49 protein-coding genes and 2 tRNA genes (2 of these 51 only partly in view) are annotated in these 57341 nt (G+C 71.6%); 9 read left to right on the top strand and 42 right to left on the bottom strand.

The window, feature by feature from the left end:
• On the bottom strand, positions 1–1677 hold the 5' portion of the coding sequence (gene lepA / locus ACIRF8_RS04630; RefSeq protein ID WP_404210779.1) for a translation elongation factor 4. The gene continues 195 nt to the left of window position 1, outside the view; 1677 of the gene's 1872 nt are visible here — the first part of the coding sequence; it begins with the start codon at positions 1675–1677; its stop codon lies beyond the left edge, outside the window.
• A 225-nt stretch (positions 1678–1902) separates the two neighbouring features.
• Here lepA and rpsT point away from each other — a divergent pair, with 225 nt between their 5' ends.
• Complete coding sequence (gene rpsT, locus ACIRF8_RS04625) at positions 1903–2169, top strand: 30S ribosomal protein S20 (RefSeq protein WP_404210778.1); 267 nt, start codon at positions 1903–1905, stop codon at positions 2167–2169.
• A gap of 253 nt (positions 2170–2422) precedes the next feature.
• On the opposite strand, the gene holA is transcribed toward rpsT, so the two are convergent.
• The 8 genes from holA to leuS form a co-directional block, all read right to left on the bottom strand.
• Positions 2423–3412 carry a DNA polymerase III subunit delta gene (gene holA, locus ACIRF8_RS04620; protein ID WP_404210776.1) on the bottom strand — a complete coding sequence of 330 codons (990 nt, stop codon included), beginning with the start codon at positions 3410–3412 and terminating at the stop codon, positions 2423–2425.
• A gap of 271 nt (positions 3413–3683) precedes the next feature.
• Positions 3684–3947, bottom strand: coding sequence for a hypothetical protein (locus ACIRF8_RS04615; RefSeq protein WP_404210775.1), 264 nt, complete (start codon positions 3945–3947; stop codon positions 3684–3686).
• Positions 3948–4004: 57 nt separating this feature from the next.
• Positions 4005–4886, bottom strand: coding sequence for a YceI family protein (locus ACIRF8_RS04610; protein ID WP_404210774.1), 882 nt, complete (start codon positions 4884–4886; stop codon positions 4005–4007).
• A 144-nt stretch (positions 4887–5030) separates the two neighbouring features.
• The gene (locus ACIRF8_RS04605) at positions 5031–7571 is read right to left on the bottom strand and encodes a ComEC/Rec2 family competence protein (RefSeq protein WP_404210773.1); all 2541 of its coding nucleotides are present in this window, start codon (positions 7569–7571) and stop codon (positions 5031–5033) included.
• Positions 7568–8536 carry a helix-hairpin-helix domain-containing protein gene (locus ACIRF8_RS04600; protein ID WP_404210771.1) on the bottom strand — a complete coding sequence of 323 codons (969 nt, stop codon included), beginning with the start codon at positions 8534–8536 and terminating at the stop codon, positions 7568–7570. Before ACIRF8_RS04600 ends, ACIRF8_RS04605 begins: the two co-directional genes overlap by 4 nt.
• A gap of 143 nt (positions 8537–8679) precedes the next feature.
• Positions 8680–9528, bottom strand: a complete 849-nt coding sequence (locus ACIRF8_RS04595; RefSeq protein ID WP_404210769.1) for a DegV family protein — start codon at positions 9526–9528, stop codon at positions 8680–8682.
• Between the two features lie 77 nt (positions 9529–9605).
• Positions 9606–10289 (bottom strand): hypothetical protein, encoded by a 684-nt coding sequence (locus tag ACIRF8_RS04590; protein ID WP_404210767.1) that lies wholly within the window; start codon positions 10287–10289, stop codon positions 9606–9608.
• Between the two features lie 135 nt (positions 10290–10424).
• Entirely contained in the window at positions 10425–13322 is a 2898-nt protein-coding gene (leuS, locus tag ACIRF8_RS04585; RefSeq protein WP_404210765.1) for a leucine--tRNA ligase, read from the bottom strand.
• Between the two features lie 477 nt (positions 13323–13799).
• On the opposite strand from leuS, the gene ACIRF8_RS04580 reads away from it, so the two are divergent.
• Entirely contained in the window at positions 13800–14885 is a 1086-nt protein-coding gene (locus ACIRF8_RS04580; protein ID WP_404210763.1) for a cytochrome b/b6 domain-containing protein, read from the top strand.
• On the top strand, positions 14882–16456 hold the full coding sequence (locus tag ACIRF8_RS04575; protein WP_404210761.1) for an NADH-ubiquinone oxidoreductase-F iron-sulfur binding region domain-containing protein: 1575 nt from the start codon (positions 14882–14884) through the stop codon (positions 16454–16456). Before ACIRF8_RS04580 ends, ACIRF8_RS04575 begins: the two co-directional genes overlap by 4 nt.
• Before the next feature lie 67 nt (positions 16457–16523).
• Here the strand turns inward: ACIRF8_RS04575 and ACIRF8_RS04570 are convergent.
• The 4 genes from ACIRF8_RS04570 to ACIRF8_RS04555 all read right to left on the bottom strand — a co-directional run bounded on the left by ACIRF8_RS04570 (position 16524) and on the right by ACIRF8_RS04555 (position 18723).
• Positions 16524–16596 (bottom strand) — tRNA-Ala (locus ACIRF8_RS04570).
• 130 nt (positions 16597–16726) lie between these two features.
• Positions 16727–16960 carry a hypothetical protein gene (locus ACIRF8_RS04565; protein WP_404210759.1) on the bottom strand — a complete coding sequence of 78 codons (234 nt, stop codon included), beginning with the start codon at positions 16958–16960 and terminating at the stop codon, positions 16727–16729.
• A 10-nt stretch (positions 16961–16970) separates the two neighbouring features.
• Entirely contained in the window at positions 16971–17162 is a 192-nt protein-coding gene (locus ACIRF8_RS04560; protein ID WP_404210757.1) for a hypothetical protein, read from the bottom strand.
• Between the two features lie 88 nt (positions 17163–17250).
• The gene (locus ACIRF8_RS04555; protein WP_404210755.1) at positions 17251–18723 is read right to left on the bottom strand and encodes an MFS transporter; all 1473 of its coding nucleotides are present in this window, start codon (positions 18721–18723) and stop codon (positions 17251–17253) included.
• Between the two features lie 105 nt (positions 18724–18828).
• Here ACIRF8_RS04555 and ACIRF8_RS04550 point away from each other — a divergent pair, with 105 nt between their 5' ends.
• Positions 18829–19758 carry a helix-turn-helix transcriptional regulator gene (locus tag ACIRF8_RS04550; protein WP_404212279.1) on the top strand — a complete coding sequence of 310 codons (930 nt, stop codon included), beginning with the start codon at positions 18829–18831 and terminating at the stop codon, positions 19756–19758.
• Between the two features lie 23 nt (positions 19759–19781).
• Here ACIRF8_RS04550 and ACIRF8_RS04545 read toward each other — a convergent pair.
• The 7 genes from ACIRF8_RS04545 to ACIRF8_RS04515 all read right to left on the bottom strand — a co-directional run bounded on the left by ACIRF8_RS04545 (position 19782) and on the right by ACIRF8_RS04515 (position 24061).
• Positions 19782–19854: transfer RNA gene (locus ACIRF8_RS04545), tRNA-Ala, on the bottom strand.
• A 109-nt stretch (positions 19855–19963) separates the two neighbouring features.
• Positions 19964–20614, bottom strand: a complete 651-nt coding sequence (locus tag ACIRF8_RS04540; protein ID WP_404210753.1) for a histidine phosphatase family protein — start codon at positions 20612–20614, stop codon at positions 19964–19966.
• Complete coding sequence (gene rsfS, locus ACIRF8_RS04535) at positions 20611–21066, bottom strand: ribosome silencing factor (protein ID WP_404210751.1); 456 nt, start codon at positions 21064–21066, stop codon at positions 20611–20613. Before rsfS ends, ACIRF8_RS04540 begins: the two co-directional genes overlap by 4 nt.
• Before the next feature lie 138 nt (positions 21067–21204).
• Entirely contained in the window at positions 21205–22869 is a 1665-nt protein-coding gene (locus tag ACIRF8_RS04530; protein WP_404210749.1) for an LCP family protein, read from the bottom strand.
• Between the two features lie 25 nt (positions 22870–22894).
• Entirely contained in the window at positions 22895–23557 is a 663-nt protein-coding gene (gene nadD, locus ACIRF8_RS04525; RefSeq protein ID WP_404210748.1) for a nicotinate-nucleotide adenylyltransferase, read from the bottom strand.
• A gap of 45 nt (positions 23558–23602) precedes the next feature.
• A complete protein-coding gene (locus ACIRF8_RS04520) occupies positions 23603–23767 on the bottom strand; it encodes a hypothetical protein (RefSeq protein WP_404210746.1) in 165 nt (54 codons plus the stop codon).
• Positions 23768–23899: 132 nt separating this feature from the next.
• On the bottom strand, positions 23900–24061 hold the full coding sequence (locus ACIRF8_RS04515) for a hypothetical protein (protein ID WP_404210744.1): 162 nt from the start codon (positions 24059–24061) through the stop codon (positions 23900–23902).
• 141 nt (positions 24062–24202) lie between these two features.
• Between ACIRF8_RS04515 and ACIRF8_RS04510 the strand changes: the two genes are divergently transcribed.
• A complete protein-coding gene (locus ACIRF8_RS04510) occupies positions 24203–25288 on the top strand; it encodes a M48 family metallopeptidase (RefSeq protein ID WP_404210743.1) in 1086 nt (361 codons plus the stop codon).
• A 20-nt stretch (positions 25289–25308) separates the two neighbouring features.
• Here ACIRF8_RS04510 and ACIRF8_RS04505 read toward each other — a convergent pair whose 3' ends face one another.
• From ACIRF8_RS04505 to proB, 5 genes are all read right to left on the bottom strand, one after another.
• On the bottom strand, positions 25309–26391 hold the full coding sequence (locus tag ACIRF8_RS04505) for a hypothetical protein (protein ID WP_404210741.1): 1083 nt from the start codon (positions 26389–26391) through the stop codon (positions 25309–25311).
• Between the two features lie 78 nt (positions 26392–26469).
• Positions 26470–27114, bottom strand: a complete 645-nt coding sequence (locus ACIRF8_RS04500; RefSeq protein ID WP_404210739.1) for a hypothetical protein — start codon at positions 27112–27114, stop codon at positions 26470–26472.
• Positions 27115–27154: 40 nt separating this feature from the next.
• A complete protein-coding gene (locus tag ACIRF8_RS04495; RefSeq protein ID WP_404210737.1) occupies positions 27155–28444 on the bottom strand; it encodes a glutamate-5-semialdehyde dehydrogenase in 1290 nt (429 codons plus the stop codon).
• Between the two features lie 127 nt (positions 28445–28571).
• Positions 28572–29048: a hypothetical protein gene (locus ACIRF8_RS04490; RefSeq protein ID WP_404210735.1), complete on the bottom strand. Its 477-nt coding sequence runs from the start codon at positions 29046–29048 to the stop codon at positions 28572–28574.
• A 167-nt stretch (positions 29049–29215) separates the two neighbouring features.
• Positions 29216–30319: a glutamate 5-kinase gene (proB, locus tag ACIRF8_RS04485; RefSeq protein WP_404212277.1), complete on the bottom strand. Its 1104-nt coding sequence runs from the start codon at positions 30317–30319 to the stop codon at positions 29216–29218.
• A gap of 356 nt (positions 30320–30675) precedes the next feature.
• Here proB and ACIRF8_RS04480 point away from each other — a divergent pair, with 356 nt between their 5' ends.
• Complete coding sequence (locus ACIRF8_RS04480) at positions 30676–32769, top strand: hypothetical protein (protein ID WP_404210733.1); 2094 nt, start codon at positions 30676–30678, stop codon at positions 32767–32769.
• A gap of 101 nt (positions 32770–32870) precedes the next feature.
• Here the strand turns inward: ACIRF8_RS04480 and obgE are convergent, their stop codons facing one another.
• The 6 genes from obgE to ACIRF8_RS04450 form a co-directional block, all read right to left on the bottom strand.
• Complete coding sequence (gene obgE, locus ACIRF8_RS04475; protein WP_404210731.1) at positions 32871–34319, bottom strand: GTPase ObgE; 1449 nt, start codon at positions 34317–34319, stop codon at positions 32871–32873.
• A gap of 158 nt (positions 34320–34477) precedes the next feature.
• Positions 34478–34735: a 50S ribosomal protein L27 gene (gene rpmA, locus ACIRF8_RS04470; protein ID WP_026245994.1), complete on the bottom strand. Its 258-nt coding sequence runs from the start codon at positions 34733–34735 to the stop codon at positions 34478–34480.
• 16 nt (positions 34736–34751) lie between these two features.
• Positions 34752–35072: a 50S ribosomal protein L21 gene (rplU, locus tag ACIRF8_RS04465; RefSeq protein ID WP_404210729.1), complete on the bottom strand. Its 321-nt coding sequence runs from the start codon at positions 35070–35072 to the stop codon at positions 34752–34754.
• A 178-nt stretch (positions 35073–35250) separates the two neighbouring features.
• Positions 35251–36579: a phospholipase D-like domain-containing protein gene (locus ACIRF8_RS04460; RefSeq protein WP_404210727.1), complete on the bottom strand. Its 1329-nt coding sequence runs from the start codon at positions 36577–36579 to the stop codon at positions 35251–35253.
• 157 nt (positions 36580–36736) lie between these two features.
• Positions 36737–40966: a ribonuclease E/G gene (locus ACIRF8_RS04455; RefSeq protein WP_404210726.1), complete on the bottom strand. Its 4230-nt coding sequence runs from the start codon at positions 40964–40966 to the stop codon at positions 36737–36739.
• A gap of 243 nt (positions 40967–41209) precedes the next feature.
• Positions 41210–41992, bottom strand: a complete 783-nt coding sequence (locus ACIRF8_RS04450) for a TIGR03936 family radical SAM-associated protein (protein WP_404212275.1) — start codon at positions 41990–41992, stop codon at positions 41210–41212.
• A gap of 229 nt (positions 41993–42221) precedes the next feature.
• Between ACIRF8_RS04450 and ACIRF8_RS04445 the strand changes: the two genes are divergently transcribed.
• Positions 42222–42809 carry a TerD family protein gene (locus ACIRF8_RS04445; protein ID WP_404210724.1) on the top strand — a complete coding sequence of 196 codons (588 nt, stop codon included), beginning with the start codon at positions 42222–42224 and terminating at the stop codon, positions 42807–42809.
• Between the two features lie 63 nt (positions 42810–42872).
• Here ACIRF8_RS04445 and ACIRF8_RS04440 read toward each other — a convergent pair whose 3' ends face one another.
• The 10 genes from ACIRF8_RS04440 to ACIRF8_RS04395 all read right to left on the bottom strand — a co-directional run bounded on the left by ACIRF8_RS04440 (position 42873) and on the right by ACIRF8_RS04395 (position 55458).
• Positions 42873–44828 (bottom strand): TIGR03960 family B12-binding radical SAM protein, encoded by a 1956-nt coding sequence (locus ACIRF8_RS04440; RefSeq protein WP_404210723.1) that lies wholly within the window; start codon positions 44826–44828, stop codon positions 42873–42875.
• 40 nt (positions 44829–44868) lie between these two features.
• Positions 44869–46383: a CHAD domain-containing protein gene (locus ACIRF8_RS04435; protein WP_404210722.1), complete on the bottom strand. Its 1515-nt coding sequence runs from the start codon at positions 46381–46383 to the stop codon at positions 44869–44871.
• A 64-nt stretch (positions 46384–46447) separates the two neighbouring features.
• On the bottom strand, positions 46448–47647 hold the full coding sequence (gene rodA, locus ACIRF8_RS04430) for a rod shape-determining protein RodA (RefSeq protein ID WP_404210720.1): 1200 nt from the start codon (positions 47645–47647) through the stop codon (positions 46448–46450).
• A gap of 6 nt (positions 47648–47653) precedes the next feature.
• Complete coding sequence (mrdA, locus tag ACIRF8_RS04425) at positions 47654–49834, bottom strand: penicillin-binding protein 2 (protein ID WP_404210719.1); 2181 nt, start codon at positions 49832–49834, stop codon at positions 47654–47656.
• A complete protein-coding gene (mreD, locus tag ACIRF8_RS04420) occupies positions 49831–50505 on the bottom strand; it encodes a rod shape-determining protein MreD (RefSeq protein ID WP_404210718.1) in 675 nt (224 codons plus the stop codon). The genes mrdA and mreD overlap by 4 nt, the downstream gene beginning before the upstream one ends.
• 18 nt (positions 50506–50523) lie before the next feature.
• Positions 50524–51474 carry a rod shape-determining protein MreC gene (mreC, locus tag ACIRF8_RS04415; protein WP_404210716.1) on the bottom strand — a complete coding sequence of 317 codons (951 nt, stop codon included), beginning with the start codon at positions 51472–51474 and terminating at the stop codon, positions 50524–50526.
• A gap of 129 nt (positions 51475–51603) precedes the next feature.
• Entirely contained in the window at positions 51604–52623 is a 1020-nt protein-coding gene (locus ACIRF8_RS04410; protein WP_404210714.1) for a rod shape-determining protein, read from the bottom strand.
• Between the two features lie 342 nt (positions 52624–52965).
• On the bottom strand, positions 52966–53379 hold the full coding sequence (ndk, locus tag ACIRF8_RS04405; RefSeq protein WP_404210712.1) for a nucleoside-diphosphate kinase: 414 nt from the start codon (positions 53377–53379) through the stop codon (positions 52966–52968).
• Positions 53380–53571: 192 nt separating this feature from the next.
• Positions 53572–53916 carry a DUF4233 domain-containing protein gene (locus ACIRF8_RS04400; protein WP_404210710.1) on the bottom strand — a complete coding sequence of 115 codons (345 nt, stop codon included), beginning with the start codon at positions 53914–53916 and terminating at the stop codon, positions 53572–53574.
• 6 nt (positions 53917–53922) lie between these two features.
• Complete coding sequence (locus ACIRF8_RS04395; protein WP_404210708.1) at positions 53923–55458, bottom strand: bifunctional folylpolyglutamate synthase/dihydrofolate synthase; 1536 nt, start codon at positions 55456–55458, stop codon at positions 53923–53925.
• A 65-nt stretch (positions 55459–55523) separates the two neighbouring features.
• On the opposite strand from ACIRF8_RS04395, the gene ACIRF8_RS04390 reads away from it, so the two are divergent.
• Positions 55524–56531, top strand: coding sequence for a rod shape-determining protein (locus ACIRF8_RS04390; protein WP_404210706.1), 1008 nt, complete (start codon positions 55524–55526; stop codon positions 56529–56531).
• A 104-nt stretch (positions 56532–56635) separates the two neighbouring features.
• Complete coding sequence (locus ACIRF8_RS04385; RefSeq protein ID WP_404210704.1) at positions 56636–57181, top strand: hypothetical protein; 546 nt, start codon at positions 56636–56638, stop codon at positions 57179–57181.
• 71 nt (positions 57182–57252) lie between these two features.
• Here the strand turns inward: ACIRF8_RS04385 and ACIRF8_RS04380 are convergent, their stop codons facing one another.
• On the bottom strand, positions 57253–57341 hold the final stretch of the coding sequence (locus ACIRF8_RS04380) for a valine--tRNA ligase (protein WP_404210702.1). It continues 2542 nt past the right edge of the window; the window shows 89 of its 2631 coding nt (coding positions 2543–2631); its start codon lies off the right edge, out of view; its stop codon occupies positions 57253–57255.

Here is a 57341-nt window from a genome sequence, read left to right as displayed (position 1 = left end):
CTCGCGGGCGATGACCCGGGAACCGATCGCGGCCTGGATCGGCACCTCGAAGGCCTGGCGCGGGATGAGCTCGCGCAGCTTGGCGACGAGCCGCACACCGTACGCGTACGCGGCGTCCTTGTGCGTGATCGCCGAGAAGGCGTCCACCTTGTCGCCGTGCAGCAGGATGTCGACCTTGACCAAGCTGGAGGTCTGCTCGCCCGTGGGCTCGTAGTCCAGCGAGGCGTAGCCGCGCGTCTTGGACTTCAACTGGTCGAAGAAGTCGAAGACGATCTCGGCGAGCGGCAGCGTGTAGCGGATCTCGACGCGGTCCTCGGAGAGGTAGTCCATGCCGAGCAGCACACCGCGCCGCGTCTGGCACAGCTCCATGATGGCGCCGATGAACTCGCTCGGGGCCAGCACGGTGGCGCGCACGACCGGCTCGTAGACCTCGCCGATCTTGCCCTCGGGGAACTCGCTCGGGTTGGTGACGGTGTGCTCGCTGCCGTCCTCCATCACCACCCGGTAGACGACGTTCGGCGCGGTCGCGATCAGGTCGAGCCCGAACTCGCGCTCCAGGCGCTCGCGGATCACGTCCAGGTGCAGCAGCCCGAGGAAGCCGACGCGGAAGCCGAAGCCGAGCGCGGCCGAGGTCTCCGGCTCGTAGACCAGGGCGGCGTCGTTGAGCTGGAGCTTGTCGAGGGCGTCGCGCAGCTCCGGGTAGTCGGAGCCGTCGAGCGGGTACAGACCGGAGAAGACCATCGGCTTCGGGTCCTTGTAACCGCCGAGCGCCTCCGTGGCGCCCTTGTTCAGGCTGGTGATCGTGTCACCGACCTTGGACTGGCGGACGTCCTTCACACCGGTGATCAGATAGCCGACCTCGCCGACGCCGAGGCCGTCGGCCGCCAGCATCTCGGGCGAGTTGGTGCCGATCTCCAGGAGTTCGTGGGTGGCGCCGGTCGACATCATCCGGATCCGCTCACGCTTGTTGAGCTGGCCGTCGATGACACGGATGTACGTGACCACACCGCGGTACGAGTCGTAGACCGAGTCGAAGATCATCGCGCGGGCGGGGGCGTCGGCGACGCCGACCGGCGCGGGGATCTCGGCGACGACCTTGTCGAGCAGCGCCTCGACGCCCATGCCGGTCTTCGCGGAGACCTTGAGGACGTCGTCGGGGTCGCAGCCGATGAGGTTCGCCAGCTCCTCGGAGAACTTCTCGGGCTGGGCCGCCGGCAAGTCGATCTTGTTGAGCACCGGGATGATCTTGAGGTCGTTCTCCATCGCCAGGTACAGGTTGGCGAGGGTCTGGGCCTCGATGCCCTGGGCGGCGTCGACGAGCAGGACGGTGCCCTCGCACGCGGCGAGCGAGCGCGAGACCTCGTACGTGAAGTCCACGTGGCCCGGGGTGTCGATCATGTTGAGGATGTGGGTACTGCCCTGGTCCGGGCCCTCGGTGGGGGCCCAGGGCAGTCGCACCGCCTGGGACTTGATCGTGATGCCGCGCTCGCGCTCGATGTCCATGCGGTCGAGGTACTGAGCGCGCATCTGCCGCTGCTCGACCACCCCGGTCAACTGGAGCATCCGGTCGGCGAGCGTGGACTTGCCGTGGTCGATGTGCGCGATGATGCAGAAATTGCGGAGCAGCGCCGGGTCGGTACGGCTCGGCTCGGGCACATTGTTAGGGATCGCGGGCACGCAGGGTCCTGTCTCTTGAGGCGCCTTATGCCTCGGGTCGGATCGATACGTAGCTTCCATGGTCCCACGGCCGTGGTACTGGCACCGGTTTGGGCCGCCGGGAGTACGGCTGGTACCGTGGGCGGCTGTGCCTCATGCCCTCTCAGCAGGAGACACACACTCAGTGAAAATCATCGGTACGGGACCTTCACCGGCCCCGTGCCTGAACCTGCAAAGGCTCATTTCGTGGCGAACATCAAGTCCCAGATCAAGCGGATCAAGACCAACGAGAAGGCTCGGCTGCGCAACAAGTCCGTCAAGTCTTCCCTGAAGACCGCGGTCCGCAAGGCCCGCGAGGCCGCTGCCGCGGGTGACATCGAGAAGGCCACCGAGTACCAGCGCGCTGCCGCGCGTCAGCTCGACAAGGCCGTCTCGAAGGGTGTCATCCACAAGAACCAGGCCGCCAACAAGAAGTCGGCGCTTGCTTCCAAGGTCGCCGCGCTCAAGGGCTGACCCTTTTCTTTCTTCCCGGACGTCGAGTCCGGGAGCTGATCCGACTGACGCCGGAAGGACCCGGGCGGGCCCTCTCTCATCCGCCCCCGACCGGCACCCCGAGCCCGCACGCGACTGCGTTCGCCACGCGGGTGTGGGCTCACCACCAGCTTGATCCGAAGCCCCGCCCCCCTGTTCAGGGGGCGGGGCTTCGGCATATGTGCGGGGGAGGGCGGGCGTACGGGGTACAGGTGTGCGGGTGTCTTCGGCGTTCCTACGCCCGGCCCCGTGAACGCGCGGCCCTCGCGATCGTGACCACCGCCTTCTCCAGCGCGTACTCCGGGTCGTCCCCGCCGCCCTTCACCCCGGCGTCGGCCTCGGCCACGGCGCGCAGGGCCACGGAGACGCCGTCCGGCGTCCAGCCGCGCATCTGCTGCCGCACCCGGTCGATCTTCCAGGGCGGCATCCCGAGCTCCCGCGCCAGGTCAGCGGGGCGACCGCCGCGCGCGGAGGACAGCTTGCCGATGGCCCGGACGCCCTGCGCCAGCGCGCTGGTGATCAGCACGGGCGCGACCCCGGTCGAGAGCGACCACCGCAGGGCCTCCAGCGCTTCGGCGGCCCGGCCCTCCACCGCCCGGTCGGCCACGGTGAAGCTGGACGCCTCGGCCCGGCCCGTGTAGTACCGCCCGACGACGGCCTCGTCGATCGTCCCCTCGATGTCGGCCACGAGCTGGGTCACGGCCGACGCCAGCTCCCGCAGGTCGCTGCCGATGGAGTCGACGAGCGCCTGGCACGCCTCTGGCGTCGCGGACCGCCCCAGCGTGCGGAACTCCCCGCGCACGAACGCCAGCCGGTCCGCCGGCTTGGTCATCTTCGGGCAGGCGACCTCGCGGGCACCGGCCTTGCGCGCCGCGTCGAGCAGCCCCTTGCCCTTGACGCCCCCGGCGTGCAGCAGCACGAGGGTGATCTCCTCGGCGGGCGAGCCGAGGTACGCCTTCACGTCCTTGACGGTGTCCGCCGACAGGTCGTGCGCGTTGCGTACGACCACGACCTTGCGCTCGGCGAACAGCGACGGGCTCGTCAACTCGGCGAGCGTGCCGGGCTGCACCTGGTCGGAGCTGAGATCGCGCACGTCGGTGTCCGGGTCGGCGGCGCGGGCGGCCGACACGACCTCCCGCACCGCGCGGTCGAGCAGCAGGTCCTCCTGGCCCACCGCGAGGGTGAGCGGGGCGAGCGGATCGTCGTTTGCAGTCTTCCTGGCCATCGCGGTCAAGCATCCCACGGCCCACTGACAACCCTGCCGGCCAGGAGAGGTAAGGACGAAAGCCGTCCTCAGGGCTCCTCCCGCCAGCCGTCCCAGCCGGCCGCGAACTCGTCCAGCTCGGTCGGATCGAGCCGACCCCGCCGGCCAGGAGAGGGAAGGACGGAAGCGGTGCTCAGGACTCCTCCCGCCAGCCGTCCCAACCGGCCGCGAACTCGTCCAGCTCCCCCGGGTCGAGCCGACCCCGCAGGTCAGGGAAGGACGAAAGCCGTCCTCAGGGCTCCTCCCGCCAGCCGTCCCAACCGGCCGCGAACTCGTCCAGCTCCCCCGGATCGAGCCGACCCCGCGGGTCCTCGACCACGACCAGCCACTGCGCGTCCTCGGCGTCGTCCTCACCGGCCAGCGCGTCCCGGACGAGCTGCGGCTCATCGGCCACGCCGAAACGCTCCCCCAGCGCCTCGGCGGCCTCCTCCGCGGCGTCACGGTCGGGCAGCACCAGTACGTGTCTCACATCGCTCACGCCCTCATTTTCCGCCATGCGCCCCCTGCCGCCGTACGCGCCTCGGCTCCTGGGCTGAGCTGTCGTACGCGCGCCTCAGCTCTTGGGCGTGAGCTGCACGTCGAGGTCGATCTTGACGCTGGAGCCGACGACGGCGATGCCCCGTGCGAGCATCGTCTGCCAACTGACCGTGAAGTCGTCGCGGTGCAACTCCGCGGTGGCGCGGCAGGCGACCCGGGCCTCGCCCTCCATCCCGTTGCCGAGCCCCAGGTACTCCGCGTCGAGAGTGACCGTCCGCGTCACCCCGTGCAGCGAGAGCGCCCCGGTGACCGCCCAGCGGCTGCCGCCCCGGTGCGCGAAGCGTTCGCCGTAGAACTCCAGCGTCGGGAACCGGGCGACGTCCAGGAAGTCCGCCGACCGCAGGTGGTCGTCGCGCATCCGCACGTTCGTGTCGATGGACCCGGCGTCGATGACGACGTGTATCGCGGACTCCTCGATGCGGTCGGCCACCCGCAGCGCGCCCGCGAAGGTGTTGAACCGGCCGTGGATCCGCGCGAGCCCGATGTGTCGTGCCGTGAACGCGATCGAGGAGTGCGTCGGCTCGATCTCCCAGTCGCCCGGCGCGGGCAACTGCGGCGGCTGGGCGACCTGGAGCGTGACGTCGCCGAGTGCGGCGTGCCCCTTCTCCGTGACCGTGACGCCGCCGTGGAACGGGGCGTACCCCTCCGCCGAGACGGCCAGCCGGTAGTCGCCTGCGGGTACGGTCGTCATGAACGACCCGAACGGGTCGGTCCCCCCGGTGACGACCTTGCGCCCCATCGCGTCGCTCACCGCCAGCTCCGCGTCCCGTACCGGCTCGTCGACGGGGTCCAGGATCCGGCAGCTCACCACCCCCGCATGGGGCGGCAGCGTCACCGCCGCCAGCGGATGTGCCCGTTGAACCCGGTTCGTGCGGTTTCCCAGCCAGCGGCCGAACATGACCTACCCACCCCAGTGCGCCTTGACATCGACGACGGTGATTCGTTGCCGATTGAACGAAGTGGTATTCGATCACCTATGCGGCTTTCGGGGCAACACGGGCCCAGAGCCGTCCCCCTGCCGGGCGCGACGCTCTCGGCGGCGTCAGCCCTCACTCCGCGCCACCCCCAACCCCTGACCGCTGTCCTTGGCGCCCTCGCCGCTTACGACCGCGATCGCCCCGCCCCGGTCCGTCCGCAGCACGGCCGCGCCGCGCGCCCGCAACGTCGCCACCGTGCGCGGCGCCGGGTGCCCGTACGGGTTGTCGGCCCCGCAGGAGATCAACGCGATCCTGGGCGCGACCCGGCGCAACAGCTCCGGATCCTGGTACGCCGAGCCGTGATGCGCGACCTTGAGCACGTCGACCGGGGGCAGCCGGGCCCCTTCGCCGGTCCGCAACAAGGCCCGCTGCGCCGCCGGTTCGAGATCTCCGAGCAGCAGCATGGTCAGCCCCGCGGTGTGCACGAGCAGGCTGACGCTCGCGTCGTTCGGGCCGTCCGGTACCGACATCGGCCGCGTCGGCCACAGCACCTCCCAGCCGAGCGGCCCCGCGCGCCGACGCTCCCCCGCCGCCGCCCTGACCACCGGGACCCCGCGCTCGGCGGCCAGTCGCCGGACGAACGCCGCCTGGTCCACCGGCTCCTCGAACCCGGTCGTCTCGATCATCCCGACGGAACGCCCCCGCAGCACCCCGGCGAGGCCCGCCACATGGTCCGCGTGGAAGTGCGTGAGCAGCAGCAGCGGCACCTCGGTGATGCCGAGGGTGCGCAGACACCGGTCCACGAGCAACGGATCGGGTCCGGCGTCCACCACGACCCCTGCCCCGTCCCCCGCCGCGAGCACCAGCGCGTCGCCCTGCCCGACGTCGCACATGACCAGCCGCCAGCCCGGCGGCGGCCACCCCGTGATGACCCGGGTCAGCGGCGGCGGCCGTACCACCACGAGGAACAGCAGCAGCACGCAGGCCGCCACGGCCCAGGGCGATCTGAGCACCCTGCGCCCCACCAGCACGGCCACCACCGTGCCGAGTGCGAGCAGCACCGCGCCGCGCCAGTCGCCGGGCCAGTCCACGCCGCTGCCGGGCAGTGCCGCCCCGGTCCGCGCGATGTCCGCGATCCACCCCGCGGGCCAACCGGCGCACCAGGCGAGGAACTCGGCCACCGGCATCGCCACCGGCGCCGTCGCGAGAGCGGCGAACCCCAGCACCGTCGCCGGTGCCACGGCGAACTCCGCGAGCAGATTGCAGGGCACCGCCACCAGGCTCACCCGCGAGGCCAGCACGGCGACGACGGGCGCGCACACGGCCTGCGCGGCCCCGGCGGCCCCCAGCGCCTCGGCGAGCCGCACCGGGACACCGCGTCGCCGCAGTCCGGCACTCCAGCGCGGGGCCAGCGTCAGCAGGGCGCCGGTGGCGAGCACCGACAGCAGGAAGCCGTAACTCCGCGCCAGCCACGGGTCGTACAGGACGAGCAGCAGCACCGCTGTGGCCAGCGCCGGGATCAGCGACCTGCGGCGCCCCGTCGCGATGGCCAGCAGGGCGATCACCCCGCACGACGCCGCCCGCAACACGCTCGGCTCGGGCCTGCACAGCACGACGAACCCGAGCGTGAGCGCCCCGCCCAGCAGCGCCGTCGCCCTGAGCGACAACCCGACCCTGGGCGCGAGTCCGCGCCGCTCGATTCTGTGCGCGATGCCCGGCGGGCCGATCAAGAGCGCCAGCAGAATGGTGAAGTTGGCTCCGCTGACCGCCATCAAATGGAGCAGGTCGGTGTCCTGGAACGCCGCGTGCAACTCCGGTGTGACTCGCGCCGTGTCGCCGACCACCAGGCCCGGCAACAGCGCCCGCGCGTCCCCCGGCAGACCGTCCGTCGCCTCGCGCAGCCCGGCCCGCAGCGCCCCGGCCAGCCGCTGCGGCCCGCTCGGACCCGCCGTCAGACGTGGTCGCTCGCTCCGTTCGACGCGCAACACCGCGGCGATCGGGTCCCCCTCCCTCAGCGGCGGCGAGAGCCCGCCCCCGACCTGGAGCCGGGTGGTCGGCAGCAGGGACAGCCACGGGCTGCCGCGCGCCTCCGCGACCACCAGAACCGGTGCGCGGGTCCGCGAGACCGTCCCGTCCGGCGCCGTCACCCGTACGACATCCGCCTCGATGAGCACGGCAGCCGGTGCCGTGTGATCCCCCGTGACCCGGGGCCGGGTGACCCGCGGATCGGCGGTGACCTCCAACTCGGCGCTCACCCGCGCGTGCTGCCCGGCGAGTACGGGCACGGGCCCCCTGCGCAGATCGGCCCCGTGGAACCCGGCGGAGGCCGCCGCCGCGCCGACACAGAGCAACAGCACCGCGGCGGACGGACCTCGCCAGGAGGGGGCCGGGCGCGCAGCCTCCTGCCTCTGCGTCTGCCCCTGCTCAGGGACCCGCCTCGGAGCCCGCCCCCGCTCCGGGACCCGCCTCCCCGCCAGCAGCGCCAGCCCCGTGACCGAGCAGACCACCGCCACGGCCGCCGCCCAGCTCGTCGGCGCCATCAGCGTGGCGGTCGCTGTCAGCCACGCCGCCAGGGCGGGCGGCACCATCCGTAGGTCCAGCGGCTCCTCCTGGCGCGGGTTCGCCTCGCCGAGTCGGCCGGGCGGGGCCGACGGTGCGGGACTCATGGCCGCACCAGGTCGTGCAGGTCTTCGAAGCGGCGGTCGCCGATCCCGTCGACCTCGCGCAGTTCGTCGACGGAGCGGAAGCCGCCGTGTTCCGTGCGGTAGTCCAGGATGTGCTGGGCCAGCACCGGGCCGACGCCCGGGAGGGTGTCGAGCTGTTCCGGCGTGGCCGTGTTCAGGCCGATCGGTCCCGCGGCCGGAGTCCCCGCGGGGCCGGTCGGTGGCGCGGCTGCGGGGGCCGCCGGCGCGCCGACCAGGATCTGTTCGCCGTCGGTCAGGAGCCGCGCCCTGTTGAGCCCCGCCATGTCCGCGCCGGGGCGGACCCCACCGGCCGCCCGCAACGCGTCCGCCACCCGTGCCCCGGCAGGGAGCCGCCGCACGCCGGGCCTGCGCACCTTCCCGCCGACGTCCACGACGATCGGGGCACCGCGCGGCGCCCCCGGCCCCGCCCCCGTTCCGGCCTCCGGCGCTTCCGAGGAGAACGGAACACCGGACGGCGCTCCCCTTTCCGGCGCCACGGCGCGGACCGTTTCCGGCGCCTTCACCGGCTGCGTACGGCCCGTCCAGAAATGCTGTGCCGCGAAGAGCGCCGCCACACCGAGGACGACGAGCAGCGCCAGCGCGCCGCGACGCTCGATCCCGCACCGCGTCCGGACCCACAGCGGCAACCGGTCACGCACGGCGAGCCCGGCCCGCTCCCGCCACGGCTGCCCCGGTTCCCGATCGGCCTCACGCCCGCGATCGAGCCCGGACTCGGGCTCGGGCTCGGGCACAGGCGCCCATGAAGGCGCCGCACGCGGCGGCGCGAACAACGCCTGCGCGCGCAACCGCGTCCGCTCCGCCGCGAGCTGCCTGCGTCGCGTACGCCGACGGACGACTTGCCGGTGTCGGGTGCGGCTGTCGGACCCGGGGGCGCGCCCCGGCCCACTGGCTGCCTGTGCTGTTCGGGACAGTGATCGAAGTGCCATGTCACGAGACGGTAGACAGCCCGCGACGCACCGGTGGATCTTGGTCAATTCCCGGGGACAACCCCGCAGTTGTGGATAACTCGGTCACCCACTCCCGCCTCACGGCTCCCGCCCCGCAGGCTCCCGCCCCGGTTCGCCCACCCCTAGGACCGGGGCGACACCACAGCCCCCACCAGTCCGGGCCCGGTATGCGCCCCGATCACCGCCCCGACCTCGCTCACATGCAGCTCCCCGAGGCCCGGCACACGCTCCCGCAGCCATCCGGCCAGCGCCTCCGCCCGCTCGGGCGCCGCCAGGTGGTGCACGGCGATGTCGACCTGCCCGCGGCCCGCGTGCTCGGCGACGATCTCCTGCAACCGCGCGATCGCCTTCGACGCCGTCCGGACCTTCTCCATGAGCTCGATGCGGCCACCGTCCAACTGCAGCAGCGGCTTGACGGCGAGCGCGGAGCCGAACAGCGCCTGCGCCGCGCCGATCCGCCCGCCGCGGCGCAGATAGTCCAGCGTGTCGACGTAGAAGTAGGCGGAGGTGCCCGCGGCCCGCTTCTCCGCCGCCGTCACCGCCTCGTCGACGGCACAACCGGCGTCGGCCGCCTCCGCCGCGGCGAGCGCGCAGAAACCGAGGGCCATCGCCACCATCCCGGTGTCCACGACCCGCACCGGGACCGGCGCCTGGCGCGCGGCCAGGACCGCGGCGTCGTACGTCCCGGAGAACTCGGCGGACAGGTGCAGCGAGACGATGCCGGTGGCGCCGGACTCGGCGACCTTGCGGTAGGTCTCGGCGAACAGTTCGGGGCTGGGTCTCGACGTCGTCACCGAGCGGCGCTTGCGCAGCGCCTCGGCGACCGAGCGGGCGGAGATCTCCGTACCCTCCTCCAGCGCCCGATCGCCCAGGACCACGGTCAGTGGGACGGCCGTGATGCCGTGGTCCTCCATCGTCCGCTGCGGCAGGTAGGCCGTTGAATCGGTGACGATCGCGACATGGCGGGACATGCACCGGAGGTTACCCGCCGTCGCCCGCAAGCGGCAGTGCGGCCCCCACAGGCCGTCCGAGGGAGCTCAGCGGTCGCTCAGGTCGTGCTCTCGGGGCGGGGCTTCTTCTGCCACGCGTACACCGGCCGCACCCCGGGCGGTGTGATCGCGGGCCGCGCGGGCTCCTGGACCGGGCCCGTGCCCTCGGCGGCGGGCGGAGCGGTCGGTGCGGCGTCCGGTGTCGTCCAGTGGCGCAACGCCCCGGCCTCCAGGTCGATCTGCGCGCTGAGCGCGTCCAGGTCGTCGCCCGCGAAGCGGTCGGCCCGGTCCCGGGCCGCGTGCCGCAAGGCGTCGGCGGACGCCGTGATCTGTTCCGTACGCGCCTTCATCTGCGGCAGCAGGCTCCGCACGTGCGCCTTGTCGGGTTCGCTCTCCAGGCGCTTGAGTTCGTCGTCCAGCTCGTGCCCGTGCGCGCTCAGGCGCTGGAAGAGGCCGAGGGACTCCTTGAGCGAGGGGTCGTCGCTCACGCGCGCGTGCAGGGAGTCCTGGGTGGCCCGCATGGACGTGCGCAGCTTGAGCCGCAGGTGCGCCAGCTCGCTCGCCGTGCCGGGCTGCGCGAAGGACCTGGCCCGCAGGGTGGTGTCCTCCACCGCCCGCCGGGCCTGCCCGACCGTGCGGTCCACGCCGCGCTTGGCCGCGCCGACCACCTTCACCGTCGCGTACGCACCGAGCACGACGCACAAGATGAAGATCAGCGCCACGATCACGAGCACAGCTTCCACGGCGCTCCTCCGATTCGGTCGATTCGTGCGTCGGCCCGTTGTCCGTCGTCCCGCCTCTCCACCGTAAACGGAGCGGGCAGGCCGGAGGTTCCATCGGAACCCCCAACCTGCCCGTAGGGAACAACCCCGAGTGCGCTACGCAGGCACGATGTTCACCAGCTTGGGTGCCCGCACGATGACCTTGCGGATACCGGCGCCGTCGAGCGCCGCGACGACCCTCTCGTCGCCCAGGGCCACCTTCTCCAGCTCCTCGTCCGAGATGGACGGGGAGACCTCCAGGCGCGCCCTGACCTTGCCCTTGATCTGGACGACGCAGGTCACGGTCTCGTCGACGACGTACTGCGGGTCGGCGACCGGGAAGTCCTGGTGGACGACCGAGTCGGTGCGGCCCAGCTTGCGCCACAGCTCCTCGGCGACGTGCGGGGCCAGCGGCGCGACCAGCAGCACCAGGCGCTCGGCCACCGAACGCGGCAGCGCGGCGCCCGCGTACGACTTGACCAGGTGGTTGTTCAGCTCGGTGACCTTGGCGATGGCGGTGTTGAAGCGCATGCCCTCCAGGTCGCCGCGGACGCCGTCGATCGCCTTGTGCAGGGCGCGCAGGGTGGCCACGTCGATGTCCGCCTCGGGGACGTCGACCACGGTGACCTCGCCGGTCGCCTCGTCGACGATGTTGCGCCACAGGCGCTGGAGCAGGCGGAACTGGCCGACCACCGCGCGCGTGTCCCACGGCCGCGACACGTCCAGGGGGCCCATCGCCATCTCGTAGAGGCGCAGCGTGTCCGCGCCGTACTCGGCGCAGATCTCGTCGGGCGTGACCGCGTTCTTCAGGGACTTGCCCATCTTGCCCAGCAGGCGCGTGACCTTCTCGCCCTCGAAGTAGTAGGCGCCGTCGCGCTCCTCCACCTCGGCCGCCGGTACGGCGATCCCGCGCGCGTCCCGGTAGACGTAGGCCTGGATCATGCCCTGGTTGAACAGCTTGTGGAACGGCTCGGCGGACGAGATGTGGCCCAGGTCGAACAGCACCTTCGACCAGAAGCGCGCGTACAGCAGGTGCAGCACGGCGTGCTCCGCGCCGCCCACGTACAGGTCGACGCCGCCGGTGGGCATGGAGTCGCGGGGGCCCATCCAGTACTGCTCGATGTCCGGGTCGACCAGCTTCTCGCTGTTGTGCGGGTCCAGGTAGCGCAGCTCGTACCAGCAGGAGCCCGCCCAGTTGGGCATGGTGTTGGTCTCGCGGCGGAACTTTCGCGGGCCCTTGCCGTCGCCCAGGTCCAGGGTGACATTGACCCAGTCCTCGTTGCGCGACAGCGGCGTCTCGGGCTGGGTGTCGGCGTCGTCCGGGTCGAACGTGCGCGGGCTGTAGTCCTCGACCTCGGGCAGTTCCAGCGGCAGCATCGACTCGGGCAGCGCGTGGGCGACGCCGTCCTCGTCGTAGACGATCGGGAAGGGCTCGCCCCAGTAGCGCTGCCGGCTGAACAGCCAGTCGCGCAGCCGGAAGTTCACGGTGCCGTGGCCGACGCCCTCGCGCTCCAGCCACTCGGTCATCCGCGCCTTGGCGTCGGCGACACCGAGGCCGTCCAGGCTGATGGCCTCGCTCGTGGAGTTGACCAGCTTCGCCTCGTACGCGACGAACGCGTCCTCCCAGGTGGCGGGGTCGGTGCCGCGGTCGTCCGACGGTTCGACGACGCAGCGCATCGGCAGTTCGAAGGCGCGGGCGAAGGCGAAGTCGCGGGTGTCGTGCGCGGGGACGGCCATGATCGCGCCGGTGCCGTAGCCCATCAGCACGTAGTCGGCGATGAAGACGGGGACCTGCTCGCCGCTGACCGGGTTGGTCGCGTACGTACCCGTGAAGACGCCGGTCTTGTCCTTGGCCTCCGCCTGGCGCTCGACGTCGGACTTCGCGGCGGCCTGCTTGCGGTACGCGGCGACGGCCTCGGCGGGCGTCGCGTGGCCGCCCGTCCACACGTCGTGGGTGCCCTCGGGCCAGGCGGCCGGGACGATCCGGTCGACCATCTCGTGCTCGGGCGCCAGCACCATGTAGGTGGCGCCGAACAGGGTGTCCTGGCGGGTCGAGAAGACGGTGATGGCGCCCTCGGCGCCGACCGGGAAGTCGATGCGCGCGCCCTCGGAGCGGCCGATCCAGTTGCGCTGCTGCAACTTGATCGCCTCGGGCCAGTCCAGGCCGTCCAGGTCGTCGAGCAGGCGGTCGGCGTAGGCGGTGATGCGCATGTTCCACTGGCGCAGCTTCGCCTTGAAGACGGGGAAGTTTCCGCGCTCGGAGCGACCGTCGGCGGTGACCTCCTCGTTGGCGAGGACGGTGCCGAGGCCCGGCGCCCAGTTGACGGGCGCGTCGGAGGCGTACGCCAGGCGGTAGCCGCTCAGGACGTCGGCCCGCTCGGCCTCGCTCAGCTCGGCCCAGGAACGGCCGCCGTCGACGGCGCGCTCACCGGACTCGAACTGGGCGACCAGGTCCGCGATCGGGCGGGCCTTGTGCAGCTCGTCGTCGTACCAGGAGTTGAAGATCTGCAGGAAGATCCACTGCGTCCACTTGTAGTACTCCGGGTCGATCGTGGCGAACGACCGGCGCTTGTCGTGGCCGAGACCCAGGCGGCGCAGTTGCGCCTTCATGTTCTCCATGTTGGCCTCGGTCGACGTGCGCGGGTGGGTGCCCGTCTGCACGGCGTACTGCTCGGCCGGCAGGCCGAACGCGTCGAAGCCCAGGGTGTGCAGCACGTTGTGCCCGGTCATGCGCTGGAAGCGCGCGTAGACGTCCGTGGCGATGTAGCCCAGCGGGTGGCCGACGTGCAGGCCCGCCCCCGAGGGGTACGGGAACATGTCCATGACGAACTTCTTGGGCCGGGCGGCGACCTCCGGGTCGCCGGCCAGGTCACCGGTGGGGTTGGGCGCCTCGTAGGTGCCGTGGGCGTCCCAGAAGTCCTGCCAGCGTGCCTCGATGTCGGCGGCCATGGCCGCCGTGTAGCGGTGCGGCGCGACCGCCGCCTCGGAAGCGGCGGCGGTGTTCGTCTCGCTCATGATCCTCAAAGCTCCATCGATCGTCTCTGCCGGCGGCCAGTGCTCGGAAATGAAAAAGCCCCTCGCACAGGAGGGGATGCCGCGCCGATTCCGACCACACGCGCAAAGGCGGGTCGGGACTGATCAGCGCGGCTCACTAAGCAGAAGGCATACGGCACGCATGGCGTCAGGGTACCGCAGCCCTCACGGGGGTCGCGACGGGCTTCCCCGCCGCCCGACCTATGGCCAACGGTTACTCCGCGTACCGGCCGCTATCGGGGCAACGCACATACCGGCCCACCTCTAGATAACGACGAGATAACTCAAACCTCGTACTGGCTGGTATGCGCCGACCTACAGTGCGGGCTGTGGGTCCACTGTGCCGAACCATTCGGAGTCGCCCCCATGAACCCCCGAACCCCTCACACTTCGAACTCTCCACGTTCACTTCGGAGTTCACGCCCCACCGGTCACAACCGCCGCGCGAGAACGGGGGTGATGAGCGCGGCGGTCCTGCTGCTCATACCCTTGGTCGTGGTCACAGGGAGCGACGCTTTCCGGGCGGCGCTCGACTTCACCACGGGCGTGCTCTGCCTGGTCTCCCTCACGGCGTCCGTCGCATGGGGCCTGGTCGCGTCGGACCGGCTGTTCCTGACCTCCAGGCAGCGTTTGCTCGCCCAGGGCGTCCACCGCGCCACCGCGGTCGCCTCGCTCGGCTTCCTGCTGCTCCACGTCAGCGTGAAGGTGGCGCTGGCCCACGTGTCGCTCATCGAGGCGCTGGTCCCCTTCGGGACGGGCGTCACCGGCAGCAGCGGGCTGATCGGCCTCGGCGTGCTCGCCGGGCTCCTCATGGTGGCCACCGGCGTCACGGGCGCCCTGCGCAGCTCCATGGCCTCCCCGGCCGGCCTCGCCGCGCGCTGGCGGGCGACGCACATGCTGGCCTACCCGGCATGGTGCACGGCCCTGCTGCACGGCCTGTACGCGGGACGGCCACCCAAGACGTACGTGGTGGTCCTGTACTGCCTGTGCCTGCTCGCGGTCGCCGGGGCGGTGGGCCTGCGGGCGGCGCCCCGGTCGGTCAAACGCAAGGTCGCCGCCCGCGTCCTCGCCTTCCTGGACCGGGGCCCGCGCCCGCCCCGTGACCTCGCCCGGGAGGCGCCCGAGCAGCCGCTGCCGGTCACAAAGGCCCCGCGCCGCTCCTCACCGGCCCCGGCCGGAGTCGGCTTCGCGGCCGCCTACCGCGCCGTCTCCTCGCCCTCCTACGCCGACCCACCCCCGCGGCCCGCCCCCGCACCGCCCGCATACGGCCAGGCCGCCTCTCCGCAGGCCGCCTACGCGCCGCCCTCGTACGCCCAGCCCTCCTACGGTGAGCCCTCCTACGAGGAGCCCGCCCAGCGCTGGCCAGCCCCGTCGCCGCCGCCCCCGGCCGAGGCCCCCCACTCGTCCTACGGCCCGACCTACGACACGCCTTACGGCGGCGTCCCCACGGCGGGCCCCGCATCACCCACCGAACCGCTCCCCGGCCCCTTCCAGGCCCCTTCGTCGGGTGAGCCCTGGACCACGCCCTACGGAGGCACGCAGTGAACACGGCGCTGCCCGACGTCCCCGAGGTCCGCGTCGTCGGCCTCCCCCAGCTCACCTCGGGGTTCGACCTCGTGGAGCGACTCGACCTCGACATGCACCTCAAGGTGCACGGCCCGCTGGAACCCATGGCGGGCGAATCGCTCGCACGGCTGGCCCAGGCGGTGTCGCTGCGCGGCCGGGGCGGCGCCGGGTTCCCCTTCGCCAAGAAGCTGCGCGCGGTCGCCGAGTCGGCGATCCGGCGCGGGGTACGCCCCGTGGTCGTCGTCAACGGCAGCGAGGACGAGCCCGCCTGCCGCAAGGACACCGTGCTGATCAACCGGGCGCCCCACCTGATCCTCGACGGCGCCCTCCTGGTCGCCGAGGCGCTCGGCGCGCGCACCCTGGTCGTGGGCGTGACCCGCGACTCCACGGAGGCCTCCATGCAGGCGGCCCTCGCCGAACGGGGCCTGACCAACCGGCGGAACTCCCCGCTACGCGCGCGCGTGCAGCGCAATCCGGTACGCATGGTCACCGGCGAGTCCTCCGCCCTGATCCGCTCGGCCGACGGGGGCCCGCCGATGCCGCCGGGCCGCAAGGTGCGGGCGTCCGACACCGGGGTGGGCGGCGCTCCTACGCTCCTGTCGAACGCGGAGACGTTCGCCCAGCTCGCCGTCGCCGCCCGCACGGGACCGGAGCGCTACTGCCGCACCGGCCTGCACGACGAGCCGGGCACCGTCCTGCTGACGCTCTCCGGCGCCGTCACGCGCCCCATGGTCCTGGAGGTGCCCTCCGGCGTCCCCCTGCGCTACGTCCTCCAGCTCGCGGGCGCTCCCCCGCTCCCCCAGGGCGTCCTCACCGGCGGCTACCACGGCAAGTGGCTGGACGGGGTCGGCGCGCAGGACGCCATCGTCTCCCGGGCCTCCCTGGAGGCGTGCGGCGGCGCTCTGGGGGCGGGCGCGATCCTGCCGATCGGCCCGGAGACCTGCCCGCTCGGCGAGTCCCTGAAGGTGGCGCAGTGGCTCGCCTCGGAGAGCGCGGGCCAGTGCGGGCCCTGCTACCTGGGCCTGCCCGCGGCGGCGCGCGGCCTGGAGGACGTCCTGAACGGCGGCGGGCCCACCGCCCTGGAGGCGCTGCGCGAGGTGACCCGGGCGGTGAAGCGGCGCGGGGCGTGCAAGCACCCCGACGGTTCGGCGGCGTTCATCGAGTCGACGATCTCCGCGTTCACGGACGACCTGGCGGCGCACGTCCTGGGCGCCGGGTGCGGCCGCCCGGTCCGCGGGGTGCTGCCGCTGCACGCGGAGGCACCGGCGACCGCGGCGCCCAGCGGCAAGCGGCTCGCCGTCGACTGGACCCTCTGCCAGGGCCACGGGCTGTGCGCGGACATCGTGCCGGAGCTGATCCAGCTCGGCCCGGACGGCTTCCCGGCGGTCGCCGACGCGGCGGTGCCGCGCTACTCGGAGGCGAACTCCGTCCGCGCCGTGCGGCGCTGTCCCGCGCTGGCCCTGCGCCTGGAGGAGGACGCGGCGGCGCTGCCGGCCAGGCCCGTGCTCCCGCCCGCGCTCCCTCCGGGCCGCAGCCGCACCCGCAGGTAGCCGAAAGCCGGGTGCCGGAACAGACGAAAGCGGGCCATCCGATCGGATGGCCCGCTTTCAACTCTTGTGGAGCTAAGGAGAATTGAACTCCTGACCTCCTGCATGCCATGCAGGCGCTCTACCAACTGAGCTATAGCCCCTTGCAACGCTCCGCCCGGTCTCCCTGTCGGTTTCCCGGGCGGCGACGCCAACATTACACGGTCACCCAGGTGCTCCACCAAATCGTTTCCCGTCTGACCCGCTCTGGGCGGAAAAAGGCGGGATACCGCGTCAGGCCGTGGCGAACGAGTAGAACCGTTTGAGGGTGCAGTGCTCGTCGAGGAGGCGGCCGTAGATCGGTTCGCCCTCCAGCTCCCGGTACGTCTCGATCGGGTCGCCTTTTATGATCAGTGCCCGCGCGCACTCCTCGCACCAGTACTGGAAGTCCGGGTTGACCGGCTCCATGTCGCGCACGATGGGCGTACCGCTGCCGCACCAGTCGCACTTTCTCCTGTGTGCACCCATGTCGATCCGCTCAGCTCCAGCAGTGGCCGCAGGCCGTGCACACGTACGAGATCCCGCCGTTGTCGCCCAGCATCTGGGCGACGTGGAGGGAGCCGCAGGACGGACAGTCGAGAAGAACAGAGCGGGACGAGGACCGGGAGTCGGCGGACGGCATTGCCACGCCGAGGAGGCGGTCGGCCTCCTCGATGATGCTCAAGGGCATCGCCCACTCCCTCCCGTCGGGCCGTCTTCGTCGATCGGACGCAGCCCTCTTCCGGCCGTCCGATTCTGCCACGGCCGTGGCAATACGGTCAGCGACGCCCGCGTACCAGTCCGGATACGGCGCCCAGGAGAGCCGCTCCGGCCAGCGCGGAAGCACATATCAAGAGCGCGTCCGCGGAGTGGTACGCCCCTGAGGCCCCGGTTGTCTCAAAGCGGTGGAGGAAAAGTGCCCCGAAGGCGGCGACACCGATGAGTTGACCGAGTTGCGTCACTGTGGCGAGCAGTCCGCTGGCGTCGGCCGCCTCCTCGGGCCGCACGGTCGCCAACGCGCGCGTGAGCGTCGGGCTGAAGGCGAGCGAGAGCCCGGCGCCGATCGCGACGAACGAGGCGTAGAGCCGGAGTCCGCCGTCGCCTCCGCCGCGCAGGGCGAGGCCGGTGCCGAGCGCCCCGGCCGCCGCGAGCACGAACCCGACCGGGATCAGGGCCGGTTGCCACCGCGCGGGCCAGCGCCGCCAGGTCAGGCCGACCGCGCCGAAGGCCACGGCGGTCGGCGCGAACGTGAGCCCGGCGCGCAGCGCGCTGTAGCCGAGGCCGGTCTGAATGTGCAGGGTCAGGGCGAAGAGGTACCCGGCGTTGACGGCCATCGCCGCGAGGATCCGGAGGACGGCCAGGCCGATGCCGGGCAGGCCCAGCAGCTTGGGCGCGATCAGCGGCGCGCCGCCGCGCCGGGCCAGAGCGGCCTCGTAGGCGCAGAACAGGGCGAAGGCCAGGGCGGCCCCGGCCAGGCACAGCCAGGACCACAGCGGCCAGCCCTCCTCCTGGCCGAGCACGAGCGGCACGGTGAGCAGGCAGACGGCGCCGCCGAGCAGGACGAGTCCCGGCAGGTCGAGCGGCCGGGCTCCGGCGCCCCGGCGCCCGCCGCCGCGGGGCAGTTCGCGCCGGCCGAGGGCGAGCAGGCCCAGGCCGACGGGCACGTTGACCAGGAACACCGCGCGCCAGCCGGTGCCGAGGAGGTCCGCGCTGACCAGTACGCCGCCGAGCACCTGTCCGGCCGCGGCACCCACGGCGAGGACCGCCGCGTAGGCGCCGAGCGCCCGGGCGCGGGAGTCGCCGGTGAAGTGGCGCTGGATGAGGCTGAGGACCTGCGGGATCATCAGTGCCGACCCCGCGCCCTGCACCAGGCGGAACGCGATCAACTGGCCGCTGCTCTGCGCCAGTCCGCAGGCGAGGGAGGCCGCGGTGAACACGGCGAGTCCGCCGAGCACGGCCCGGCGATGCCCGAAGAGGTCGCCGAGGCGCGCTCCGGTGATCAGCAGTACGGCGTACGTGATCGTGTATCCGGCGATGACCAGTTGCAACGCGGCGCCGGACGCGTGGAGTTCGGTGCGCAGCGTGGGGGCGGCGACGTTCACGATGAACACGTCGAGGACGGCCATGAACTGGGCGGTCAGGACCACCGCGAGCAGGCGCCCGCGACCGGTCGTGGTGCCGTTGTCAGTGCCAGGGGCTTTACTGGATCCGGGAGTTGGGGATCGCGGACTTTCCGGGACGGTTGTCGTCATGCCTGGAGCCTGACGCCGTCCGGTTCCGGGTGACGAGAGCCCGCCGATGCTGGTACCGGCAACACCCGGCACGTGCCTTCCGGGGCGCGGGGCCCGGCGCACACGATGGGGGACGTGACGACGATGGCCACGACGGAGCACACAGCGGGACGTACGACAGGGCATCCGGCGGGGCGGGCGGCCGACCGGCGCAGGCCCGAGCTGGCCGCCTTCCTGCGCGGCCGCCGCGCCAGAGTCACGCCCCAGGACGTCGGCATGCCGCCGGGCCCGCGCAGGCGCACACCCGGGCTGCGCCGCGAGGAGGTCGCGCAGCTCTCGGGCGTCGGCGTCACCTGGTACACATGGCTGGAGCAGGGCCGCCCCATCAACGCCTCGCCCCAGGTCCTGGACGCGGTGGCGCGCACGCTGCGGCTCGACCGGCCGGAGCGGGAGCATCTGTACCAGTTGGCGGGTGTGCCGTTCGCGTCCGTGCCGGAGGCCGCCGGGCAGACGGTCGCGGCCGATGTGCAGGGCATCCTGGACGCCCTCGACCCGCTTCCGGCGGTCGTCTACAACGCGCGGTACGACCTGTTGGCCACGAACCGCGGGTACCGCCTGCTCTTCCAGGTCCCGCCGGATCTGAGGGAGCCGGGGACAGGACGGGTCGCCAATGCCATGTGGACTCTCTTCGTCACCCCGGAGGGGATGTGTCCGCTGCTGTTCCGCGAGAGCGAGCTGCCCGTGATGGTGGGGATCCTGCGCTCGGCGTACGGACGCCATGTGGGCGAGCCCGCCTGGGAGGAGTTCATCCGTGACCTGTCCGAGGCCAGTGACTACTTCGCCGAGCTGTGGCGCAGCGGGAACGTCGCGCCGCCCGGGCAGTACATCAAGACGTTCCGCCACCAGGCGCTCGGCGGCGAGCTGCGCATGGCATCGACGTCGCTGAGGATCGACAACATGCCGGAGTGCCGGATCGTCGTCTACTCACCGGTGGACGAGGAGACCCGCGCGCTCCTGGGAAAACTGCGTGCGGACAACGAAAGATCCCGCCCCTGACGGGACGGGATCTTCCTTTCCTGTGGAGCTAAGGAGAATTGAACTCCTGACCTCCTGCATGCCATGCAGGCGCTCTACCAACTGAGCTATAGCCCCTTGCCGCGTTCTTCCCTCCGGATTTTCCCCGGCGGCCCGAACAAGAAGAACTTTAGCTTGCGACCTGCCCGAAAGTGAAATCCGGTCCCCGCGGCCCGCGGGGACCCGATCAGTCGTCGTCGCCGAGGACCGGCTCCGGCAGCGTGCCCGCGTTGTGTTCGAGCAGCCGCCAGCCGCGCGCGCCCTCGCCGAGGACGGACCAGCAGCAGTTCGACAGTCCCCCCAGTCCCTCCCAGTGCGAGGACTCCAGACCCAGGAGGCGGCCGATGGTGGTGCGGATGGTGCCGCCGTGGCTCACCACGACGAGCAGGCCGTTGTCCGGCAGCTTGTCCGCGTGCCGCAGCACGACGGGGGCGGCGCGGTCGGCGACCTCGGTCTCCAGTTCACCGCCGCCGCGGCGGACCGGCTCGCCGCGCTTCCACGCGGCGTACTGCTCGCCGTACCGGGCGATGATCTCGTCGTGCGTGAGGCCCTGCCACTTACCGGCGTACGTCTCGCGCAGACCCTCGTCGTACGCGACGTCGAGGCCGGTCAGGGCGGTCAGCTCGGCGGCGGTGGCCGCGGCCCGCTTGAGGTCGGAGGCGACGACGGCGTCCGGCTTCAGCGAGGCCAGGAGCCGGGCGGCGCGGCGGGCCTGGGCGACACCGGTCTCGGTCAGCTCGATGTCCGTGGTGCCCTGGAAGCGGCGCTCCAGGTTCCACGCCGTCTGGCCGTGGCGCCACAGGATGACCCGGCGGCCCCGGTGGGAGCCACTGGTCAAAGCACCTCACCGCCGAATTCGCGGATGTCCTCCGCTTCGGCCGCGGCCTGCTCGCGCTGGTGCTCCGCGCCCTTGCCGCGGGTGGCCTTGGCGTCGGCGGGCAGCTCCAGCTCGGGGCAGTCCTTCCACAGACGCTCCAGGGCGTAGAAGACGCGCTCCTCGCTGTGCTGGACGTGGACGACGATGTCGACGTAGTCGAGCAGGATCCAGCGGGCGTCGCGGTCGCCCTCACGGCGGACCGGCTTGGTGCCGAGCTCCTTGTTCAGGCGCTCCTCGATCTCGTCGACGATCGACTTGACCTGGCGGTCGTTGGGCGCGGAGGCGAGCAGGAAGGCGTCCGTGATGGACAGCACATCGCTGACGTCGTAGGCGATGATGTCGTGCGCGAGCTTGTCCGCTGCCGCCTGGGCGGCAACGGTGATGAGCTCTAGGGAACGGTCAGTGGCGGTCACTACAAGGCTTTCCGTCGGCGGTCAGAATCCCCCGGGATATCGCTGGCGGGGGTAGCTCAAGGGTCTCACGGACCGCCGGTGGACCTCACGGTGTTCCCGGCGGCCCCGGACCGCACGGTCGCGGGGCCGCCGGGAGGGTCACTTGCCGGTGTAGTCCTGGCCGAGGACGACGGACACGTCGGCGTTGGCGGCGGCCTTGCTCTTGCGCACCGCCGAGGCCGGCAGGTTGAGCGTCTTGGCGACCTCGACGGCGTCCTGCTTGCGGGCGTCGTCGCCGTAGGTGACCTGGGACGCGGCCACCGAGGCCCCGGTGCCGCCCGAGACGAAGGTGTAGCCGCCGTTGACCAGGGCGACGCGGGCCTTCTCGGTGCGGTCCCCGTCGCCGGTGGCGTTCTTGATGGCGACGCGCAGCGAGTCGCCCTGGGCGGGGGCCTTGACGGTGCCGCCGAGGACGTCCTTCACGACGGAGTCCGAGGCCGCCTCGGAGAGGGTGCCGTTCTGCTGGACCGGCAGCAAGGCGGTCTTGTAGTCGCCCTCCTTGGCGCGGTCGGCGAGCTTGGCGAGGAAGGCGCCGAGATCCTTCTCGGTCAGCGACGGGTCGAGGATCTGGGCGAGCGTCTGCACGGTGACCGTCGCCGCCTGCGGGTCGGACGACAGTTTGCGCAGCACGCCCTGCATGACCTGCCCGAACCGCATGAGCTGGGCCGTCTCGGCCTCGCCCTTGGCGCGGTAGGTGGCGTACGCGACGGCCATCGGACCGCTGAGGGTCTGGGCCTCGCCCTTGTGGACGAGGGTGGTGCCCTTCTTGGCCGGGTCGGGCACGTCGGTGTCGGTGTCGATCTCGATGTTGCCGACGAGTTCGACGAGGTTGTTGAGGTAGGGGGTGTCGAGCCGCCAGGTGCCCTCGACGTCGGTGCCGAGCAGGGTGTCGATGGCGCCGCTCGTCCCGGAGGAACCGTCGTCGTCGACGGACTTGCCGAGGGTGGTGGCGGTGCCGTCGTCGCCGGTCAGGGCGAGGGAGTTGGGCAGCAGGACGGTGGTGCCCTGTTTCGTCGTGGTGTTGTTGACGAGGAGCGCAGACGACGTGCTGCCGCCCTTGGTGTTGTGCAGGTGGACGACGATGACGTCGCGGTTCTGCGGGCCTGTCGCGGCGGCGCCGCCCGTCTTCGCGTCGTCCTTGGAGAGGAACGGCAGCTTGTCGGCGTACCAGAGGTAGCCGACGCCGCCGACCAGGCACAGGGCGAGGACGACGACGAGGGCGACGACCCGGTTGCGGCCTCGCCGCCTGGCCTCCTCGCGCCGCTCGCTGCGCGACTCGGTGAACTTCAGCCAGTCGATGACGTCTTCGGAGTTCTCGTCCGGCTCCTCCACGAAGGAGAACTGCTCGGTGCGGTAATCCCGGTCCTGAGAGCCCTGAGAGCCCTGAGAGCCCTGAGAGCCCTGCGGGTCCGGCAGGTCCTGCTCCTGCGGCGGCGGGGCCTGCTGCGGGATGTAGGCGGTGGCCTGCTCGGTCTGCTGCTGATAGGCCTGCTGGTCCACCACCGCCTGCCCGTACGGGTCGTGGACGCCGGTGCCGTACGGATCGTAGGAGTACGCCTGCTGCTGCGGCGGAGCCGGTGGCGCCGGTGGCTGCTGCCCGGTCGCGTACGGGTCGTAGCCGTATCCGTACGCGGGACCGGCCGTGTTCTGCTCGTACGACGGCGCCTGCTGGACCTGCCGGTACACCGGCTGCCCGAACTCGTCGTAGCCGACCAGCTCATACGGATCGTCGCGCTGGTCGTAACCGTCGTAGCGGTCGTTCACCGATGCCCCTCTCGGCGGTGCAGGGTCATTCGCCTCGGTACAGCCGGCGTTTGTCGATGTAGCGGACCACACCGTCCGGCACCATGTACCAGATGGGGTCCCCCTTGGCGACCCTGTCCCGGCAGTCCGTGGACGAGATCGCGAGGGCCGGCACCTCGACGAGCGAGACACCGCCCTCGGGCAGGCCCGGGTCGGTGAGTGTGTGGCCGGGCCGGGTGACGCCGATGAAGTGTGCCAGGGAGAACAGTTCTTCGGTGTATCGCCAGGTGAGGATCTGGCCGAGGGCGTCGGCGCCCGTGATGAAGAAGAGGTCCGTCTCCGGGTTGAGCGCCCGCAGATCACGCAGCGTGTCCGTGGTGTACGTGGGGCCACCGCGGTCGAGGTCGATGCGGCTGACGGAGAACTGCGGGTTCTCGGCCGTCGCGATGACCGTCATCAGATAGCGGTCCTCGGCGGGGGACACCTTCTTGTCGCTCTTCTGCCACGGCTTTCCGGTCGGCACGAAGACCACCTCGTCGAGGTGGAACTGTGCGGCGACCTCACTGGCCGCCACCAGGTGTCCGTGGTGGATCGGGTCGAACGTTCCGCCCATGACGCCGAGGCGCCGCTTGGCGGGTGAGTCCCGCTCTCGGTCCGGGCCGCCGGCCGGGCTGTTGACCGGGCCGGTAGGCATGTCCTGCGCTCCCATGCGTGCAGAGCCTACTGGCCCGATCCGGGTGCTCCGCGCCCCGGTTCAGCGGTCGCGGTTGAAGCGGGTGACGATCCACAGCATGAGAAGCAGGATGACGAGGGCGGCACCGCCCGTCATGAGGGGGCTGATGCTCTCGTGATTGCCGCCGTGCTCGCCGCCCTCGGCAGCGAGAGTGGCCAGCTTGGCAACGGGGCTGTGGAGGCTCATCTTCAGCAGGACCTATCCGGTGTGGGATCGGGATAAAGACTTCCCGCCCATCGTAAGCGGGGGCTCTCACGGCGCTCACGCCGACTCTGCCGTACGGGCTCCGGGAGCGCTCGTACGGTCCCACGACCCGGGTCAGTCGTCGCGCTTGTAGCCGCGCAGCAGGAACCAGGCCAGGAAGACGGCGCCGAGCAGGGCGACGACCAGCACGATGCGCAACAGGTTGCCGGGGCCCTGGTCGGCCGCGGCGGCGTGGACGACGGGCCCGAGTCCGGCGGCGCCGGTGTGGTGATCCATGACGGTTCGCTCCTTCTGTGTGCTGCCCCGTCACGGTATCTCCGCCTAATGTGGATCCCACCTTGGGGGCACAACCGAGCATCATCGAACGACGTCAGCATCATCGAGTGACATCGACATGCCATCGACATGGGGGGCCGCATGCCCGACGTACCGAACGAGCAGCACGAGAACGTACCCAGCAGGCAGCGCAGGAGCTTCCCCGGGATCTCCTCGCGGGCGTACGAGCACCCGGCGGACCGCTCGGCCCTCGTGGCGCTGCGCAAGCTCACCGGCTTCGACACCGTCTTCAAGGCGCTGAGCGGCCTGCTCCCGGAGCGCAGCCTGCGCCTGCTGTTCCTGTCGGACTCCGTGCGCGTGTCGGACGAGCAGTTCACGCACCTCAACGCCATGCTGCTGGACGCCTGTCGCATCCTGGACCTGGAGAAGGTCCCGCCGATGTACGTCAATCAGGACCCGCAGCCGAACGCGATGTGCATCGGCCTCGACGAGCCGATCATCGTCGTCACCACCGGCCTGGTGGAGTTGCTGGACGAGGAGGAGATGCGGGCGGTCGTCGGCCACGAGGTGGGCCACGCGCTGTCCGGGCACTCGGTCTACCGGACGATACTGCTGTTCCTGACCAGCCTCGCGCTGCGCGTGGCGTGGATCCCGCTCGGCAACCTCGCGATCATGGCGATCGTGACGGCGCTGCGCGAGTGGTTCCGCAAGTCCGAACTGTCCGCGGACCGCGCCGGTCTGCTGGTCGGCCAGGACCTGGAGGCCTCCATGCGCGGCCTCATGAAGATCGCCGGCGGTAACCACCTGCACGAGATGAACGTGGACGCGTTCCTCAAGCAGGCCGAGGAGTACGAGGCCGGGGGCGACCTGCGCGACTCCGTCCTGAAGATCCTCAACGTGATGCCGCGCTCCCACCCGTTCACGACGGTCCGTGCGGCGGAGCTGAAGAAGTGGGCGGCGTCCCGCGACTTCCAGCGGCTGATGGACGGGCACTACCCGCGCCGCACGGAGGACAAGGAGACCTCGGTGACCGACTCGTTCCGTGAGTCGGCCGCGCACTACTCGGACCACGTCAAGAACTCCAAGGACCCGCTGATGAAGCTGGTCAGCGACATCGCGGGCGGCGCGGGCGACCTCGGCGGCCGGGTGCGGCGCGGCTTCGGCGGCTTCGGGAACGGCAACGGCGGCACCGGCGACCGCGGCCCCCAGGACACGCCCGAGAGCTGATCCCGGCGCCGGTTCCCGCGTCAGACGGACGGCTGGGCGCTCGGTGCGAGCGCGCCGCACAGCGCGGTCGCACCGCCCGTCGCGTACGGGTCGGTGCCCGCCGGGCCGTCCTTCGCGGCTGTCCGGCCCGCGAGCAGCGGACGCAGGTGCTCGGCGAGGTCGTCGGAGCAGGAGAGCGGCCCGGCCTGGACGTAGGACACGAGCAGTTCGGCCTGGTGGTTGCGCAGGTCCTCGCGGTCGAAGCGGAAGTGCAGCTCGCGGCGGACCGTGAACAGGGAGGCCCGTGCGGTGCCGGCGGCCTCCGCGGCACGCAGCGCGTACACGAACGTGTGGTCGGAGGTCACTTCGAGGGTGTCCGTGTCGGTCTCGGCGGCGTGCAGCGTGCCCTGGACGCGGATGTGGGGGTCGGCGAGCTCGGCCCGCGCCGGGTCGAAGCGGACGAGCCAGCCGGTCGCCGCGTGCCGCCCGTCGACGGCCGGCCGGTCGAAGCTCTGGTCGAACTGGTCGAGCTGGCGCGGGGCGACGAGCATGCGGACGGGCCGGACCGCTCCCCCGGTGAGCACCTCGGGGTCGAGCGAGGAGTCGACGAGGTAGTCCTTGGCGGTGCTCAGCGCGGTGACGACCTGGCTGTCGGAGAAGTGCGCGGTGCGCCGGACGTCCGGCGGCAGCGTGATGCCGTCGGCGGCGATCCGGAACCGGGCGGCCGGGCTGTGCTCGTACAGCTCGGCGGTGTCGGCGGAGCCGGGGACCGCCGCGGCCGGGGCGAGCGGGATCACGGTCATCCGCAGCGGCTCGGTGTGCCGGGCGAGGGGGGTCGTGCGGTACGGGCTGCGGACGCCCATGTAGACCGCGGTGCCGAAGGCGATGACGATGAGGACGACGAGGATGACGGCCTGGCGCGAGAGGCCGCGGCGCAGCGCGGGGGTGCGGCGCACGGCGGGCGCGTGGTCGGTGATCCGCTCCCGCGCGGAGAACTCCTGGAGGCGGGCAGCGCGGACGAACGATTCGTCGAAGACGACGGACCGGTACTCGTCCTCGCTTCCGCCGCCCCCGACGGGGCCACCTTCCGGTGGGCCCTCCGGTGGGTCTCCTGGGCCGCCCATACCTTCAGATTAGGTCCTCGAAGGCGCCGGTAAACGCCCCGGTGCGGGACAACTTCCGGCGACGGCGCGCGCGGTCGCTCAGCGGGTGCGCGGGACCGCGGAAACCGCAGGCCGGGAGTAGTCCGCGGAGGCGGAGGGCGGGCCCGACACGCCTTTCTCCAGCTCCGTCGTCGCGGGCGGTGGCACCCGCTCCTGGCGGCCCGAGGAGGCGCCCCGGTAGACGGCCGTGAAGGCGAGGGCGACCATGCCGACGCCCATGAGCAGGGCGAGCGCCCAGGCGACGGGCCTGCGCCAGCGGACCAGGAGCGAATGCTGCCCCGCCCTGCCGTCCCGCTCGAGCTCCTCCTCGTAGAGGCCGTCGGCGTCGTGGGGCACGCGGCCGAAACCGGGCACCCCGCCCAGCCCGTGACCGTCGCCGCCGTCCCCATAGAAGTCGTCGGTGCTGTCGGTGTTGTCGGTGTTGTCGGTGGCTCGGCGAGTGCGCGCTCTGCGGGACTCGGCCTCCTGGGCCTCGGCGCGCGCCTGGGCCGCGGCGAGCAGTCGCTCGACCGCGGTGGGCTCATGGACCTCGGCGGCCTTCACGAAGTCCTCGTCGAGGACCACGGAGGCGAACTCTTCGTCCCAGCCCCCGCGGTCCTGGTCGTCCTCGGGCTCCCAGCCGTCCGGGAACGGCGCGCCCCCCACGTCCTCCGGCACTCGTCCAGAGTAGACCGGAGGGGTCATTTTGGGCAGACGGTACGGGGATTCCCCCACAAGTCGCTGCTTAACGGGTGTGGCCGTCGCCCGTGACGATGTACTTGGTGCTGGTCAGTTCCGGCAGGCCCATGGGGCCCCGGGCGTGCAGCTTCTGCGTGGAGATGCCGATCTCGGCGCCGAAGCCGAACTGGCCGCCGTCGGTGAAGCGCGTGGAGGCGTTGACCGCGACGGTCGTGGAGTCCACCAGTTGAGTGAAGCGGCGCGCTGCCGCCTGCGAGGTGGTGACGATGGCCTCGGTGTGCCCGGAGGACCACAGCCGGATGTGTTCGACGGCCTTGTCGAGGTCGTCGACGACGGCGGCGGCGATGTCGTACGAGAGGTACTCGGTCTCCCAGTCCTCGTGGGTCGCCTCGACGACGGTGGCCTTGGAGCGGTCCGCGTAGGCGAGGATCCGCGGGTCGGCGTGGACGGTGACGCCCGCGTCGGCGAGCGCGTCCAGGGCGCGCGGCACGAACGCGTCGGCGATGTCCTGGTGGACGAGGAGGGTCTCGGCGGCGTTGCAGACGGAGGGGCGCTGCGCCTTGGAGTTGACGAGGATGTCGACGGCCATGTCGATGTCCGTGTCGGCGTCGACGTAGACGTGGCAGTTGCCGGTGCCCGTCTCGATGACGGGGACGATCGAGTTCTCCACGACGTTCTTGATGAGGGCGGCGCCGCCGCGCGGGATGAGGACGTCGACGAGGCCGCGGGCGCGCATCAGCTCGGTGACCGAGTCGCGGTTCTCGCCGGGGACGAGCTGGATCGCGTCGGCGGGCAGGCCGCTGCCGCCGACGGCGTCGCGGAGCACGCGCACGAGTGCGGTGTTCGAGGCGTACGCGGAGGAGCTGCCGCGCAGGAGGACGGCGTTGCCCGACTTGAGGCAGAGGGCGGCGGCGTCGACCGTCACGTTGGGCCGGGCCTCGTAGATGATGCCCACCACGCCGAGGGGGACGCGGACCTGGCGCAGGTCGATGCCGTTGGGGAGGGTGTTGCCGCGCACGACCTGGCCGACCGGGTCGGGCAGGGCGATGACGTCGCGCACGTCGGAGGCGATGGCGCGGACCCGCTCGGGGGTCAGGGTCAGCCGGTCGATGATGGACTCGCTGGTGCCGGCCTCACGGGCGCGGGCGATGTCCTCGGCGTTGGCCTCGACGATCTCCGCGGTGCGCACTTCGAGGGCGTCGGCGATCGCCGCCAGCGCGTCGTCCTTCTCCGCGCGCGGCAGCGGGGCGAGGTCGTTGGCGGCGGCGCGGGCGCGGTAGGCGGCCCGGGTCACCGGGGTCATCGAGTCGTACGGGTTGAGCGAGGGCGACGTCATGCACCGCAGCGTAACGGGGGACGGCCGGGCGTCCAGATCCTGTTCCGGGGGGTGAGACATGGTGAGACATGGCCGAAAAGAGGCAGGCGGGAACCGCCGGGCGGATCCCTGGGGTTGCCGGACGCCCCTAGAACGGGTGTACCCCTACCGGGGTCGCGGGGAGGGGGCCGTAGCCCTCCGCGATGCGGTGGTGGTAGGTCTGGCGGTCGATGACCTCCAGGCCCACGATCTCCCAGGGCGGCAGCCGGGACGTCTGGCGGTGCTCGCCCCACAGGCGCAGGGCGACGGCCGCCGCGTCGTGCAGGTCGCGGGCCTCTTCCCAGTAGCGGATCTCCGCGTGGTCGACCGCGTAGCGGCTGGTCAGCAGAAAGGGATGGTCGTGGGCGAGTTGTTCGAGGCCGCGCCTGACCTCGGCGAGGGGGGCCTCGGCGCCCGAGACGCTGAGCGTGATGTGCCACAGGCGGGGGCCCTCCTCGGCCATCGCCCCGCCGTCGGCCAGGGCGTCGCCCGCGGCCTCCTCCTCGTACGCGTCCCCGGCGGCCACGCTGGTCAGGGCTCGCTCCGCCGACCCTCGGGGCGTCGCCCCCGGGCGCGCTCGTCTCACGACGGCCTCCTTTGCGCAATGGTCGTGCGGAACTTCTCTGCGTGAACTGCCTTCATCAAGAGTTGAGCAGGACACGAGACGTCTTGGGGTGGTTTTACGGAAGGTCCCCCGCGGGTGGCAGGCTTTCGGCCGTTTCCACAACGGTTTCGAAGGCGGACGGTCGCGGATCACGCCCGGAGGAGGACCAGATCGTCCCTGTGTACGACTTCCCGTTCGTAGGCGGGTCCGAGGTCGCGGGCGAGCTCCCGGGTCGAGCGGCCGATCAGCCGGGGGATCTCCTTGGCGTCGAAGTTGACCAGGCCGCGGGCGACCGCCCGGCCGCGCACGTCCCGCAGCTCCACCGGGTCGCCCGCGCTGAACTCGCCCTCCACCGCCGCGATACCGGCGGGAAGCAGTGACGTACGCCGCTCGACCACGGCCTGTACGGCGCCGTCGTCCAGGGTGAGCGCGCCCTGCGGGGTGGACGCGTGCTGGAGCCAGAGCAGCCGGTCGGCGCTGCGCCGGCCCGTGCGGTGGAAGTAGGTGCCGGTGTCGCGGGCGGCGAGGGCGTCGGCGGCGTGGCTGGCGCTGGTGAGGACGACGGGGATACCGGCCGCGGCGGCGATGGAGGCGGCCTCGACCTTGGTGACCATGCCGCCGGTGCCGACGCCCGCCTTCCCGGCGCTGCCGATCTTGACGTGTGCGATGTCGGCGGGGCCGCGCACCTCGGCGATGCGGGAGGTGCCGGGCTTGCTGGGGTCGCCGTCGTAGAGGCCGTCCACGTCGGAGAGGAGGACGAGCAGGTCGGCGTGGACGAGGTGGGCGACGAGGGCGGCGAGCCGGTCGTTGTCGCCGAAGCGGATCTCGTCGGTGGCGACCGTGTCGTTCTCGTTGACGACCGGGAGGGCGCCCATGGCGAGGAGCTGGTCGACGGTGCGCGAGGCGTTGCGGTGGTGGCTGCGGCGGGCCATGTCGTCGCTGGTGAGGAGGATCTGGCCGACGCGGACGCCGTAGCGCGCGAAGGAGGCGGTGTAGCGGGCGACCAGGAGGCCCTGGCCGACGCTGGCGGCGGCCTGCTGGCGGGCGAGGTCCTTGGGGCGGCGGGCCAGGCCGAGCGGGGCGAGCCCGGCGGCGATGGCGCCCGAGGAGACGAGGACGATCTCCTTGTCCCCGCCGTGCTGCTTGGCCAGGACGTCCACGAGGGCGTCGACGCGGTCCGCGTCCAGGCCCCCCGCGGCCGTCGTGAGCGATGACGATCCGACCTTGACCACGATCCGGCGCGCTTCCGCCACGCCCTGCCGTGCCGTACGTGTTGCCCCTGACATGCTCCGCAATCTACGTGACGTGACCACGCGGACGCTGCCGGGTTTCGAGGGACGGACATCCGCCGAACAAACACGCGGCGTCAACCCCGGATGGGCGATTGGTCCCTCTGGTTCACGCCGTTTGCCCCTTTATTGGGTGATTGCCGTCACGGAGGATTGCTACGGGACCTCCGAAAGTCATACGGTCAGTGGTCAGCCTTTTCATCGCGTCATCACGGCATCGAGGTGGATCAGCCCCCCAACGGCCACGCGCCGTCTGATCCCCGACCGATGCCCCCGAACCCCCTCTGACCTTCTCCCGATCCCTGCCAGGAGCCCAGCCCGTGCCCTCCGCCGGACTTGCCCCGCGCCGCGTCGTGCAGCTCTCAGCGCTGCTCGCGATGCTCGCCCTCTATGTGGCCCAGCTCGTCAGCGCGTCCCTCCCCCACGTCCCCGTCTTCGTCGCCTCCAGCGCTGCCGGTCTCGCCCTCGACACGTACCTTCAGTACAAGCAGCCCGGTCTGCTGTCCCTGCTCACCAAGGTGCGTTTCGACGTCACCGTGCGACAGCTCCTGCGCGACATGCTGATCTTCGTCGGGCTGCTGCGTATCGACGGCATCGACCCGATGGGCGAGCAGGCGCCCCTGCTCTTCGCGCTCCTGGCCGTGTACGTCCTGCACTTCGGCTGCCAGGCCGCGGCGGTCCTGGTGCGCCGCACCCGTACGCTGCCGATCCTCACCCGCAACATCGACGCCTCGGCGCTGCGCCTGTCCGCGGCCCCGCCGCGCATCCTGGCCCGCCGCTCCAGCCACCGCCTGCTGACCTTCTCGATCCCGGCCACCGCGGGCCTGCTGCTCACGGCCGCGACCACGCACGCGTTCTGGGGCGGCATCGGCATCGGCCTCTCCCTCGCCCTGTTCGGCGGCGGCATGCTGTACCTGGCCACCTGGCTGCTGCCGAGGAAGCGGGCGCTGGGCGAGGCGCAGGTCATGGCGTGGCTGGACGACTGGCTGGCGCACTACAAGCCGACCGTCGCCATGTACTTCTCCGGCGGCACGACCTCCGCGTACCAGGCCAACATGTGGCTCTCCACCCTCGCCGACGTGGACGGCAAGCCGCTGATCGTGCTGCGTGAGCGGTTCATGGTGAACAAGATCGACGCCACCGACGTGCCGATCATCTGCTTCCCGAAGGTCGCCACGATGTTCTCGCTGGAGAACTCGACGCTGAAGATGATGCTGCACCCGGCGAACGCGGCGAAGACCTCGCAGGTGCTGCGCATCCCGACGATCAAGCACGCGTTCATCAACCACGGCGAGTCCGACAAGCTCTCCTCCTGCAACCCGTACGCGAAGGCGTACGACGAGGTGTGGGTGGCGGGGCCCGCGGCCCGCGACCGCTACCAGCTCGCCGACGTCGGCGTCGAGGACAAGGACGTCGTCGAGGTGGGCCGCCCGCAGCTCTCCCCCATCAAGACCTCCTCCGGCCCGGCCGACGGCCCGTACACGACCGTCCTCTACGCCCCCACCTGGGAGGGCTGGGACGGCAACCCCGGCAACACCTCCGTGATCCTGGCCGGCGAGAACATCGTGCGGCACCTGCTCGCCGACGACCGGGTGCGCCTGATCTACAAGCCGCACCCGATGACCGGTTCGCAGATCCCGGCCGCGGGCGCCGCCAACCAGCGCATCATGGCGATGATCCGCGAGGCCAACAGCCGCCGCTCGGGCGAGCGGCCGGGCCCCGAGGCCGCCGCCGAGCTGGCCCGGCGCACCGAGGCCCTGGACACGCTGACCTCCACCGCGTTTCGCACCAGCGCCGACGAGATGGAGAAGATGCTGCTCCAGGGCCGTCCGACCGCGGGCCGGCAGGCCGCCGTGGCCGAGGCGACCGCGGCCTGGGAGCAGGCGTACTGGGCGTCGTTCCCCGAGTGGGAGCACCGGATCGTCACCGAGGCGCGCCCCGCGATCTTCACCTGCTTCAACCAGGCCGACGTGCTGATCTCCGACGTCTCCTCGGTCGTCTCCGACTGGCTGGCCAGCGAGAAGCCGTACGCCGTCGCCAACACCTCGGGCCTCTCGGAGCTGGACTTCCGCTCCGGGTTCCCGACGGTGGGCGCCGCGACGATCCTGACGCCCGACGCGGAGGGCGTGCCCGGCCTGCTCGCGGCCGTGCGCGGCGAGGCCGACGACGCGCACGCCGAGGCGCGTCTCGAACTGAAGGAACACCTTCTGGGCCCCTCGGACCCGCCCTCCATCGACCGTTTCAACGCGGCCGTGCGCGCCCTGTGCGCCCGCGCCGACGAGCGCCGCGTACGGATGGCCGCGCGCGGCGACGCGGAGATCCCCGCCCAGCGCGAGGACACCGTCGAGGAGCAGGTGGCCGACGCGGTGGCGGCGGAGGCCGCCCCCGAGTCGGAGGACGCCGTCAACGCGTAGCGTCCGCGGCGCGCGAGCACGCGAAAAGGGCCCGGGAGGAGCAACCTCCCGGGCCCTTCTTCATGCGCTGTGGCCGCGGGCCACGGCTCGACGGTCCCGCCCTAGAAGGGCTTGAAGTCGTCGTACTCCTGCTCCGCCTCGTCCCGCTCCGCCTGCCGGTCGCGGCGGCGCTGGGCGGCCGGGCGGGGCGCCTCCATGCGGTGGTCCTCGCCGCGGCGGCCGAGCATCTCGGCGCCCGCCATCATGGTGGGCTCCCAGTCGAAGACGACCGCGTTGTCCTCGGGGCCGATGGCGACGCCGACGCCGCTGCGGGCGCCCGCCTTCATCAGCTCGTCCTCGACGCCGAGGCGGCTGAGACGGTCGGCGAGGTAACCGACGGCCTCGTCGTTGTTGAAGTCGGTCTGGCGCACCCAGCGCTCCGGCTTCTCGCCGCGCACCCGGAACAGGGGCTCCCCGTCGACGTCCTCGCGTACGACGCTGAACCCGGAGTCGTCCACGGCCTTCGGGCGGATGACGATACGGGTCGCCTCCTCCTTCGGCTTCGCGGCGCGCGCCCCGGCCACCAGCTCGGCCAGCGCGAACGACAGCTCCTTGAGCCCCTTGTGGGCGACGGCCGACACCTCGAAGACGCGGTAGCCGCGCGCCTCCAGGTCGGGCTTGACCATCTCGGCCAGGTCCTTGCCGTCGGGCACGTCGATCTTGTTGAGGACGACCAGGCGCGGCCGGTTCTCCAGGCCCGCGCCGTACTCGCGCAGCTCGGCCTCGATGACGTCGAGGTCGGAGACGGGGTCGCGGTCGGACTCCAGGGTCGCCGTGTCGAGGACGTGCACGAGGACCGAGCAGCGCTCGACGTGGCGCAGGAACTCCAGGCCGAGGCCCTTGCCCTGGCTGGCGCCCGGGATCAGACCGGGCACGTCGGCGATCGTGTAGACCGTCGCGCCGGCCGTGACGACGCCGAGGTTCGGGACCAGCGTCGTGAAGGGGTAGTCGGCGATCTTCGGCTTGGCGGCCGAGAGCACCGAGATGAGCGAGGACTTCCCCGCGCTCGGGTAGCCCACCAGGGCGACGTCGGCGACGGTCTTGAGCTCCAGGACGACGTCGCGCAGGTCGCCGGGGACGCCGAGGAGGGCGAAGCCGGGGGCCTTGCGGCGGGCCGAGGCGAGGGCCGCGTTGCCGAGGCCGCCCCGGCCGCCCTGGGCGGCGATGAAGGTCGTGCCCTCACCGACGAGGTCCGCGAGGACGTTGCCCTGCTTGTCCAGGACGACGGTGCCGTCGGGGACGGGCAGGATCAGGTCCTCGCCGTCCTTGCCCGAGCGGTTGCCGCCTTCGCCGGGCTTGCCCGCGGTGGCGTTGCGGTGCGGGGAGTGGTGGTAGTCGAGGAGCGTCGTCACCGACTGGTCGACGACCAGGATGACGTCGCCGCCACGGCCGCCGTTGCCGCCGTCCGGGCCGCCGAGCGGCTTGAACTTCTCACGGTGGACGGAGGCACAGCCGTGGCCCCCGCTACCCGCGGCGACATGCAGTTCGACGCGGTCCACGAAGGTGGTCATTGGTCAGTGCCTCCAGAAACTTACGGAAATTGCTGCTGCGTGCTGTAAGGGCATGCAATGAGAGCGTGCTGTATCCATTGACAACACGCGAAAGGCGGACCCGCTTCCCCAAAGGGGAAGTGAGGTCCGCCTCGCGAAAGAACTGGTCAGAACGCCTGTCAGGCGGCGACCGGAACGATGTTCACGACCTTGCGGCCACGGTGGGTACCGAACTCCACCGCGCCGGCGTCGAGCGCGAACAGCGTGTCGTCCTTGCCACGACCCACACCGTTGCCCGGGTGGAAGTGGGTGCCGCGCTGGCGGACCAGGATCTCACCGGCGTTGACGGTCTGGCCGCCGAAGCGCTTCACGCCGAGCCGCTGAGCATTGGAGTCGCGCCCGTTCCGAGTGGACGATGCGCCCTTCTTGTGTGCCATGTCTCAGTCCCTACCCTTACTTCGCAGCCGCGGGGATCTCAGTGACCTTGATCGCCGTGTACTGCTGGCGGTGGCCCTGACGACGGCGGTAACCGGTCTTGTTCTTGTAGCGAAGGATGTCGATCTTCGCGCCCTTGTGGTGGTCCACGACCTCGGCCTGGACCTTGATCCCGGCCAGGACCCACGGGTCGCTGGTCACGGACTCGCCGTCGACAACGAGCAGCGTAGAGAGCTCTACGGTGTCGCCAACCTTGGCGGTGGGAATCTTGTCAACCTCAACGATGTCGTCGACAGCAACCTTGTGCTGGCGACCACCGCTGCGCACGATGGCGTACACGCGGATCTCTCTTTCGCTCGGAACGGGACCCCCGCAGTCCAGCCGCACGAGGCGGCCTCTCCAGGCGAGCCCTGAGGGGTACGCCCGGAGGAAAAGGGTTTACGGGAGTGCGGCGTCTCTATGGACACGCCGACGGTCAAGATTACGGGTCAGCCGGGAGCAGGGTCAAACCGGCCCCTCAGGCGGGCTTCGCCTCACCGTCCTGCGGCAGGACCTTGACGCCCTTGCACAGGTTCGTGTCGTCGTTCGCCCCCGGGTACGCGACGTTCCACACGCGGGTGAAGTGGGTGCGGTAGGTGTCGTGCACCGAGTCGTCGTCGATCTTGACGTACGCCTCGTCGTTCTCGCGCAGCGCCGGGCCCGAGGCGTTCTGCGAACCGGTGAACGTGATCTTGTTGCGCGCGCCGTCGTACACGCCGTCGATCAGTACGTACTTGGTGTGGACGATGTACGGCGTCGCGAGCCTGGTGCCCGGGTGCAGCGGGTCGCGGTCGTCGTTGTAGCAGCGCGCGGGCGGGGCACCGGTGGCGTTCATCGCCTTCCAGGTGCCGGCGTCCGCGGAGGCGTACGCGATGCTGACCGTGCAGCCCGCCTTCTTCAGCGCGACCAGCTTGTCGGCGACGGCCTGCCGGGTGATCTGGAAGATCGCGGCGCGTACGACGGTGCTGCGCTTCACACCGGCGGCGTCCTTGTAGGTGCAGGAGACGTTGTTCAGCACCGAGTACAGGGTGTCCGTCGAGTTGGTCGTGCCGGCCCGCGGGAAGAAGTACGCCTTGTAGTGGCCGTTGCTGACCGTGCGGTAGTCCCAGTCCTTCCAGAGCTTGGCCGCCATGTCGTCGAAGTAGTCCGAGTAGGCCCCGTACAGGACCCGGTTGTTCGGCAACTGGAGGGCGTCGTTGAAGAACTTCGTGCTCGCGGACGGGGTCGAGTTCGACGTGGTCTGCACGACGACGTCGGTGGCGCCCCGGACGGCGGAGAACAGCCAGAACTTGTTGTGCATGATCGACTTGCCGAACGCGGGATCGCCCAGGCACGACTTGTCGGTGGGGCACAGCGTCACGAACGACGGGCTGGTCCTGCTGGTGCCGAGGGCCGCCTTGAGCTGCTCGTAGACCGGGTTGGTCGGGCGGTCCCGCACGCTGGAGGAGTCGAGCACGATCTGCACGTGCACGCCGCGGTTCTTGGCGGCCACGAGCGCGTCAGAGACGGTGGTCTCCCAGACGTGGTAGACGGCCACCTTGATGTACGAGCCGGGCAGCGCCGCGTTCGTCAGCTCGACCAGGCGCGTACGGATCGCGTACTGCTGCTGAGTGGTGCCCAGCGGGTCGTTGAAGATGGGCCCCTCGGTCCAGACGGGCACCTCGTCGGCGGTCGCGGAGCCCGCCGTGAGCCCTGCCTGGAGTCCGGCCGCCGAGAGCACGGTGGCCAGCGCCACCGCCTGGCGTCCGACCTTGGGCGGCCGAGTGGCGCGGTGCCGACCGGTACCCCTGAGGCGCGCGTGCGCCATGACATCCCTCCCCTGGCACAGCCGCCCGTATCCCCCACGTGCGCCTCTGCGTCCACTTCTACGACCTCATGAGTTTTACAGAGAGCGACGCCCCCGTACAGCGAGCGGTGCGCTGCTGTACGGGGGCGTCGTCCGCCCGGTCGCCCGGGCCGGTGCCTCAGGCCTCGTCGGCCGCGGCGGAGACGGACGGCTGGGACTGCTGCCCGGCCGCCGCGGTCTTCTTCGCGGTCGTCTTCTTGGCGGTGGTCTTCGCCGCCTTCTTGGCCGTCGTCTTCTTCGCGGCCGTCTTCTTGGCCGCGGTCTTGGTGGCGGTCTTCTTGGTGGCCGCCTTCTTCGCCGTCGCCTTCTTGGCCGTCTTACGGGCCGTCTTCTTGGCGGCGGGCGCCTCGTCCCCGGCCTCCTCGGCCGGGGCCTGGACCGGCTCGGCCTGGACCGGCTCGGCCTCCGTCGTGGCCGAGGGGACGACCACGACGGCCGTCTCCACGGGCGCGGTGGGGGCGGCGGCCTTGCGGACGGCGCGACGGCGCGGGCGGGCCGGGGCCGCGGACGGCTCGGGCGCGGCCGTCTCCGGCTCCGGCTGCTTCGGCGCCTCGGCGACGGCCGGCTCCTCGGCCTTCACCGGCTCGGTGACCGTCACCCCGGCGGCCTCCTGCGAGGACGCCTTCGGGGAACCGGCGGGCGCGGTGGCCTTACGGGTGGCCCGGCGACGCGTCCGCGGAGCGGGCGCCTCTTCCTGTACGGGCTCCGCGGGCTGTACGGGCTCGGCCTCCCGGGGGGCCTCCGCCTCGACGACCGGCTCGGGCTCGGGCGCAGGGGCGGGCTCGGGCCGCGCGGCGGGCGCCGGGGCCTCCTGGGCCACCGGCTCCTTGGGCGCACCGGTCGGGGCCGACGCGCGACGCGTGGCACGGCGGCGCGAACGGCCGCCACGGCTCGCCGCGGCCTCCGCCTCGGCGGCGCTGGAGTACAGCTCCTCGTCGGCGCTGAAGTCCGGCTCGGGCAGCGCCACGGGGGCGGCGGCCTCCGCGGCGACCTCGGCGTCGGACTCGGCGGTCTCCGCCGTCTCGGCGCCGCTGTGCGGGCCCTCGTGGTCGTGCTCGTGGCCGTGGTCCGTGCCGTTGCCGCCGCGACCGCGCTTCTTGCGCTTGCCGCCGCCACCGGCGGACGCGGGCTGCTCCATGTGGACGATCACGCCGCGCCCGTTGCAGTGCACGCAGGTCTCGGAGAAGGACTCCAGGAGGCCCTGGCCGACGCGCTTGCGGGTCATCTGGACCAGGCCGAGCGAGGTGACCTCGGCGACCTGGTGCTTGGTGCGGTCCCGGCCCAGGCATTCGAGCATCCGGCGCAGGACCAGGTCGCGGTTGGACTCCAGGACCATGTCGATGAAGTCGATGACGACGATGCCGCCGAGGTCACGCAGGCGCAGTTGGCGCACGATCTCCTCGGCCGCTTCGAGGTTGTTCCTCGTCACGGTCTCTTCGAGGTTGCCGCCCTGACCGGTGAACTTGCCGGTGTTGACGTCGATGACGACCATCGCCTCGGTCTTGTCGATCACCAGGGAGCCGCCCGAGGGCAGCCACACCTTGCGGTCGAGCGCCTTGGCGAGCTGCTCGTCGATCCGGTACGTCGCGAAGACGTCGACCTCGCTGGTCCACCGCGTCAGGCGGTCGGCCAGGTCGGGCGCCACGTGGGTGACGTAGCCGTGGATGGTCTCCCACGCCTCGTCACCGCTGACGATGACCTTGGTGAAGTCCTCGTTGAAGATGTCGCGCACGACGCGGACCGTCATGTCCGGCTCGCCGTACAGCAGGCTCGGCGACGACGTCGAGATCTGCTTGGACTTCTTCTGGATGTCCTCCCACTGGCCCTGGAGACGCTCGACGTCGCGGCGCAGCTCGTCCTCGCTCGCGCCCTCGGCGGCGGTGCGCACGATGACGCCCGCGTCCTCGGGGACGATCTTCTTGAGGATGGTCTTCAGACGCGCGCGCTCGGTGTCCGGGAGCTTGCGGCTGATGCCGGTCATCGAGCCCTCGGGCACGTAGACCAGGTAGCGGCCGGGCAGCGAGATCTGGCTGGTGAGGCGGGCGCCCTTGTGACCGATCGGGTCCTTGGTGACCTGGACGAGCACGGACTGGCCGGACTTGAGGGCGGTCTCGATGCGGCGCGGGCCGTTGGCCATGCCGAGCGCCTCGAAGTTGACCTCACCGGCGTACAGCACCGCGTTGCGGCCCTTGCCGATGTCGATGAAGGCGGCCTCCATCGACGGCAGCACGTTCTGGACCTTGCCCAGGTACACGTTGCCGACGTACGAGGTCGACTGCTCCTTGTTGACGTAGTGCTCGACGAGGACGTCGTCCTCGAGCACGCCGATCTGGGTGCGCTCGCCGTTCTGGCGGACCACCATCACGCGCTCGACGGCCTCGCGGCGCGCCAGGAACTCGGCCTCGGTGATGATCGGGACACGGCGGCGGCCCTGCTCACGGCCTTCGCGGCGGCGCTGCTTCTTGGCCTCCAGACGCGTGGAGCCCTTGATGGACTGCACCTCGTCCGAGGAGGTCGATGAGCGCTCACGCTCGACGAAACTGTCCTTCTTGCGGGGCTCGCGGACCTTGACGACCGTGCGCTCCGGGTCGTCGGACGAGGGCTGCTCGCTCTCGGGCGCGGCGTCCCCGGCGCGACGCCTGCGGCGACGGCGACGGCGGCTGCTGCTCGAACCGGACGCGCCGTTGTCGTCGCGCTCGTCGCGGTCGTCGTGCTCCTCGCGCTCGTCGTGGTCGACGGCGTGGTCGGCGTGGTCGGTGTGGTCCGCGCGCTCCTCCACGTCGTCCTCGGCCTCGTCGGTCTCCTCGGACGCGCTGTGCTCGGTGTCGGAGTCGGCGGACTCGCCGCGGCGACGGCGGCGGCCACCGCGACGGCGGCGACGGGACGGGCGGTCGCCGTTCTCGTCGTGGTCATCGGCCGACTCGTCGGGCTCGGCGGACTCCTCCGGCTCGGCCGGCTCGTCCTGACGCGCGGGCTCATCGGCCGTCGCCTCGGCCTCCGCCACCGGCTCGGTCACGGCAGGCTGCTCGTCGGCGGCGCGCTTGCGGCGGCGACGGCGCGGGGCCGGCTCCTCCTCGGCGGCGACCGGCGCGGGCGCCTGCTCGGCCTCGGCGGGCTTCTCCTCGGCGGCCTGGGCCGCGGCAGCGGCGGCGGCGCGCTCCGGCGTCTGGAACATCGGCTCGGTGAAGACGGGAGCCTGGAACACGGCGATGGAGGGCCGCTTCGGGCGGCCCGCGTCGGCGTCCGCGCCCGCGTCGGACCGGGCGGCCTTCGAGGCGGAGCGCTGGGCCCTCGGCTCGGCGAAGCCACCGGCTGCCTTGCGGGTGGCGCGGCGACGGCGACGCGGCGACGCGTCGTCGTCGGCGGCGCTGTCCGTGCTCTCGCTGCTGACCGTGCCGGCCGTGTGGTCGGCGCCGGTCTGCTGCGGCTGCGCCTCGGCGGGCGCGGCGGACGCGGCGGTCTCGGGCTCGGCGGCCTGCGGCTCCGGGGCGGCGACGGCGCGGGTGGCGCGGCGACGGTTGCGGCGCGGGGCGGCCTCCTCGGCCGGCTCCTCGGCCGCGGGCTCCTGCGGCGCGGCGACGGCCTGCGGCTCCTCGGCCACGGGGGCCTCGGCGGCGGAGGTCTCGGCGGCGGGCGCGGTGACGGTGCGGGTGGCACGGCGACGGCGGCGCGGCGCGGCCTCCTCGGCCGGCTCCTCGGCGGCGGGCTCCTGCGGCGCGGCGACGGCCTGCGGCTCCTCGGCCACGGGGGCCTCGGCAGCGGGGGCCTCGGCGGCGGGCGCGGTGACAGTGCGGGTGGCACGGCGACGGCGGCGCGGCGCGGGCGCCTCGGTCTCCGACGCGGGCTCGGCGACGGGCTCATCGGCGGAGGCGGCGGGAGCGGCGGGCTCCTCGGTGGCCTGCGGCGCGGCGGCCTGCTCGGCCTGGTCCGCGACCGGCGCGGTCACGGCGCGGGTGGCGTGGCGGCGGGAGCGGCGCGGGGCCGCGTCCTCGGCCGGCGCCTCGGCGACGGGTGCGGCGCTCTCGGCCTCGGCCTCGGCCTGGACGGTCTCGTCCTGCGCGGCGGGCGCGCCCGCGGGGGCGGAGGCGCGGCGGGTGGCGCGGCGGCGCGGGCGGGCGGCGGGCGCGGGGTCCTGCGCCGGGGCCTCGGCGGCCGAAGAAGTCTGCGGGGTCGCCGCGGTCTCGTCGGCGGCGACCGGCTCGGGCGCGGTGTCGGCGGCGGCCTTCCCGGCGGGCGGGCCCGCGGGGCGCGACGCGGCCCGGCGCCTGCGGCGCGGGGGCAGGGTGTCGCTGGGCGTGTCGCCCACGGCGGAGGTGGTGGGGTCGTTCGGTTCGATCTGCTCGGGCATGCGGGTGTGTCTCCCGTCAGGCCCCCGGGCGCCGCGCCTCATCCGGATGACCGGTGACGCCTGCGGCTCGCGCGTCTCGCGCGGTGCCGCCGGTCCGGGGCGCGGGCGCCGCACGGGGGCTCTCTGTCTGTTCTCGCCGGTTCCGGTACGCGCTGTACGTACGGCCTGGCGAAAGTCCTTGGGTGGGTGCGCTGCCCGACCCAGATGGCTCCCGAGTACGAGGGCGGCGCTACGACGACCGCCTTACGCGGAACCTTCCACGGCAGACGCCGTCGCGGCGGCAGGTTCCGCGGTCCCCGTTCGGGGGGCCTGGACTGCCTCGCGGTCGGGCGCGAGCGGGTCGGTCACCGTGCCGGTCTCTTCATCGAAAGGCCCCTGCGCCAGCCTGGTCACCGCTGCGGGGACCGGCGGCGCCAGGTCAGCCACGGCGCGGAGACCGGACAGGACGTCGTCGGGTCGAACGGCAGGCGTCACGTGCCGAACAACCAGGCGCAGTATCGCACAGGCCTTGTCGCCGGGCCTATCAGCCGTGGCTTCCGCGGCCTCCAGACTCGCGACGGCCTCGCGGGCGTCGAACGTACGGATGCCGTTCTTCGTCCGGCGCTGGACCTCCACGCTCTCGGCGGCCCGGAACGCCTCGGCGGCGCGCGCGGCCTCCTCGACGCTCACTCCGTCGAGCCTCAGCTCCCACACGGAGGCGGTGAGCCGGTCGGCCAGGCCCGGGGTGCGGGCCTCGACGGCGTCGACGATGTCGAGGCCGACGGGCATCGACTCGTCGAGCAGGTCCCTGAGCGTGTCGGGGTCGCGCGGCGCGGTGAGCGCGATCTCCAGGTACTCGGCCTCACTGCCCGTGCCGGTGGGTGCGGCATTGGCGTAGGACACCTTCGGATGCGGCGTGAACCCCGCCGAGTACGCCATCGGCACCTCGGCGCGGCGCAGCGCACGCTCGAAGGCGCGCTGGAAGTCTCGGTGGCTGGTGAACCGGAGGCGGCCGCGCTTGGTGTAGCGCAGTCGGATGCGCTGCACCGCGGGTGCGGGCGGCGGGCCTACGGGCTGTCGCTTGCCCAGTGTCCTGATCCTTCGTGAGTGCGGTCGTACTGTCATCAAGAGTACGTCTCCGCGCGGCCGGAGGTTCCCGCCGGGCTCTGACCTGCGCGCGTACGGTGTCGCGGGCACTCGGGGCGGCGCGTGTACGTTGACCCTTGGTACAGGCACGCTTCGCGTGACAACCAGCCACTACGAGGGGGATCCCCGCATGATCACGCTCACGAAGGAAGACGGCCCGGCGGACCTGGACGGAGTGACACATCTGTCCATCGGGGTGTCCTGGGACCCCACCTCCGGGAGCAGCGGCGGAGTGCTCGGCGCCCTGCGCCGCAAGCAGGGCACCGACCTCGACCTGATCGCCATCGCGATGCAGGGCGCCGACCCGGTGCGCCTCGCCGGCCTCGACTCGCTGGACCCGCTGGGCAACGGCTCGCTGGTGCACAGCGGTGACAACCAGACGGGCAAGGGCGACGGGGACGACGAGACGGTCACGGTGGAGTTCGCGCGGATCCCGCAGAACATCACGGCGATCGTGTTCGTCGCGGCCGCGTTCAAGAAGGGCAGCTCGTTCCAGAAGGCCCGCAATGTGAGCATCAAGGTGTACGACGCGACCGGCGGCAGCAGCCAGCAGGTCGCCGACATCTGGCCGAGCATGCTCAGCGCGGACAACGGCTGCGCGGTGGCCAAGGCGGTCCGCGGCGCGGGCGACGCCTGGAAGCTGGAGGTCATCAACACGACGGGCAAGATCAAGCAGGGTGACGAGATCGCCCTGATGCGGTTCGCGGTCAGCAAGTAGCGGGTACGGCGAAGGGGCGGCCGGTCGACCAGCGACCGTCCGCCCCTTCGCCGTATCCGGGTGCTACTTGACGACCGTCAGCGGCAACAGCTTCTTGCCGGTCGGGCCGACCTGGATGGACGTGTCCATCGCCGGGCAGACACCGCAGTCGAAGCACGGTGTCCAGCGGCAGTCGTCGACCTCGGTCTCGTCGAGCGAGTCCTGCCAGTCCTCCCAGAGCCAGTCCTTGTCGAGACCGGAGTCCAGGTGGTCCCAGGGCAGGACCTCCTCGTACGTGCGCTCACGCGTCGTGTACCAGTCGACATCGACGCCGTAGGCGGGCAGCGTCTTTTCCGCGCACGCCATCCAGCGGTCGTAGCTGAAGTACTCGCGCCAGCCGTCGAAGCGGCCACCGTCCTCGTAGACCGCGCGGATGACGGAGCCGATACGGCGGTCGCCGCGCGAGAGCAGGCCCTCGACGATGCCGGGCTTGCCGTCGTGGTAGCGGAAGCCGATGGAGCGGCCGTACTTCTTGTCGCCGCGGATCTTGTCGCGCAGCTTGGTGAGCCGCTCGTCGGTCTGCTCGGCGGAGAGCTGCGGCGCCCACTGGAACGGGGTGTGCGGCTTGGGCACGAATCCGCCGATGGAGACGGTGCAGCGGATGTCGTTCGAGCCGGAGACCTCGCGGCCCTTCTGGATCACGTTCATCGCCATGTCGGCGATCTGGAGGACGTCCTCGTCCGTCTCGGTCGGCAGGCCGCACATGAAGTACAGCTTCACCTGCCGCCAGCCGTTGCCGTACGCGGTGGCGACGGTCCGGATCAGGTCCTCTTCGCTGACCATCTTGTTGATGACCTTGCGCATGCGCTCACTGCCGCCCTCGGGGGCGAAGGTGAGGCCCGAGCGGCGGCCGTTGCGGGTCAGCTCGTTGGCGAGGTCGACGTTGAAGGCGTCCACGCGGGTCGAGGGGAGGGACAGGCCGATCTTGTCCTCCTCGTACCGGTCGGCGAGGCCCTTGGCGATGTCGCCGATCTCGGTGTGGTCGGCGGAGGAGAGCGAGAGCAGGCCGACCTCCTCGAACCCGGTCGCCTTCAGACCCTTCTCGACCATCTCGCCGATGCCGGTGATGCTTCGCTCCCGCACGGGGCGCGTGATCATGCCGGCCTGGCAGAAACGGCAGCCGCGGGTGCACCCGCGGAAGATCTCGACGGACATGCGCTCGTGGACCGTCTCGGCGAGCGGCACGAGCGGCTGCTTCGGGTACGGCCATTCGTCGAGGTCCATGACGGTGTGCTTGGAGACCCGCCACGGCACGCCCGACCTGTTCGGTACGACGCGGCCGATGCGCCCGTCGGGCAGGTACTCGACGTCGTAGAAGGCGGGGATGTAGACGTTGCCCGTCTTCGCGAGGCGCAGCAGCACCTCCTCGCGACCGCCGGGGCGGCCCTCGGCCTTCCACGCGCGGATGATGTCGGTCATGTCGAGGACGGCCTGCTCGCCGTCGCCGATGACCGCCGCGTCGATGAAGTCGGCGATGGGCTCCGGGTTGAACGCCGCGTGGCCGCCCGCGAGGACGATCGGGTCGTCCAGGGTGCGGTCCTTGGACTCCAGCGGGATCCCGGCGAGGTCGAGCGCGGTCAGCATGTTCGTGTAGCCGAGCTCGGTGGAGAAGCTCAGGCCGAAGACGTCGAACGCCTTGACGGGGCGGTGCGAGTCGACCGTGAACTGCGGGACCTCGTGCTCGCGCATCAGCGCTTCCAGGTCCGGCCAGACGCTGTACGTGCGCTCGGCGAGGACGCCCTCGCGCTCGTTCAGCACCTCGTAGAGGATCATGACGCCCTGGTTGGGCAGTCCGACTTCGTACGCGTCCGGGTACATCAGCGCCCAGCGGACGTCGGCTGACTCCCACGGCTTCACCGTGGAGTTGAGCTCTCCGCCGACGTACTGGATCGGCTTCTGCACATGCGGGAGCAGCGCTTCGAGCTGCGGAAAGACAGACTCGACCACTTGAGGCGCCGCGGCGGCGGCTTCGGCAGGCATAACCGTGGACCTTTGTGAGCTGACAGGGTGACCCTCAAGGCTAACCCGCCGGAAGACCCGGCTTCGCCGCTCGATCCCATACGGCCGGGAGTTCCCGTTGCGCGTCGGCCGCCGCCGCCTGCTCCTGGCCGTACAGCAGACCCCAGGCGAAGGCGGTCTCCCCGGCCGCGTGCGCCTGGATCGCCAGGTCGCGCAGCGCCTCTCGGGCGACGACGGAGTCCTGGTGCTCGCCGAGCAGCGACTGCACCTTCTTCACCCGCTTCGCGAACTTCCCGGCTTTTCCGCCGAGGGCGGGCACCGCGGTCTCGCCCGCGTACCGGGCGCGCTTGGCGGCTTTGCGGGCCTGGTGCAGGGCGTGGTCGCGCTCGGTGCCGGGCGGCAGGGAGCGGGCGTGCTCCAGGCGGGCCGCGAGGCGGGCGTGGTCCTTCAGCGCCGCCTTCGCCAGCAAGGGGGCGGCGGGGCGCCCGGCGGCGGGCTTCAGCGGCGGGTCGGCGAGCAGCGCGTCGAGCGCGTCGAGGAGGGCCAGGTAGCGCCGGCCGTCGAGCACGGCGACGGTGTGGCGGCGCGATCCGAGGCGGCGGGCCACGGCCCAGATCCGCAGCCGTCCGCGGACGGGCCCGAGCAGCAGCGTGCGCGGCAGCGCGTCGATCCGTCCGGTGAGCCGCTCGGTCAGCACCTCGCGGTCCCGGTCGATGCCCAGCTCCGCGCCGAGCCATGCGAGCTCCGCGCCGACCGCTTCCGTCGCGGCCGGGTCGAGGATCTTCTTGTACGTCTTGAACGCGCTGCGCAGCCGACGGGTCGCGACCCGCATCTGGTGCACGGCGTCGGGGAGGTCCCGGCGCACGGCGGGGTCGAGTTCGACGAGGGCGTCGCGCTGGGCACGCAGCCGGGCGAGGACGTGGTCCCCCGCGGTGACGGGGTCGCCCGCGGCGGCGGCAGGGGGCGGCGCGGCCCCTGTCTCGTCCAGGGCGCGGGCCAGCTTGGAGGAGGAGGCGGACGGCTCGACGCCTGCCTTGCGGAGCCGCTTGTCGACCTTGGCGAGGAAGGCGGGGTCGCCGCCGTCGGCCAGCTCGACCTCGATCTCGGTCCACGCGGTGCTGCCCTCGCCGCCGATCCGTTCGGCGCGCACGGCGTCCACGCACACCTCGGCGAGCAGGGTGCCGTCGGCGCCGGTCAGGTGGGTGACGTCGCGGGAGGAGAGCAGCCGGACCACGGGGACGAGTTCGGCGTCGCGGACCCGGGAGCGCACGAGCCCGGTGAGGACCCGCGGCACGTCGTCGGAGAGCGGCGCGCGGACCTCGTCGCGGGCGTCGTCGCCGACCGCGACGGGGAGTTTCAGATGCCAGCCCGCGTCGTCGCCGCCGGTGCGCCGCCGCAGTGTGATCCGGTGGGCGGCGAGCCGCCGGTCGGCCGTGTCGTAGTAGACGGCGTCGAGCTCGACGACGCCCTTGTCGACGACCTCCGCCACTCCGGGGACCTTGTGCAGGTCGGGCAGGTGGAAGTCCTCTTCCGGGGCGTCGTACTTCCGCTCGATCTCGCGCTTCGTCTCCGCCATGACTCGAATCTAGACGGCATGCGGCCCGCCCGACAGAGCGCGGGACGGACGGGCCGGGGGAGGTCTACGCCGACATGGGGCGCTGCACCCGGATCGACTGCAACAGCCCCACCGCGACCCACACGGCGAACATCGACGATCCTCCGTAGGACACGAACGGCAGCGGGAGGCCCGCCACCGGCATGATGCCGAGGGTCATCCCGATGTTCTCGAACGCCTGGAACGCGAACCAGGCGATGATCCCCGCGGCGACGATCGTGCCGTACAGCTCGGTGGTCTCCCGGGCGATGCGGCAGGCCCGCCACAGCAGCACGCCGAGCAGCAGCACGATGGCCCCGGCGCCCACGAAGCCCAGCTCCTCGCCGGCCACCGTGAACACGAAGTCCGTCTGCTGCTCGGGCACGAACTGGCCGGTGGTCTGCGAGCCGTGGAAGAGGCCCGCGCCGGACAGGCCGCCCGAACCGATCGCGATGCGCGCCTGGTTGGTGTTGTAGCCGACGCCCGCCGGGTCGAGCGCGGGGTTGGCGAAGGCGGCGAACCGGGCGATCTGGTAGTCGTCGAGCACCCCGAGCTGCCACACGGCGACGGCTCCGGCCGCGCCGACGCCGATCAGTCCGAGGATCCACCGGTTGGAGGCGCCGGAGGAGAGCAGCACGCCGAGCACGATCATCACCATGACCATGACGGAGCCGAGGTCCGGCATCAGCATGACGACCGCCATGGGGACGGCGGCGAGGCCGAGGGCCTGGAGGACGGTCCGGTGGTCGGGGTGGTCCTTGTCGCCGGCGTCGACGCGCGCGGCGAGCAGCATCGCCATGCCCAGGATGATCGTGATCTTCACGAACTCCGAGGGCTGGAGGGAGAAGCCGCCGCCAATGATGATCCAGGCGTGCGCGCCGTTGACCGTCGCGCCGAGCGGGGTGAGGACGAGCAGCACCAGGAAGACGGAGATCCCGTACAGGATCGGGACGGCGCCGCGCAGCGTCCGGTGTCCGAGCCAGATCGTCCCCACCATCAGCGCGAGGCCGATACCGGTGTTGAGCAGGTGGCGGAGGAGGAAGTAGTACGGGTCGCCCTGGTTGAGCTCGGTGCGGTTCCTGGTGGCGGAGTAGACGAGCGCGGCGCCCATCAGCGACAGGGCGAGCGCGCAGAACAGTATGGGCCAGTCGAGCCGCCGGGCCACGGAGTCGCGGGCGAGCAGCCGCGACATGGTGGAGCGCTGGGGCCCGTACCCGGAGACGGAGAAGCCATTGGTGCCGGCCATGCTGGCTCAGTCCCTCCTGCCGTACGCGGAGGCGGGCAGGGACCCCGCCAACTGCTGCTGCCCGGGCGGCACTTCCTTCTTCGGCCGGTACGGCTTGATCTCCGGCGCGTCGATCGAGCCGTCGCTCCCGATCTTCGGCAGGGCCTTCTGCGGCTCGGGCAGCAGCGCCTTCTTCAGGTCCTGCTTGCCGTTGCCGTCGAGGCCGTACAGGGCGTCGTAGATCTTGCGGACGGCCGGTCCCGAGGCACCGGAGCCCGTACCACCCTGGGAGATCGTCATGACGATGGAGTAGTCCTTGGTGTACGTCGCGAACCAGGATGTCGTCTGCTTGCCGTAGACCTCGGCCGTACCCGTCTTGGCGTGCATCGGGATCTTGTCCTGCGGCCAGTTCTGGAACCGCCAGGCGGCCGTACCGCGGGTCGCCACTCCCGCCAGTGCTTTGTCTATCTGGTCGCGGGTGGCGCGGCTCATAGGGAGCTTGCCGTTGGTCCTCGGCTGAATCTCGGAGATCTGCTTGCCGTCGGCGCTGACGACGGCCTTGCCGACCTCGGGCACGTGCAGGGTGCCGCCGTTGGAGATCGCCGCGTAGATCGACGCCATCTGGATGGGGGTGACGAGCGTGTCGCCCTGGCCGATGGAGTAGTTGACGGCGTCACCGGCGCGCATGAGGTTGCCTTCGAGGCAGTTCTCGTAGTTCAGCTTCTGGACGTAGTCGCCGTCCTTCTTGCCGGACTTGCACCAGGAGTCCTTGTTGGCCTTCCAGAACCGCTGCTTCCACTGGCGGTCGGGGACGCGGCCGGTGACCTCGTTGGGCAGGTCGATGCCGGTCTCCTTGCCGAGGCCGAACTGGTGGGCCGTCTTGTAGAACCAGTCCTGGGTGTCCTTGTTGCTCCGGAGTCCGCCGTCCTTCTTCCACTCCTTGTGGGCGAGGCCGTAGAAGACGGTGTCGCAGGAGACCTCCAGGGCGCGGCCGAGGCTGATGGACCCGTGGTCCGCCGACTCGAAGTTCTTGAAGACCTGGCCGCCGATCGAGTACGAGCTGGTGCAGGGGTAGCTCCCGTTGAACGGGTAGCCCGCCTTGACCGCCGCCGACGTCGAGATGACCTTGAAGATGGAGCCGGGGGCGGCCTGGCCCTGGATCGCCCGGTTGAGCAGCGGGTAGTTGGACTTCTTGCCGGTGAGGTCGGCGTAGTCCTTGCCGGAGATGCCGCCGACCCAGGCGTTCGGGTCGTAGGCCGGGTTGGAGGCCATGGCGACGACGCGGCCGGTCTTTGCCTCCAGGACGACGACGGCACCGGAGTCGGCCTTGTAGTTGGTCCCGGTGTTCTTGTCGAACTCCTTGCGGGCGGTCTTCATCGCCTCGTTCAGCTCGTACTCGGCGACGGACTGGACGCGTGCGTCTATCGACGTGACGACGTTCGCCCCCGGCTCGGCCTTGTCGCTGTCGGCGCGGCCGATGACGCGGCCGAGGTTGTCGACCTCGTAGCGGGTGACACCTGCCTTGCCGCGCAGCTCCTTGTCGTACGTGCGCTCCAGGCCGGAGCGGCCGACCTGGTCGGAGCGCAGGTACGGCGAGTCGGTGTCCTTGGCCTTCTCGATCTCCGCGTCGGTGACGGGTGAGAGGTAGCCGAGGACCTGCGCGGTGTTGGAGCCGCCCGGTCCCGCGTAGCGGCGTACGGCGGTGGGTTCGGCGGTGATGCCGGGGAAGTCCTCGCCGCGCTCGCGGATCTGGAGCGCCTGGCGGGGCGTGGCCTCGTCGGTGATGGGGATGGGCTGGTACGGCGATCCGTTCCAGCAGGGCTGCGGCGTCTTGGCGTCGCACAGCCGGACCTTCTCCTGCACGTCCTTGGGCTTCATGCCGAGGACGGCGGCGAGCTTGGCGAGGACCGCCTTGCCGTCGTCCTTCATCTTCATCAGGTCGGTGCGGGAGGCGGAGACGACGAGACGGGTCTCGTTGTCCGCGATGGGCACGCCTCGGGCGTCGAGGATCGAGCCGCGGGTGGCGGGCGTGACGACCTGCTGCACGTGGTTGCCGGAGGCTTCCCTGGCGTACTCGTCGCCGTTGCGGATCTGGAGGTACCAGAGGCGACCGCCGAGGGTCAGCAGGAGGGAGAGCACGAGGATCTGGAGGACGATGAGCCGGATCTGGACCCGGGGTGTCCGGCCCGTCTCGGGAATGTTGGTCACAGCCGCTTGACCCCCTTGATGCGTCCGGCGCGGGCGGCGCGCGCCTTGGCGGTCTTCATGCGCAGTCCGCCGCGCTGGTTGCCGATGCGCAGGCCGGTGCCGGCGGAGAGCCAGCCGGCGGAGACGTCGGCGGCCTTGGCGGAGCTTCCGCTCGTCTCGGCCAGTGGGTCGTGCTCCGCGCGTCTGGCGAGGGCCATCACGCCGGGTACGACGAACGGGGCGAGCAGCAGGTCGTAGAGGGCGGCGGTGAAGATGAGGCTGCCGAGGCCGACGTGGCGGGCGGCGGTGTCCCCGACGAGGGCGCCGACGCCCGCGTACAGCAGGGTGGTGCCGATGGCGGCGCCGACGACGACGACCATGGGGCCCGCGGCCGAGCGGAGCTGCCCGTTGTCCGGCTTGGCGAGGCCGGCGAGGTAGCCGATGACGCAGAGCACGAGGGCGTAGCGGCCCGCGGCGTGGTCGGCGGGGGGTGCGAGGTCGGCGAGAAGACCGGCCCCGAAGCCGACGAGGGCGCCGCCCACGTGACCGTAGACCAGGGCGAGGCCGAGGACGGTCAGGAGCAGCAGATCGGGTACGGCGCCGGGGAGTTGGAGCCGGGCGAGGACACAGACCTGGATGACGAGGGCGACGACGACGAGGCTGGTGGAGAGCAGCATCCGGTTGAAGCGCATGGTTCTTGCTCCTCCTGACTACTGCTCGTAGCCGTTGTCGGCGGTGGCGCCCGCGGGCGCGGACGGGGTGGCGGTGACGGTCACCGTCGGGGCCGGCTCGGGTTTGGCGGGCTTGGCCGGGAGGACCTCGTCGCGGGGGTCGGTGCGCGGGGGCCGCACGACGACGCCGACGATGTCGAGCCGGGTGAACCCGACGTACGGCTGGACGTAGACGGTGCGGGTGAGGTCGCCGCCGGAGGGGTCGACGCGGACGACCCTGCCGACCGGGACGCCGGGGACGAACGGCTTGTCGGCCTGCGAGCCGAAGGTGACGAGCCGGTCGCCCTTCTTCACCTTGGCCTTGCCGTTGAGGAGTTGGACGCGGAGCGGGCGGTCGCCCTGTCCCGAGGTGAAGCCGAGTTCGTCGGTCTTCTCCATCCGGGTGCCGACGGTGAAGTCGGGGTCGTTGGCGAGCAGCACCGTGGCGGTGCCGGGGCCGACGGTGGTGACGCGGCCGACGAGCCCGTCCCCGTTCAGCACCGTCATGTCGCGCTTGATGCCGTCGTCGGCGCCCGCGTCGATGGTGACGGTCCAGGAGAAGCCCTGCGCGGACCCTATGGCGATGACCTGGGCGCCCTTGATGCCGTACTGGCCGGCGCCGGCGGTCTTGAGCATGGTGTCGAGCTGGTGGATCTTGCTGCGGTTGCGGTCGTCGCTGCCGAGCTTGGCCTTCAACGCGGCGTTCTCGCGCTCCAGTTGACCGATGCGGTCGTGCCGGTTGCCGGAGTCGCGGACCGCGCTGACGGCGTTGCCGATGGGGTCGACGGCGCCGGAGACGCCGTTCTCCACCGGGCCGAAGACTTTGGCGGCTGCCTGGCGGGCACCGTCGACCGGCGAGTCCTCACCACCGCGGATGTCCACCGTGATCAGTGCGAACGCGATGGCGATCAGCAGCACCAGGAGCAGCCGGCTCTCTCGTGTGTCCCTCACGTGCGGCGGCGTGCCTTCCTCGATCGGAAATCTGGGGTATGTGTGTGCCTTGCCTCTATATCAACGATCCGCCGTACGAAGTGGCAGCCACTCGTACGGCGGACCAACCCTGAGAGGGTCGTGCCGCGCTCATCTGCGCGGCGAGGCGTCCAGCACCTGCTGGAGCGCCTCGAACTCCTCGACGCACTTGCCGGAGCCGAGCGCCACGCTGTCCAGCGGGTTCTCGGCGATGTGGATCGGCATGCCGGTCTCGCGGCGCAGTCGCTCGTCGAGGCCGCGCAGCAGGGCGCCGCCGCCGGTCAGCACGATGCCGCGGTCCATGACGTCGCCGGACAGCTCGGGCGGGCACTTGTCGAGCGTGGTCTTGACCGCGTCGACGATCGCGTTGACCGGTTCCTCGATGGCCTTGCGGACTTCCGCGGCCGAGATGACGACGGTCTTCGGCAGACCGGAGACGAGGTCGCGGCCCCGGATCTCGGTGTGCTCATCGTTGTCGAGGTCGTACGCGGAGCCGATGGTGATCTTGATCTGTTCGGCGGTGCGCTCACCGAGGAGGAGCGAGTACTCCTTCTTGATGTGCTGGATGATCGCGTTGTCCAGCTCGTCGCCCGCGACGCGGATGGACTGTGCCGTGACGATTCCGCCGAGCGAGATGACGGCGACCTCGGTGGTGCCGCCGCCGATGTCGACCACCATGTTGCCCGTGGCCTCGTGGACCGGGAGGCCGGAGCCGATGGCGGCGGCCATGGGCTCCTCGATGATGTGCACCTGGCGGGCACCGGCCTGCGAGGAGGCCTCGATGACGGCGCGGCGCTCGACTCCCGTGATGCCGGACGGTACGCAGACGACGACGCGGGGGCGGGCGAGGTAGCGCCGCTTGTGGATCTTCAGGATGAAGTAGCGGAGCATGCGCTCGGTGATCTCGAAGTCGGCGATCACACCGTCCTTCAGGGGGCGCACCGCCACGATGTTGCCCGGCGTGCGTCCGATCATCTTCTTGGCTTCGGCGCCGACCGCGAGGATGCCACCGGTGTTGGTGTTGATCGCGACCACGGACGGCTCGTTGAGCACGATCCCACGACCCCTGACGTACACCAGCGTGTTGGCGGTCCCGAGGTCGACAGCCATGTCACGGCCGATGAACGACATTGAGTTCCCCATCAGGATTCGTCTGGCCTTCCCAAGTGGAGCGTTTGATTGCTTGTCAGGTAGGCGAGAGGTGGACGCGTGTGGTGTGGAGGCTTCCATCGTAGTCTCGCCTGCACGATCACGGCGCGAGGGTCTTCGCCATTGTCAGCAGATGAACCCCCGCCCCGCTAATGGGGACGTGCCGACGGAGGGTTGCGTTCCCCCGATCGGGCCGCATATGCCAAAGAGCGGCCCAATTTCTCGGGCCGCTCCAGGTCAGTCGCACCGGACGACTGACGGGGCGTCAGAAAGAAGTTTCCGCAGGTCTCACCAGACGAGACCGGCCGGGACCGCCGCCCGCTCTCAGACCAGGTTCGGGAAGAAGATCTTCAGCTCGCGCTCGGCCGACTCCTCCGAGTCCGAGGCGTGGATCAGGTTCTCCCGGACGATGACACCGAAGTCACCGCGGATCGACCCGGGCGCGGCGGCGATCGGGTCGGTCGGACCGGCCAACTGGCGTACGCCCTCGATCACGCGCTCACCCTCGACGACCAGCGCGACGACGGGACCCGACGACATGAAGGCGACCAGCGGCTCGTAGAACGGCTTGCCCTTGTGCTCGCCGTAGTGCTGCTCCAGCGTCTCCTGGCCCAGGCTGCGCAGTTCCAGGGCGCTGATCGTCCAGCCGGCCTTGCGCTCGATACGGCCGATGATCTCGCCGATCAGGCCACGGCGGACCGCGTCGGGCTTGAGCAGGACGAGCGTGCGCTGGGTCATTTCGGCTGAACTCCTTGTGCGGCCTGTTGGTGCGGTGGGCCTGAGATTACAGGCCACGCGCCGTGCGGCTTCGGGGAGGTTGCCGGGTGACCGTCGGGTGGGGCTGGTCGCGCGGTTCCCCGCGCCCCTGAAGGCATGCGCTGCGCGCGGCCTTCCCCGATGAGATGCCGCACCCGGCGACGCGCACACGACTTACGCGGCGCTCGACTCCTGCTCCGCCCAGCGCGCCTTGGCCACATCCACCTTCCGCCCGAAATGGACCGAGGCCCACCACAGGGCGGCGAAGACAACCCCCATGAAAAACATCAGCGGCACCCAGAACCCGCTCACGATCAGCGCGATCTGGAGCGCCCAGCCCGCCTGGACACCCCCGGGACGGGACAGCACGCCGCACAGCAGCACGCTCACCACCATGGCGACCCCGCACACCGTCCACACCAGACCACTGGACAGGTCCGGGTCCTTCATCGCCACGAGCCCGGCGAAACCGATGACGAAGAACTCGCCGATCAGGGTCGAGGAACACAACGTACGCACAGCGGATCAGCCCTTCCCCAGCAGCAGCCGGGCCTCGCCGACCGTGATCACCGAACCGGTGACGAGCACGCCCCCGCCCGCGAACTCGCCCTCTTCCTCGGCGAGCGTGATCGCGGCCTCCAGCGCGTCGTCGAGCCGCGGCTCGACCTGCACGCGCTCGTCCCCGAAGACCTCCACCGCGACCGCCGCCAGTTCGTCGACGTCCATCGCCCGGTGGCTGGAGTTCCGCGTGACGACGATCTCCGCGAAGATCGGCTCGAAGGCTTCGAGCAGCCCCCGTACGTTCTTGTCGGCGCTGGCGCCGACGACACCGATCAGCCGGCTGAAGTCGAAGACCTCGCTGATCGCCTCCGCGGTGACGCGGGCGCCGGCCGGGTTGTGCGCGGCGTCCAGGACGACCGTCGGCGAGCGGCGCACGATCTCCAGGCGGCCCGGCGAGGTGACGGAGGCGAACGCCGTGCGGATCGTGTCGATGTCGAGCGGGCGCGCGTGCTGCGAGCCGATGCCGAAGAACGCCTCGACGGCGGCGAGCGCCACCGCCGCGTTGTGCGCCTGGTGCGCGCCGTGCAGCGGCAGGAAGATCTCCTCGTACTCGCCGCCGAGGCCGCGCAGCGTCACGAGCTGTCCGCCGACCGCGACCTGCCGGCCGACGACCCCGAACTCCAGGCCCTCGCGCGCGACCGTGGCGTCCTTCTCCACGGCCTTCTTGAGGATCACCTGCGCCGCGTCCACCGGCTGCTGCGCCATGATCACGGTCGCGCCCTGCTTGATGATCCCGGACTTCTCGCCCGCGATCTCGCCCGGCGTCGAGCCGAGCCGGTCCGTGTGGTCGAGGTCGATGGGCGTGATCACCGCGACCGATCCGTCGATCACGTTCGTCGCGTCCCAGCTCCCGCCCATGCCGACCTCGACGACCGCCACGTCGACGGGGGCGTCCGCGAAGGCCGCGTAGGCCATCCCGGTCAGCACCTCGAAGAAGGAGAGCCGGAACTCCTCCTTGGCGTCGACCATGTCGACGTACGGCTTGATGTCCTCGAACGTCTCGATGAAGCGCTCGTGGTCGATCGGCGCCCCGTCCAGGCTGATGCGCTCGGTGACGGACTGCACGTGCGGCGACGTGTACCGGCCGGTGCGCAGGTCGAAGGCGCCGAGCAGCGCCTCGATCATGCGGGCCGTGGACGTCTTGCCGTTGGTGCCCGTGATGTGGATGGAGGGGTACGCGCGCTGCGGCTCGCCCAGGACGTCCATGAGCGCGGCGATCCGGCCGACCGAAGGCTCCAGCTTCGTCTCGCCCCAGCGCGTGGCCAGATCGGCCTCCACGGCGCGCAGCGCCTTCTCCACCTCCGGGTCGCGCGGACGCGCGGGGATGTCGTCGCCCTGCGGCGCACCACCCCGGGCACGCAGGGTGCGGCTGCCCGCCTCGATCACCGCGAGGTCGGGGTCGCGCTCGGTCTCGGCACCCACGATCTCGTCGAAGGCGTCGGGGTCGGGGATGCCGACGGGCTCGTCGTCGCCGCTGTCGTGCGGGGGGAGGTCGCTCACGTACGCCAGTCTACGAAAGGCCCGCGACAGCACCGACGGCACCACCCATGGCAAACTTGACGATCATGGACATAGGCATTGATCTCGGCACCGCCAACACACTCCTCTACGTACGCGGTCAGGGCATCGTGCTGAACGAACCCTCCGTCGTCGCCGTCAAGGAAGGCAGCCGCACCGCGCTCGCCGTCGGCACAGAGGCGAAGGAGACCATCGGGCGCACCCCCGGGTCGATCACCGCGATCCGGCCGCTGCGCGACGGCGTCATCAGCGACTACGAGGCCGCCGAGGAGATGATCCGGCACTTCGTGCGCAAGGCCGTGCCCGGACGCAGGCCCCGTACCCGCATGGTCGTGTGCGTACCCAGCGGGGTCACGCCCGTCGAGCGGCGGGCCATCGTGCACGCGGCCCAGCGTGCGGGCGCGCGCGCCGTGCACCTGATCGAGGAACCGATGGCCGCGGCGATCGGCGCGGGGCTCCCGGTGTCCGAACCGCGCGGCTCGATGGTCGTGGACATCGGCGGCGGCACGACGGAGGTCGCCGTCATCTCGCTCGGCGGCGTGGTCACCGCGCGGTCGCTGCGGGTCGGCGGCGACCGGCTCGACACCGCCGTCACCGACCACGTGCGCAAGCGGCACGGGCTGCTCATCGGTGAACGCACCGCCGAGGACGTCAAGATCGCGATCGGCTCGGCCTGGCCCGTGCCCGGCGAGGACGCCTTCGAGATGCGGTCGTTCACCGTGCGGGGCCGCGAGAAGGTCGCGGGACTGCCCAAGACGGTCGACCTGACGGTGCAGGAGGTGCGTTCCGCGCTCGACGAGCCGGTGGAGGCGATCATCTCGGCGGTGAAGGCGACCCTCGAGGAGTGCCCGCCCGAGCTCTCCGGCGACATCATGGAGCACGGCATCGTGCTGACCGGCGGCGGCGCCCTGCTGCCCGGTCTCGATCTGCGGCTGACGTCCGCCACCGGGATCCCCGTCTTCGTGGCCGAGGACCCGCTGCACAGTGTCGCCATGGGCTGCGGCCGGTGCGTCGAGGACTTCGACGAGTTGCAGCGGGTGATGAGCGCGGCGTAGCGGAGCCGCGAAGGGGCCCGGGCCAGGGCCGTCACAGGGCCATTCGCCGTAACGTCCGGCGCGGTGACCGGACCGGCCCGCGCCCGCGGTGTACCCCTCGGACCATGTGGTACGCACACCGACCCGGCCGCCGCGCACGCCAGATCATCGGCGACGGCGCGGCCGTGCTGTGGATCGCCCTGTGGGCGGGGGCCGCGGTGTCCGCGCACCGGCTCATCACCCACGCGGCCAGGTCCGCCCGCCCGCGCATCCCGCTGCTCGGCCCCCGGATGCACGGCACCCTGCACGACGTCGCCCGGGCCGGCGACCGGCTCGCCGACAGCGGGCCCGCACCCGCGCAGAGCCTCGCGGTGCTCGCCGCCGTCGCCCTGTTCGTCGTCCCGGTCGGCCTGCTGCTCGCGCTGTGGCTGCCGCGCCGTATCCGCTGGACGCGGCAGGCCGCCGCCGCGCGCGAACTGGCCGCCACCGAGGACGGCCGCGAACTGCTCGCCCTGCGGGCCCTGGTCCGCCCCCTCGACGAACTCGCCCGCTTCACCGACGCGGGCCCCGGCCGCCTCGCCGAGGGGTGGCGGGAGGCCGACCCGGTGGTCCTGGACGCCTTGGCCGACGTCGAGCTGCGCCACCTGGGCCTGAGCACGCAGCGGTCCTGACGTACGCGGCTCACGGAGGAAGGCCCCGGAACCGATCGGTTCCGGGGCCTTGCGTCACGTAGCCGTACGGCTCACGCCTGCGGCAGCCGCTCCAACTGCGCCTGGATGCGGGCGATGTCCTCGTCCGCCTTGGCGAGGCGGGCACGGATGCCCTCGACGA

It is taken from the genome of Streptomyces sp. NPDC102406 (assembly GCF_044765725.1).
Classification (GTDB): domain Bacteria; phylum Actinomycetota; class Actinomycetes; order Streptomycetales; family Streptomycetaceae; genus Streptomyces.
Note: the sequence above shows the minus strand (reverse complement) of the source record. Positions and strands in the feature narration are given on the sequence as shown.

Excerpts from the sequence above, each read along its gene's own strand:
- rodA (WP_404210720.1), bottom strand. The coding sequence starts at position 47,647 with ATGGCCGGCACCAATGGCTTCTCCGTCTCCGGGTACGGGCCCCAGCGC.
- ACIRF8_RS04595 (WP_404210769.1), bottom strand. The coding sequence starts at position 9,528 with ATGTCCCGCCATGTCGCGATCGTCACCGATTCAACGGCCTACCTGCCG.
- ACIRF8_RS04460 (WP_404210727.1), bottom strand. The coding sequence starts at position 36,579 with ATGGCGCACGCGCGCCTCAGGGGTACCGGTCGGCACCGCGCCACTCGG.
- ACIRF8_RS04560 (WP_404210757.1), bottom strand. The coding sequence starts at position 17,162 with ATGCCCTTGAGCATCATCGAGGAGGCCGACCGCCTCCTCGGCGTGGCA.
- ACIRF8_RS04565 (WP_404210759.1), bottom strand. The coding sequence starts at position 16,960 with ATGGGTGCACACAGGAGAAAGTGCGACTGGTGCGGCAGCGGTACGCCC.
- ACIRF8_RS04505 (WP_404210741.1), bottom strand. The coding sequence starts at position 26,391 with ATGGGCGGCCCAGGAGACCCACCGGAGGGCCCACCGGAAGGTGGCCCC.
- mreD (WP_404210718.1), bottom strand. The coding sequence starts at position 50,505 with ATGCGCTTCAACCGGATGCTGCTCTCCACCAGCCTCGTCGTCGTCGCC.
- ACIRF8_RS04520 (WP_404210746.1), bottom strand. The coding sequence starts at position 23,767 with ATGAGCCTCCACAGCCCCGTTGCCAAGCTGGCCACTCTCGCTGCCGAG.
- ACIRF8_RS04455 (WP_404210726.1), bottom strand. The coding sequence starts at position 40,966 with ATGCCCGAGCAGATCGAACCGAACGACCCCACCACCTCCGCCGTGGGC.
- ACIRF8_RS04495 (WP_404210737.1), bottom strand. The coding sequence starts at position 28,444 with ATGACGTCGCCCTCGCTCAACCCGTACGACTCGATGACCCCGGTGACC.
- ACIRF8_RS04600 (WP_404210771.1), bottom strand. The coding sequence starts at position 8,536 with ATGGCACTTCGATCACTGTCCCGAACAGCACAGGCAGCCAGTGGGCCG.
- ACIRF8_RS04515 (WP_404210744.1), bottom strand. The coding sequence starts at position 24,061 with ATGGATCACCACACCGGCGCCGCCGGACTCGGGCCCGTCGTCCACGCC.
- leuS (WP_404210765.1), bottom strand. The coding sequence starts at position 13,322 with ATGAGCGAGACGAACACCGCCGCCGCTTCCGAGGCGGCGGTCGCGCCG.
- obgE (WP_404210731.1), bottom strand. The coding sequence starts at position 34,319 with ATGACCACCTTCGTGGACCGCGTCGAACTGCATGTCGCCGCGGGTAGC.
- ACIRF8_RS04410 (WP_404210714.1), bottom strand. The coding sequence starts at position 52,623 with ATGTCGTTCATCGGCCGTGACATGGCTGTCGACCTCGGGACCGCCAAC.
- ACIRF8_RS04445 (WP_404210724.1), top strand. The coding sequence starts at position 42,222 with ATGATCACGCTCACGAAGGAAGACGGCCCGGCGGACCTGGACGGAGTG.
- ACIRF8_RS04610 (WP_404210774.1), bottom strand. The coding sequence starts at position 4,886 with ATGTTCGGCCGCTGGCTGGGAAACCGCACGAACCGGGTTCAACGGGCA.
- ACIRF8_RS04580 (WP_404210763.1), top strand. The coding sequence starts at position 13,800 with ATGAGCGCGGCGGTCCTGCTGCTCATACCCTTGGTCGTGGTCACAGGG.
- ndk (WP_404210712.1), bottom strand. The coding sequence starts at position 53,379 with ATGACCCAGCGCACGCTCGTCCTGCTCAAGCCCGACGCGGTCCGCCGT.
- ACIRF8_RS04435 (WP_404210722.1), bottom strand. The coding sequence starts at position 46,383 with ATGGCGGAGACGAAGCGCGAGATCGAGCGGAAGTACGACGCCCCGGAA.
- ACIRF8_RS04550 (WP_404212279.1), top strand. The coding sequence starts at position 18,829 with ATGGGGGACGTGACGACGATGGCCACGACGGAGCACACAGCGGGACGT.
- holA (WP_404210776.1), bottom strand. The coding sequence starts at position 3,412 with ATGGCCAGGAAGACTGCAAACGACGATCCGCTCGCCCCGCTCACCCTC.
- nadD (WP_404210748.1), bottom strand. The coding sequence starts at position 23,557 with ATGGGAGCGCAGGACATGCCTACCGGCCCGGTCAACAGCCCGGCCGGC.
- ACIRF8_RS04440 (WP_404210723.1), bottom strand. The coding sequence starts at position 44,828 with ATGCCTGCCGAAGCCGCCGCCGCGGCGCCTCAAGTGGTCGAGTCTGTC.
- ACIRF8_RS04500 (WP_404210739.1), bottom strand. The coding sequence starts at position 27,114 with ATGACCCCTCCGGTCTACTCTGGACGAGTGCCGGAGGACGTGGGGGGC.
- ACIRF8_RS04385 (WP_404210704.1), top strand. The coding sequence starts at position 56,636 with ATGTGGTACGCACACCGACCCGGCCGCCGCGCACGCCAGATCATCGGC.
- ACIRF8_RS04555 (WP_404210755.1), bottom strand. The coding sequence starts at position 18,723 with ATGACGACAACCGTCCCGGAAAGTCCGCGATCCCCAACTCCCGGATCC.
- ACIRF8_RS04605 (WP_404210773.1), bottom strand. The coding sequence starts at position 7,571 with ATGAGTCCCGCACCGTCGGCCCCGCCCGGCCGACTCGGCGAGGCGAAC.
- ACIRF8_RS04615 (WP_404210775.1), bottom strand. The coding sequence starts at position 3,947 with ATGGCGGAAAATGAGGGCGTGAGCGATGTGAGACACGTACTGGTGCTG.
- ACIRF8_RS04510 (WP_404210743.1), top strand. The coding sequence starts at position 24,203 with ATGCCCGACGTACCGAACGAGCAGCACGAGAACGTACCCAGCAGGCAG.
- ACIRF8_RS04390 (WP_404210706.1), top strand. The coding sequence starts at position 55,524 with ATGGACATAGGCATTGATCTCGGCACCGCCAACACACTCCTCTACGTA.
- rpmA (WP_026245994.1), bottom strand. The coding sequence starts at position 34,735 with ATGGCACACAAGAAGGGCGCATCGTCCACTCGGAACGGGCGCGACTCC.